The sequence below is a fragment of the Plantactinospora sp. KLBMP9567 genome (assembly GCF_033446045.1).
Classification (GTDB): domain Bacteria; phylum Actinomycetota; class Actinomycetes; order Mycobacteriales; family Micromonosporaceae; genus Plantactinospora.
Genome location: NZ_JAWQRR010000059.1, coordinates 55642 through 113312 on the forward strand (window position 1 = coordinate 55642; position 57671 = coordinate 113312).

The window sequence follows — 57671 nt, forward strand, 5'->3', positions numbered from 1 at the left end:
GTCGCGGCGATGCGGGAGATGGTCGCCCGGTTGCACGGCTCGGCGCAGTGGCGGGCGGTGCTGGCCAAGTACGGCTGGACCGACGCGTACCTGGACGGTGCCGGGTTCGGCGACTTCCTCCGGGCCGAGAACGATCGCCTCGCCCACGCACTCGACGGGCTCGGCCTGAGCCCGGCCGGCACCTCCGGGCCGGGGACCGGCCGGTGATCGACGCGTACCTCGACCGGCGGCAGGGCTCAATCGGGGGCGAGGCGGGCGAGCACGTCCCGGTGTGCGTCGATGCTCGCCCGCCGTTCGGCCGACGCCGCCGGGTGCCGGTCCAGCCAGGCATCGAGCTGCCCGACCGCACGGCGCACGACGTCCGCCGCCGCCCGACCCGCACCGGCATCCTGCCGCAATCGGTGTGCCACCTGCGGTAGCAGCTCGAAGGCCGTGCCGTCGTCCACCCGCACCTCGAGCCAGTCGATCGCGACCGCCAGCACCCGGTCAGCCTCCGTGGCGTCACCGAGACCCCCGTCCCGCAGCAGCGCGGCGAGCAGTCGGCCGGCACCGGAGACGCGCGAGACATCCGAATCCACCCGAGCGGAACCGACCTGCCAGGCGTGGCGCCGCGCCGACGGCGACAGGGCACGGTCGCCGAGCACCGTGGGTAGTAGCTGGAAGATCTGGGCGGAGCGGGGGTTGGCCGCGCACCAGCCGATGCAGGTCGCGTGCAGTTCGTCCCGCACCGGGCCGTCGAGCACGTCGGCGCCGGAGAGCAGGACTCCCAGCACCCGCGCGGCCCAGCCCGGCATGCCGTCGACGGCGACCTGGCCGCACGCCCGCCCGACGAACCGGTTCCACTCGGGCGTCGTCTCGGTGCGTTGCGCCAGCAGGACGCCGACCAGCTCGCGGCCCGGCCGGCTCAGCAGCAACGGCCGGGACAGGATCCGGACGGCCCGGTCGGCCAGCTTCCCCCGGTCGTCCCGGTTCGCCCGGCGGTTCCTCAGCGCGCTGACCAGCAGCGGTATCGCGCTGTCGTCGAACGGGTGGGCGCCGAGCCAGTCCAGCGTCGCGGTCATCGCCGTCGAGTACTCCTCGGCGGTGATGTCGGGGCGGCGCAGCAGCGAGGTCAGTGGGTGACTGGTGTGCCGGTCGCGGGGGTGGCGACGCAGCTGGTCGAAAGTGAGGTCCAGCAGTTCGGCCCGGAGGTCCGCCGGCAGTGCCGGCTTGGCGAGCAGCGGCGGAAGCAGGTCCCGCGCCACCGTGGGGCTCGGCGTCCGCCGGCACAGCGCCAGCGCCTCGCCGACGCGCCCGCGCAGTTCGTCGGCATCGTCGTCGAGCAGCCGGGTACGCAGCAGCGCGCCCAGCACGCTGATCCGATTGGTCCGGGTCGCCTCGGGGGCGGAGAGCCAGCTCAGGGTACGCCGGCTCAGCTCCGCCGACTCCTCCTCGGTGAGCCGGGCCCACGGGTCGGTCTCCCGGCGGGCGAGGTGCAGCAGGCGTTCGAGAAGCCGGCCGGCTTCCTTCACGTCCCCGTTCGCGTCGAGCCAGTCCCAGGCAAGGCGTACGGCGCGGGAGAGGTCGTCCCGGCCGCGCAGGTCGGGAGAGATCAGGTTCTCCAGCACGTACACGGCGGCGGGGCGCCGACCGTAGCCCCGGCGGTCTTCCAGCCAGCGCAGGGAGTCCTTCACCGCCTGCTTGAACACCGGGTCGGGCAGGTCCCGACCGAGGCGGTGCCGGCGGAACACGGCCTCCAGGGCGAAACTGGCGTTGTGCGGTTCCCGGGGCGCGACCCGGTCGAGCAGGAACGACGCGGTCGCCTCCAGGTCCGCGCCAGCCAGCTCCGGGCGCTGCACGAGCGGCCGGGCGACGAACGCCGCATTGCGGTGGTGGCCGTTGCGCCGCAGCCAGCCGAGGGCCCAGGCGACGAGGCGGGCGCCGTGCGGATGGCCGGGTGGCAGGCCGAGCTGCTTGCCGTGGTCGAGCAGGCTGGCGAGCACGAACGAGGCGTTCGGATGCGGGGCGTGCTGGGCCAGCCACTTGAAGGCCCGCTCGACGGTCCATTCGCCGTACGCCGAGTCGACGCCCTCCGGCGGGGACAGCTTGTGGAAGGCGTACGCCGCCCTCGGGTTGGCGACGTTGTGGCTGATCCAGGCGATCACGTAGGGGTACCCGACCTGGGGGTCCAGACAGGACGCGACGGAGAGTACCCCGTCCCGGGCCTTCGGGTCGCGGAAGCGCCGCCGCAACCAGGTCTCGGCGATCGGCTCGACCAGCCGACGCGCGGCGGGTCGCCAGGTCGGCAGGCGCAGCAGGGTGTGCAGGATCCGGCCGTCCGGGTCCCGGTCGAGCAGTGCCGTCAGCTCTCCGGCGTTGTCCAGGCACCACTGCTCGACGGCGGCGCCGAGCGGCTGCCCCGACTCGTCCTCGATCGCCTCGCGCAGTCGGTGCACCGCCTCGGCCACGTGGCACAGCACCCGCTGATCGGCGAGGCCTGGTTCGAGGGTCCGGTGGAGGACGTCGGCACGGATCCCCCCCGAGCGGCGTTCGAGCAGAACCTCGGTGAGCAGGCGGTCGGCGTACAGGTGGTGCACCGTCTGGATGGTGTCGCCACGTCGGGCCAGGATTCCGGCCCCGCACAGCGAGTCGAGAAGCTCCGCCGGCGGCCACGGGGTGCCGAGCGGGCTGAGTATCTCGCCGCGCCTCCCGAGTGCCGCCTTCAGTGCCTCGGCGGAGAGCGGGGTGGCCGCGGCGATCCAGGCGGCGGCGGTGAGCCGCCCGTCCGGCCTGGCGGCCGGCTCCGAGCGGCGTACCGACGGCAGCCCCAGCTCCTCCCGGTCCAGCACCTCGCGCAGCCAGCCGGCGATGTCCTGGTCGCCGAGTGGCCTCGCCGTGCTGACGTCGCGCCCGGCGGCGACCTCGCCGTTGTAGTAGTTGGCGAGCAGCACCGCGATAGCCGGAATGCCCCGACAGATCGTCATCAGGTGTTCCTCGCCCGCCTGCTGCACGGCCTGTTCGGCCAGACTCCGCACGGTCCGCCGCAGGATGTCAGCCTGGTAGCCCGGATCGGCGCGGACCTCGATCTCCTCGAAGAGTTTTGTCGGCGCCAGTTTCCAGCGGGTCGTGTCCGGATCCAGCGCAGCCGTCCGTACGGGGCCCAGGATGGCCAGTCGCGCGCCCGTGTTGAGGGCGCCGGCCCGCAACTGCCGGACGGTCTCCGCAGTGGTCTCGGCGAGCCACTCGAGGTCCTCGACAACCAGCAGCACCGGCGAGGAGAGCGGCTCGGCGCACTTCCACGCGTCCTCCAGCGAGGCGCGCTGGTCCCACCGCGGCAGGTGGACGACGAGCCAACCGGCGCCGTCGGCGAGCGCGGCGGTTTCCAGGCAGAGCCGGGTCTTGCCGACACCGGGTATCCCGGACAGCATCACCCCGAGCCGCCGATCCTCCGCACCCTCGACCATCCGGGTCAGCGCGGCGAGGACCTGGCTCGGCGCGCTCGGGTGGTCGCCCGGATCCACGAACCGCAACCGACCGGAGGTGAGGAAGGAGTCCTCGGCCACCAGATTGTCGACGTGGTCCCCGTGCGGGATCAGGCCGGGACAGGTCTGGTTCCACCCGTCGGGGAAGACGGGGCGCGGATCCGGGTCGATATCCTCGGCCTCCAACAGGTCACGCCAGCGCTGATCGGTGACCGCGTCGAGCCTGGTGATCTCCTGCTGGCCGGCCCCCGCCCCGGAGAGCTGCTCCCAGAACACCCCGACCAGCAGATGGGAGGAGCCGGCGAAGACCGCCGCGCCGGACATCCCCTTCCAGGGACTGTCGCCCGGCGCGGCCTCGGGCACGGTGACGTCGGGATGGAGGCGCAGCGCTTCCGGGCGCCCCCCGCTCGCGGTGTGGATCCGGCCGTTGATGTGCGAACGGCCGCGCCTGTACTCGCCGGTGCGCTCAAGGTAGATCTCGGTGTGTCTCGGATATCCCATCGCCAGCACGCTGACCGTCGTCGCCCTCGTGAGGTCGATCCGGCCCAGCCGTACCGGCGGGACGTGCCCCGGTGGCGGATCGGCGAGCCGCAACAGGGCGAGGTCCCTGCCGTCCGGATCGCGCCACACACAGGTCGCCGGACGCTCCAGACCGTCGCCGCCGAGGTCCACGAAGAGCGCGGGCCCACCGTCCGGGCCGATGCCGTCGGGCGGCAGGTTTTCGAGGACATGCGCGGCGGTGAGCACCAGCCGGTCCGAGATCCGGTATCCGGTACCGAAGTCAGGCGCGGGGTCGAGGCCGGCGTCGGGGTCGGGGGATCCCGGACGGTACGCGAAGACGCCCGTCACCCGAGCCGGTCGAGGTTCGGCGTGTCGTCGCACCGCTGACGATCCTGACTAGCGCGGCGGTCGCCGCAGCCTGTCGCTCGTCTGTATCGGTTCACCGTCGGGTGTCCGGGCATCGAGCTGGATCCGGAGGGTCTGCACGTCGCTGCGGCTCTCCGACACCTTCGCACCGGCGGAGATCACGTAGACCTTGATGCCGCCGTCCACGTCGCCGGTGCGGCTGAGCGTGGTCTGCAGCTCAAGCTCGAGTGCCGAGACCCCGAGCCGTACCGGTCCGCCCTCGGCCGCAGCGACGTTCATCGCCTCGGCCAACTCCCGACGGATCGCGCCGAGCGCGGCCGCGAGGCCGATCCCCTGGTCATCCGGCAACGAACTCATCTGCCCCCCACACACACAACTACCGCGACGATGCGTCCACTCCGCGGACATTCTTCCGCATCCGATCCGGTGGAGTCCACGGCGCGGCGATCGTGCACGTGCCTCGATGGCGCCGTCCCGGCTCCCGGACCTGACCCGACGCAGCCGACGACGATCCTCCACCCGTCGCTGCCTCTCCGGCCCGGACCACCTCACCTCGATGCTCGTCGATGACAGCAGCCGGACGGGTACCGCGGGTGTCGCGGCCCCGGACCTGCTGATCGTGCAGCAGGTCCGGGGCACCGGGCAGGCCGAGGCCTACGCCGACCAGATCTCGGCCAAGTTCGGCTATCCGGGGGCACGACCCGGGTGATCGGCCCGGCCGGGCGCCGGCTCAGCGCCGGGCCGGATGGACCGCCTGGAACAACGAGATCCACTGCTCCGGCCAGACGTACCCGACCAGGATGTCGGCCGGCACCCGGTTCGCCCGCAGTGCGGCGTCGACCCGGCGCGCCGGATAGCCACGGTGCAACGAGGCCCGCAACGAGCCGCCCACTCCGCTGAAGCCGAGCGCGACGAACCGCTCGTAGTCGGCGAGTTGGTGCGCCGGCAGCAGCTCCACCGCCCGGCGCTCCAGGCGCAGGATGCCGGAGTCCACCCGGGGCATCGGCCGGAACCGCTCCCGGGGGATCCGGCCGGCCAGCCGCCAGTTCATCCAGGGCCAGGTCTGCACGGTACGCAGCGTCCACCGGCCGTAGTCGCCGCAGCGCTTCCGGGCGTACTCGAGCTGGGTGACGAGGGTGGCGGTGGTCAGCCCGGGGGCGTCCAGGCACCAGTCGACGATCCGGCTGGTCGAGGCGTACGGGATGTTGCCGACCACCGCGAACGGTTCGGTGGGCGGCCGGGCCGCGACGAAGTCGGCGTGCACGAGCCGGAGCCCCGGCTCGGACCGGAACTCCTCGCCGAGCCCGGCGACCAGCGCCGGGTCGATCTCGTACGCGACGACCCGCCGGCACCGCCGGACCAGTTCCCTGGTCAGCGCCCCCTGCCCCGCGCCGACCTCAAGGATCAGCCCGGCCGGGTCCGGGCGGGCCGAGGCGATGATCTGCGCGATGGTCCGGTCGTCCCGCAGAAAGTTCTGCCCGAGCACCCGGCGCGACCGGTCCGGCCCGGTACGCGGCACCGCGGGCCGGTCGGGTTGCCGGCGGGCCGGCGGGTTCGCCCGGCGGGCGCCGGGACGGTTGTCTCGATTGGGTTGGTGATGCGGCACAGCCGTGTCCTCCCGCCCGGTCACTCCGGGCCGGTCTGTGAGACAGGCGGGCGCGCAGCGGCCACGACCTGTCCCGGATGGATCAGGACTCGGGTGACCCTGGACGTGCGGAGATGCCGGCGCATCGCGCTCACGCGTCTTCGACGGCAACGGCGTCACGCGTCATCGACGCGTACGGCGTCACAGGATGTCGACGCGGGTGACCTGCACCCGCCGCGACGACGCGGTACGTCGGGCGGACAGGTGGCGGGCCACGGCGCGGCGCGCCGCCGGAAGGACGGGCCTGGCGTTCGACCGCGCCGCGTCAGCGGCGTCGGCGATCGAACCTGGGTGCTCCCGCGCTCAGCCGACCAGGGCGGAGCGGCCGGCCCGAAGGCGGATCAGGAGCATGGGCGCCCCGTCGGCGGTGCACGTCCCGGTCAGGGACCCGCGGATCAGGGCGTGGAAAGTGCCGGACACCCCATCACCCTAGCTCAGTACGTGGGGACCGGATCAACCGGTTTTCCGCCCTCCCCGACGATCATCCGGTGCAGTACGTCCGGTTCGCCGGGCCGGGCGAACCACCAGCCCTGGGCGTGGTCACAGCCCATCGAGCGGAGCAGTTGGGCCTGCTCCCGGGTCTCCACCCCCTCGGCGGTGACGGTCAGGTTGAGCCCGTGCGCAAGCGCGATCACGCTGGCCACGATCTGCCGGTCGGCGGGCGTACCGGGGTGCCCGGGCGTGAGGCCCTCGATGAACGCGCCGGCGATCTTCAGCTCCCGTACCGGGAGTCGACGGAGGTAGGCGAGGTTCGAGTAGCCGGTGCCGAAGTCGTCCACCGCGACCCGTACGCCGTGCGCGGCCAGTGCCTTCAGTGCGTCGGCCGGGCCCTGAGCCGGCCCGAGCAGGGCGCTCTCGGTCAGTTCGAGCTGCAACTGGGAGGCCGGCAGCCCGACCTCGTCGAGGGTACGCAGCAGTTCGTCGGCGAGGCCGACGTCGTGCAGTTGCCGGGCGGAGAGGTTGACGCTGACGAACGGCGCCCGCTCGCCGAGATCCCGGTACCAGCGGGCGGCCTGCTGGCAGCCGCGGGTCAGCACCCAGCGACCCAACTGCCCGATCAGGCCGATCTCCTCGGCGAGGTCGATGAAGAATTCCGGGGCGACCGGACCGTGCTCGGGATGGGTCCACCGCAGCAGCGCCTCGGCGCCGATCGGCACCCCGTCGGTGAGCCGCACGATGGGCTGGTACCGCAGTGTGAAGTCGTCCCGGTGCAGGGCCGAGCGGAGCCCGCTCGCCAGCGTCGACCGGAGCGCCTGCGCGTCGTGCCGGTTCGCGTCGTAGATTTCGTAGCGGTCGCCGCCGGCCGCCTTCGCCCAGTACAGCGCGATGTCGGCGGCCCGCATCAGATCGCTCGGCTGGCTGTGCGGGATCCGGTCGTCGGTCACCCCGATGCTCACCGAGACCGAGAGCTGGTGTCCGGCCGCCGGGATCGGCTGCCGGACCGCCGACACCACCCGCCCGGCGACCCGTACCAGCCGGGTCGGGTCCGGGTCGGCGGCGACGATGACGAACTCGTCGCCACCGAGCCGGCCGGCCAGCCAGCCGGGGTCGGCGACGCACCCGGCGAGCCGGGCCGCGACGGTACGGAGCACGTCGTCACCGGCCGCGTGCCCGAACGAGTCGTTGATCGTCTTGAACCCGTCGAGGTCGAGGTAGCAGATCCCGATGTGCTCGTCCGGGCCGAGCCCGTCGATCAGCTCGTCGAGCCGGCGCAGCACCAGGGCCCGGTTGGGCAGGTTGGTCAGCGGATCGTGCAGCGCCTGATGGGAGAGCGCGGACTGTAGGTGGTAGCGCTCGGTGTCGTCCTGCGCCGTGACGACCAGGTGGGTCACCTCGCCGTGCGGCACCGGGGCCAGCGAGAGCCGCAGCCAGACGGTGCCGCCGTCCGGGCGGCCGAAGGCCGCGTCGAGTTCGGCGTGCGCCCGGCGGCCGGCGTGCAGTTCGTCGAGCGCCTGGCCGACCGCCGCCCGGTGACCGGACTGGACGAGCCCGGTCAGCCGCCGCCGGACCAGTTCGGCGACCGGACGGTCCAGCATCCGGGCCAGGGCGGGATTCGCCTGCACGATCCGGTTCTCCGGGTCGACGACGCAGATCCCGCTGGCCGAGGAGACGAAGAGGGCCTCGAACCGCGCCTCGCTGGCCGCCCAGGCCCGCTCGGCGGTACGTCGGGCGGTCAGCACCGCCCTGATGATCGATTCCAGCTCGCGTTGGGTCCGCTCGCGCAGCGCCCGGGCGTACCCGGCGGCGACCGCGCCCAGCAGCTCGGTCCGGCCGGCGGCGTCGTCGGCCCGGGCCGTCGCGGGATCGTGACGCGCGTCGGCCGCGCCCTCGTCGGGTGGAAAGTGTGCGGCCAGGGCGGCGACGGTGGCGTGCAACGCGGCCACGTCGGTGTACCCGTCGGCGACCAGCGCGGCACCGACCTCCCGGGCCGCGGCCGTGCCGTCGGGCGAGCCGGCCATCCGTTCGGCGTAGCCGAGCAGCACCTGCCGCAGCTCGTCCAGGCGCACCGGGACGTAGCTGATCTGGGCCATCACCCGGGCCCAGTGCTGGGCGAACTCGTCGAGGGCGGCGGACGCCGGCCAAGGCCCCTGGCCCGGCTGGGTCACCGCTTGCGTCCCACTCCGGCGTAGATGAGGGCGCCCCGGTAGCGGTCGTCGACCGTCTCGGTCGGGTCCGGACGCCAGTCCGGCAGGTTCACCAACCCTGGCTCGACCAGTTCGAAGCCGGTGAAGAACCGCTCGGTCTCGGCCCTGTCCCGGGCGGTCAACGGCGTCGGGGTACGCCGGTACAGCTCTCTGATCTCCTCGTCCGACTCCTCGCTGGCCCCGTGCGCGCCCTGGGTGACCACGAGATAGCTGCCCGACGGCAGCCCTTCGGTCAACCGGGCGATCGCCCCGTGCGGGTCGTCGGAGTCGGGCACGAAGTGCAGCAGCGCGACCAGCAGCAGCGCGGTCGGTTGGGTCAGATCGAGCAGGCCGCCGTCGCGGACCTGGTCGAGGATGTCCTGCGGCCGCCGCAGGTCCGCCTGGAGTACGGCGGTGCGGTCGTCGCCGGCCAGGATCGCCCGGCTGTGCGCCACCGCGACCGGATCGATGTCCACGTAGACCACCCGGGCCTCCGGGTCGAACTGCCGGGCGACCTCGTGCACGTTGTTGGCGGTCGGGATGCCGGAACCGATGTCCAGGAACTGCCGGATGCCCTGCGCCGCGAGTAACCGGACCGCCCGGCCCAGGAAGGCCCGGTTGGCCCGGGCGTACCGGACGGCGTCGGGCCAGGCCAGTTCGGTCTTCCGGGCTATCTCCCGGTCGACCTCGAAGTTGTGCGATCCGCCGAGCCACACGTCGTAGATCCGCGAGGCACTGGGGCGGTCGATATCGATGTCGTCGGGCGCCCAGTCCGGTTGTGTCACCGTCACACTCCGCCAGCTCCGTGTTCGCCGTCCCGGCCCGACCCCGGCCACCCGTACTGGCCAGCCTGGTGTCCGCGCCGGTTTCCCGAGCCGACAGCGTACCGATCGCGGACCGGTTGGCGAACCCACGGACATCGAGACACGCCACGTTCGGGCCCGGCCACGGCGCCGACGATCCGTGCCCCGACAGTGGTTGCGGCGCTCACCTGCCGCGACACTCCACCGGGCAAAGTGATCACGGTCCCGGTCCGGCGTTAAGGTACCCGGATGGAAAAGCCCACCGTGGGTCTGGTCGACGGTCCGCCGCCGGCCGACCTCGTCATCGAGGACATAACGATCGGCACGGGCCAGGAGGTCCAGCCGGGCCAATGGGCCGTGGTGCACTACGTCGGGGTCTCGTTCGACACCGGCGACGAGTTCGACTCGTCGTGGAACCGCGGCTCGCCGTTCAGCTTCCCCGTGGGTGGCGGCAAGGTCATCGAGGGTTGGGACCGCGGCGTACTCGGGATGCGGGTCGGCGGGCGGCGCAAGCTGGTGATCCCGCCGCAGCTCGGCTACGGCAACCAGGGTGTCGGCAACCGGATCAAGCCGGGTGCCACCCTCGTCTTCGTGGTCGACCTGGTCGACGTGAAGTTCTGATCCCCGAGTTCTGACCCGTTCCGACCCGGCCGGGGTACGTCCGCCCGGCAGACCGGCCCCGGACGCCGTCGGCTTCCGGGGCCGGTGACCTGATCGGCCAGGTTCGCGCTCAGAAGCCGAGCGCGGTCCGGCCGCCCACTACCGGCAGGGTGAGGGTGCTCGACTTCGGCAGCACCGTCAGCCGGGTGCCGGGCAGCGGCAGCAGGGTGTACTCCTGGTCACTGGAGAAGATCACCAGACCGAGCCGGTGTCCCGAGTGGAACACGTAGTCCTTCGGCTCCATCGTCCAGCGGTAGTCGGCGAGGCGCCCCGGACGCAGCGGCTGGCTGTGCGCCTCACCGGTCCGGTTCTGCGGGTCCAGCCAGCCCCGGCTCACCACCACCGGCGCCTCGGTGGAGCCGACCGGGCCGTAGTCGACCAGGTAGCCGGTCAGGTTCGCGGCCGTCCGGTTGTCGACGGAGAGCCGTACCCGCAGCTCCGGCCGGCCCGAGATCCGTACGTCCCGGCCCAGCGCCGGGGAGGTGTAGACCAGCCGGTTCGGGTTGGCGGTGTCCGGTCCGGCCACCAGTTCGGCCGGGGTGACGGTCCGTCCCGAGTCGACCAGGCTCTGCGCGGCCCGGCCCCGCCCACCGTGCCCGACCAGCCGGCCCGGTGCGGTCGCGTCGCTCGCCGAGAGCCCCAACGACACCTCCCGGGTAGCCGGGTCCGGCCAGTCCCGGTACGTGGCGTAGACCCGGTCCTCGCGCTGCACCACGGCCCTCGGCTCGGCCATGACGTCGTTGTCGACGCCCCACAGCCAGTAGTCGAACCAGCGGTTCTCGGTCTGCTTGTAGGTCCACGAGCGCCCGTCCGGCAGGGTCACCGTGGCGGCACTGCCCGGTCCACCGTGGCCGCCCTGGTGCAGCCACAGCTTGCGCGGCACGCCGTACCGGTCGAGCTGGTCCCACCAGTCGGCGAACTGCCCGGTCTTCACGTTCCAGTCGTTGAGCCCGTGTACGACGAAGACGCTGGCCCGGACCTTGCGCGCCCCGGGCAGGTAGTCACGCTCCCGCCAGAACCTGCTGTAGTCGCCGGTGACCCGGTCCTGTTCCTCGGTGATCTCGGCGATCTCGTCGGCACAGGTCCCCTCGGAGCGGGCCCGCCCGGCGGTGTACATGGTGAGGATGTCGGCGTCCTCGCCCTGGTATCCGCCGGGGGCCACCACCAGGCCGTTGGCCCGGTAGTAGTCGTACCAGTTGCTGATCGCGGCGACCGGGATGATGGTCCTGAGCCCCTCGACGCCGGTGGTCGCCACCATGTTCGGCAGGGTTCCGTTGTAGGAGACCCCGGTCATCCCGACCGCGCCGGTGGTCCAGCCGGCCCGCACCGGTGCGCCGCTGGCGTCGTACGCCCTGGCCCGACCGCCCAGCCAGTCGATGATCGCCTTTGTGCCCAGCGTCTCGGCCGAGTCACCGGTGGTCGGGCAACCGTCGGAGTCACCGGTCCCGACGCTCTGGCCCAGCACCACCGCGTAGCCACGCGGCACGTAGTAGTCGTCGAGCTGGCCCGGCAGGTTCGCCTTGGCCCGCAGCGCGCCCGGTTGCTCGGCCCGCCGGGCCGACGCGCCGGCCGACGAGCTCTGCGGCAGGTCGTCGACGAGGACGCTCGGATAGGGGACGTCGCCCCAGGTGTCCTTCCGGTACGGCGAGTGCTCCAGGATCACCGGCACCCGCAGGCCCTCGGTGTCGGTCTCCCGGGGCCGGGAGATGTCCGCCACCACCCGGTCACGACGGCCGTCGTGATCGGTGTCGAGCGGGGTCTCCACCCACACCCGCTCCTCGATCGCCTCCTCGAACGAGAAGACCGGCTGGGTCATGCCGTCCTGCACGACGATGCCCGGCGGCGGCGCGGCCGTGGCGGCGCGGGCCGGTACCGGTGCCGCGACCAGGGCCAGGCCGACCGCATACGCCCCGAGAATCCTCACGGGACCTGCTGATGGCATGGAGTTGCTCCTCTCGACCAGTCCTCGTGGGCTGGCGCCCGGCGCCGCGCTGCCGGCCCGGCGGACCGGTTGTCGCCGTCGCCGGAGCAGAGCACCGTCCGGGTCGGACGGTGCGGCGCATTCCAGGGTTGTCGGAATGGTCGGGGGCCGCACCGAGAACGGCTGACTAACGGAAAAGAGATTGCCGATGGTGGGAACATTGACGGCTCATCCTAGATAGCTCAGCCGGATACGTCGATCGGTGGGGCCGCCGGTCAGTGAACCTCCCGCGCGGTTCAAGGGGAAAGGTTCAGTGGTCGGCCCGGATCGTCAGTCGGGTCCAGGCACCGAGGTAGACACGGTCGCCGGCACCGAGCGGGACCGGGGTGTTCGCGACGATCGGTGGCGTCGACGGATCGTTGAGATAGGTGCCGTTGGCGGACTCCAGGTCCACCACGGCCCAACCGTCCGGCTGCGGGAGCAGCAGCGCGTGCAGGTGGGAGACGCCGGGATCCTCGGGCGGGCCGACCAGGTCGATATCCGGGTGTACGCCTCGGGAGCGGCTGCGGCGACCGACCAGCAACTGCCGGGGTTCCAGGGTGAACCGGCGAGGCACGACGAAGCGGGGAAAGGTGAGGCGTCCGGCGTCCGTACCGCCGAAGGATCGGACGAGGTCGAAGTATTCGGAGTCGGCCTCCACCACCAGTTGCCAGCCGGCGCCCGGCCCGGACGCCTCGCTGCCGGCCTCCGGTGCGGCAACGGTCGAGGCGGGGACGACCGGCGGGGCGAGCAGGAAGTCGTAGCCGTCCTCCTCGCAGAACCGCCCTACCTGCCGGGTACCGCAGACCGGGCACGACACGGCCGGGGTGGACTCCCCCGCGGCTTCCGCTGCACCGCCCGCCGGCCCCACCGGTACGCCGACCTCCGGCGCCGGAGTCGGTCCTGCGGCGCCGTCCGGAGCCGGGCCGGCGCCGCCACCGGACATCGGTACGCCGCAGACGTCGCAGTAGTCCACGGTGGACGACTCGTGTCCCCGGGGGCAGGCGGTCGCCGTCACCGGCTCACCCCTGCTCCTTCTTCACCCGCACGGTCTTCACCGACCGCACGTCGGTCAGCTCGGCATCGAGCGCGGCCACCTGCCGCTTGAGCCGGATGGTGCCGGTCGGCGCGTCGATGACGTCGACGACTCGGCCGAGCAGCATCGCGGTCTCGTCGTGTCCCGACTCGGCGGCCAACTGCACGGCCCGTCCCAGCCGGGCGGTCGCGGCTTCCACGTCGCCGGCCTCCCGGGCCCGCAGTCCCGCCTGGATCGCGGCGGCGAGTTCGGCCTGCCCGGTGTAGTGCGCCACCTGCGGGCTGATCCGGGTGGAGAGCGCGGTGTCGTCGGTCCACCTGGCCAGGATCAGCCGCTCGGTCAGCACCTGACCGGCGGCGACCAGGCTGACCCGGGCGGCCAGCACCTCCTCGCCGACCGCGTCGGGTTCGAGGATCACGGATATGTGGTATTCGCGCGTCTCCGCCCCCCACGCGCCGGTCGGATAGTCCCCGATCCGGGCGCTGACCGCGAAGCGGCGTGCGGTGAGGTCCTCCACATGCGGGAAGACCTGCTTCACCGTCCGTACGGTGGAGCCGGCCGGACTCCAGATCCGCAGCGCGACGTCCGCCACCCGCTTGCCCATCGCGGCCGCCGTCATCGCCTGGAACGCGGCCGGCAACTGCGCCGGGTGCTCCAGCCCGTCGGCCGTGCCGAGCAGGGCCGAGGCGATGGTACGCAGCTCGCTGGCCACCCAGCCGCTGCCGATGCCCCGGCTGTCGCAGACGAACCGGCCCGCACAGACGGCCAGCATCCGGCCCAGGTCTTCGGGCGTCTCGTGCTCGTTGCGCCCGTCGGTGAGCAGAATCGCGTGTCGTACCTCGGTGGGGCGGCTCGCGAAGAGCCAGTTGGCCAGGTCCAGCCAGCGGCCGATGGCGGTTCCGCCGTCGGCCCGCAGCCCGGCCACCGCTGCCTTCGCCGCTGCCCTGGTCTGCGCGTTCGCCGGCGCCATCCCCGGTTGCACCGGGTAGACCATCCGGGCGACCGCGCTCCCGGAGACCACCGCGAAGGCCACACCGTCGCGCAGGGTGTCGATCGCGACCGCCGTGGCCCGCTTCGCCTCGGCGAGCTTCGTCGGGGGCATCGCCATCGAGCCCGAGGTGTCGATCATGATTACCTGCGCCGCCGTCGGGACGGTCGCCGGATCGCGCAGGTCCGGACCGGACGCGGTCACCGTCAGGATCGCGTCCACCACCTGGCCGCCGGCCGGCAGGTACTCGTTGTGGTCCACCTCGGCGACGAACTGCGGTACCCCGCTCACCCGCCCGCTCCCCCCGAGACTGCGGCGGGCGGGAACGGCAGGACCGCGACGGCGATGTTGTCGTGTCCACCTGCCTCCGCCGCGAACCTGGTCAGGTCCTGGGCGATCGCGATCGGCGTGGCACCGCCCGGTCCCGGTACCCGCGCCGCCAACGCCGCCGCGTTCGGCAGGTAGTGCGAGAGCCCGTCCGAGCAGATCACCAGCCGTCCCGGCCGCCCCGGTTGGAACGTCACCACCTGCGGTTCGGCGTCGCTGGAGTCCGCGCCGAGCCACCGGATCAGCGCCTTGGAGGTCGGATCCTGCTCGGCGCCGGGCGGCACCGGCCGCCCGGCCCGGATCTGGCCGACCACCGAGTCGTCCACGGTCAGGCAGACCGCCTCCTGCACCGCGCCGTCCGGACCGAGCCAGTAGGCCCGGCTGTCGCCGATCCAACCGACCGTGACCGAGCCGCCGGTGACGACAGCGGCGACGAAGGTGCAGCTCGGCGGCACCTGCCCGTCGTCGTGCAGTGCGGTCGCCCGGGCAGCCGTGGCCGCGGCCCGGCCGGAGGCCAGCACGGCATCGGGCGCGGCAGCGCCGTTGCCGAGTGCGGAGAGCATCGTGGCCAGAGCTACCTCCGCCGCCGCGTGCGCCGCGAGGTCGGCGCGGAGCGAGGTCGACACCCCGTCACAGACCACCGCCGCGATGGTCTGGCCCAGCCGGCCGACCGTGACCGCGTCTTCGTTGCGCCGCCGCCGGGCCCGGTCGGTGACGGCGGCGACCGCTCCCAGATCCAGGTCGGCACGGTCCCGGCCCACGGACGAGCGCCGTCCACAGTGGTCGCAGTGACCGGAGTCGCCGGAGGGTGGGGTACCGCAGCCCGGACATGGTTGGCCGACCGCACGGGACGAGAGCCAGCTGCCGGGCGGGCTGCCCGGGTCGGCCGGAGCCGCCGGCAGGCCGGCGGCCGGGCCGGGCGACGGCGCCGCACCGGTCCACGCGGATGAACCGGCCGGTGCGGCCGGGCCGGTCCAGCCGGACGGGGCGGACGGTGCCGGCGCCCCGGTCCAACCGGACGGGGCCGGTGGTGCGGGCACCCCGGGCCAACCGGACGGGGCGGACGGTGCCCGCGCCCCGGTCCAACCGGACGGGACCGGTGGTGCCGGCACCGCGGTCCGTCCGGGCGGGGCCGGTGGTACCGGCGGCCCGGACCACCCCGGCGGCCCGGGTGGCGGCGGGTAGCCGGCCTGGTTTTCCGGTCCGACCGGTGCGTCGGGTTGTGCGGGTGCGGCCCGGCCGGCCGCACCGGGGTGCGCAGCTTGCGGTACGAAGCCACCCCGCTCCCCCGGCTGGCTCTGGACGCCGAACGGTGTCGGCGCGCCCCACCCCGGCGCACCGGACGGAGTGGCCGCACCCCGGCTCGCCGGCGGCACCGCCGCGACACCGGACGCGCCACTCCAACTCGTCGTCGCCGGCTGACCGCCCGGATCGGCGCGCCAGTCGGGGGCGGTTGGTGGAGCCGGTGCCAGGGCCCCATCGCACCCGGCGGCAGCGGGCAGTCCCGACGGTGCGGACGGGCCGGTGGGACTCGACGATCCGGTGGAACTCGATCCGCTCGGCCTCGACGATCCGGTCGGCCCGGCCAGCGCCTCCAGCCGGGACAGTGCGGTCGGCCCGGAGAGGTCGGCCAGCCGGAGCAGTTCGGTCGACTCCGGCACCTCGACCGAGCCGGACGCCTCGATTCGGCCGGTCGGGGTCGGTCCGGCCGACCGGGGCGACTCGGCCGGAGCGAACGAGCCGGTCGCCGGGGCGGCCCAGCCGGACGACCCGGTCGCCTCCCCCAGCGGTACGCGCTCCAACTCCCGGCCGCAGACCTCGCAGTACCGGTGTGCCGGGTCGTCGGGTGCGCCGTGCTCGGGACAGGGTTTCGGCATGCTTCCGGCGGCGCCGGCTCCGACGGCGGTCACACCAGGGTCCTCGGTCGGACCGCGTTCGCGTGGTCGACCAGCGCGATCCGCAGCTCCGGGTCGCGGGAGAGCTGGGCCAGCGTCCGGTACGCCCGTTCCAGCCCGAACCGCAGGCCGCGCTCGGACAGCTCGTGCCCGAGTACCCGGGCTCCGGGAGTGGGCGCCGACCGGCTGCGTACCCAGGCCAGGGCCACCTCCAGCACCTCGATGGTGAGCCGGGTCTGCCGCTCGACGTCCAGGCCGAGCCGCTCCAGCCGGGCGGATGCCCGTAGCAGGTCGGCCGGCCCGGTGGTGCCCGCCGCCAGACCGGGCAGGCTGGCCCGGACGGCGGCTACCTGCGCGGCGACGTGCTGACTCGAACTGTCCGGCACCTGGTCCAGTACGGCGAGCGCACCCGCGCGGTCGCCGACCAGGAACCGGATCCGGGCCAGCCCGAACGCGGCGCTCAGGTAGCCGTGGTCGACCCGCCACACCCGGTCGTACAGCCGGGTCGCCAGTTCCCGGTCGCCGGTGCATTCGGCGCTCACCGCCAGCGCCAGCCGGGCCGCCGGCTCACCCGGCAGGACGTCGTAGACCGCGTCGAAGGCCACCCGGGCCTCGGCCGGACGGTTCGCGGTCAGGGCCGCCAGGCCCCGGTACCAGTCCACCCGCCAGTCGAACGGGTCGGCCGCGGCCAGCCGGTCCAGGTCCGCGGCGGCCCCCGCCAGGTCGCCGCCCTCGATCCGGGCCCGGGCCAGCCGCAGCGCCACCTCCACACTGCGGACCGGCGCCGCGGAGAGCTGCCGGACCAGCTCCGCCGGGTCGGTCGCGCCGAGCGAGGCGAGGAAGCCGGCGCCCGGGTCGAGCACGTCGACCTGCGGCAGCGGCAGCGCGGCGGCGACCACCGGCGGCGCCGGGGCGATCGCACCGGGCGGGACACCGCCTCCGGCGCCCCAGGCCCGGCCCGCCACCGCCCGTCCGACCTCGCCGGCCTCGGTGCCGAAGGCACGCCGCTCGGGCGTGAACTGCCGGGACACCGCCGGCCGGGGCACACCGTCGGCGGCGGAGAGCACTTCGCGCAGTACGCCGAGCAGTTGCTCGCTCATCTCCCCGGCGCTCTGGAAGCGCCGGTCCGGGTCAGGGTGGGTGGCCCGGCGCAGCAGCCGGTGGTACGACACCTCGGCCGCGAACAGCGGGGCGTCGGCCGGCTCCGGCAGCCGGTTGGCGTACGTGGTCGAGAAGCCTCGGAAGTCGAGGCTGAGCACGGCCAGCGCCCGGCCGACGGTGTAGATGTCGGAGGCGACCGAGGGGCCGAGCGTGCCGACCTCCGGCGCCTGGTAGCCGGGCGTGCCGAAGATCGCGCTGGCGCTGTCGTCGACGTGCCGTACCGCGCCCAGGTCGATGAGTTTGAGCTGCTCCTCGGCGTGGATGACGTTGTCCGGCTTGAAGTCGCAGAAGAGCAGGTTGCGGTCGTGCAGGTAGTCGAGCGCCGGCAGGATCTCGATCCCGTACGCGATCACCTCGGGCAACGGCAGGGCGCGCTGGCCGGTGTCCCGGCGCCGGGCCAGCAGCATGTCCCGCAGCGACTGGCCGCCGACGTACTCCATCACGATGTAGCCGACCGGGGTGCCGGTGCGCGGGTCGGGGTGCTCCACGAAGTCGTGGATCTTGACGATGTTGGGGTGGTCCAGCTCGACCAGGAAGCGACGCTCCGCGACGGCCGAGGCCATCGCGTCCTCGTCCGAGGTGTTGATCAGTCCCTTGAGTACCACCCAGCGGTCGCTGACCGTGTCACTGACGTTGCGGTCCCGGGCGAGATAGATCCAGCCCAGCCCGCCGTACGCGAGTGCGCCGAGGATCTCGTACCGCCGGTTGATCACGTTGCCCGGGCCGAGCCGGGGTACGAAGGAGAACTGGGTGCCGCAGTGCGGGCAGAAGCCCTCGGCCCGACCGGGGCGGTCGTCCCGGCCCCGTCCCACCGGCTTCTCGCAGCTCACGCAGTACCGTCGCGACTCGGCGACCTTCGGCTCGGCCATCACCGCTGTCGCCGGGTCGCGCAGCGGCACCCGGGCGATGTCGACCAGGCCGGCGCCGAGGCCACCCCGGGACGCGCTCCGGGACCGGCTGGAACCCCGCGAGCCGGAATTCGAGGTGCCCCGGCTCGGCATGGTGCTGCTCCCGGTCGAGGCCGGGCCCCGCCCGCTGCCGGTCGAGGCCGGTCCCTGCCCGGTCGACGCCGGGCCGGGCCGGGGGCCGGTGGAGATCGGCGCCGGGCCGGGCGGCGCCCCGGCCTGCCCCGGCACCGAGCCGCGCCCGGACGGCGCCCGGCCCGGGCCGGCGCCCGGGGAGACGCCCACTGCGGCGGCTGGCACCGCCGCCCGGCCGGTTCCGGTCGGCACCGACGCCCGGCCCGCCCCGGTGGGCGACACGGACCGGCCGGTACCGGCAGACACCGCCACCTGGCCGCTAGCCGTCCCGGCCTGACCGGTAGCCGTCGGGCCGGTGTTCTCGGGTGCGGCCATCGACCCGGCCGGTGCCCGCCGACCGCACTCGTCGCAGTAGCCGTCGGGCAGGTAGGAGCCTGGGCAACCGGGCCGCAGGCAGCGGGTGCTCATGGTGTGGCTCCCTTCGCACCGGGCGCCCGGCGCTCGGCGAGATCGTTGAGATGACGCTGGTACGCGACCACGGCCCGGGTCGCCGCCGACAGATCGCACGGGCTGGTGTAGAGCAGGTCACGGGCCCGCCGGTACTGCTCGGAAAGCTCGGGGTGCTCGATCAGGCCGAGTCGACCCGCCTTGGCCCGGTACGCGTCGAGCCGCCCCCGCAGTTCGGCACGCCGCCGCAGCAGCCCGTCCGCCGCCTCGTGCGACTCGGCCATCCGGCGGCGGGCGGCCGCCACGCCGCGTTCGAGCGCGGCCAGTTCCGTGCCGACCTGGCTCCACCGGTGCTCCCGGTGCACCTGGCCGAGCTGGGCGAACTGGGCACGCAACGCCGGAGTCGGATCCGGCGACGGGTCCGGCAGCGCCGAATTGGCGATCTTGTCCTGCGCCAGTGCGTACGCGCGGGTCGTCTCGGCGGCGGCCGTGGCGAGTTCGTCCAGTTCGGTCGCCAACCGCGCGACCCGTCCGGAGTAGCCGTCGCGTACCTCGGTCAGCTCGGCGAGCCGACCGGTCAGGGCGGCGACCTCGATCTCGAACCGCCGCAACCGGTCCCGAAGTGCGATCGCGGTCGATCCGGTCCCGGTCGCGCCGAGCGGGTCGGCGAGCGCACCCAGGTACGCCTCCTCGACCGCCCGGTCGAGCCGGTCGAGTTCGTCCCGCGACAAGGGCGCGGCGCCGGAGCCGGCCGCCGAAGCGGGCCCGAACCCGGCCGCCGAAGCGGCGCCGGACGCGGTCGGACCGCCGGAGTCCGCCGGATCGCCGGGTCGCTCCGCCCCGCTCAGCGCGACGGCGTCGGCCCGCAGCCGCCGCAGCGCGTCGGTGAGCTGCCCGAACCATCCGGCGAGCCGGGACCGCGCGGCTTCCAGCCCGGCGAGTGTGCCGGCCAGCGCGGCCGCCTCGGTCTCGATCCGGCGAGCGAGTTCGGACAACCGGATCCGTTGTGCCGGTGCGGCGGCCGGGTCGTCGAGCACCGTCCCGTCGGCGTCGAGCGCGACCAGCGGGGCACCGAGCAACTCGCCGAGTTCCCGCAACTCGATGTCACCGGGCCGGGACCGCCGGGCACGTACCTCGCGGGCCTGGCCCAGCAGGGCGCCGAAGGCGGCGAACTGGGACCAGAGCGCGCCGGTCCGGGCGAGCACGTCGGCGCCGACCCGGGCGGTCTCGCCGGTCGGCCGGGTGTCCCGCAGCAGGGCGAGCCCGGGCCGGCCATCCAGGGCGTACATCACGACCGAGGCCCGTTCGTGTGCCGCGCCGAGCGCGCCGAGTAGCCGGTCGACCTCGGCACGGCCCATCGGGGACGGCGGCGGCACGGTCATCGGCGCGACCAACCGCTTCTCGTGGTGCCGGCCGGCGCCGACGGGTGACCGCCGATGCCCCGCCACTGCGCCGGAGGGTCCACGAGACACGCTAGTCCCGGTAACGCGCGACCGGTGGCGCGGGCGCCGGACCCAGCGACGTCAACCATCGGGTGTAGAGCCGGGTCCAGGTCCCGTCGGAGCGGATCCTGGCCAGTACGCCGTTGACGAACCGGACCAGTTCCGGCGCCTCGCGGGAGATCGCCACCCCGTACGGCTCGTCGCTGAACCGCGGGCCGACGACCTCGGTGTTCGGGTCCTGCGCGGCGAGCCCGACCAGGATGCTGTCGTCGGTCGAGACCGCGACGACCTGGTTCTGCTGGAGCAGCACGAGGCAGTCCGTCCAGTTGACCACCGAGACCGGCACCGTGCCCTTCTCCGCGATGTTCCGGATCGAGGTGCTGCCGGCCGCCGCGCAGACCTTCTTGCCGCGCAGGTCCTCGATGGTCCGCACCCCAGAGCCACGGTTGACCAGGACGCGCTGGCCGGCGGTGAAGTACTCCGTGGAGAAGCTGACGTCCTGCCACCGTTCGCAGTTCATCGTCATGGTCCGGACCACCATGTCGACGGTGCCGTCCTTGACCACCTTGATCCGGTCGGCCGAACTGATCGCCCGGAACTGGATCCGGCCCGGGTCGCCGAAGAGACCCCGGGCGATCTCCCGGGCGATGTCGACGTCGAAGCCGGTGAGTTGGCCGCTCCGCGGATCGCGGAACCCGAACTGGTAGTTGTTCTGGTCGACGCCGACGATCAACCGTCCACGCTCGACGATCTCGGCCATCGCGGTGCCGGACGGCATCTGCCGGGGACGGGGCAGCGTACCGGACGGCCGCAGGCTGGCCCGGGGGTTGCACGAGCCGGACGACGCCGCCGGACCGCTCGGAACGACCGCCGGATCCTGCATGCCGACCGGCCGGGGCGGGTCGGCATGCATCTGGCTGTCGGGGAGCGTCGGCTCGTCGGTGCCGCATCCGGCGAGACCCGCCGTGGCCACCACCACGAGGATGCCGGCAAGGAGCCGGCCGGCGAGATGCCGGTCTCTCATCGATACTCCACAATCCGCTGCTGCATGCCCACCGCGGCCCCGATCAGCAGAACGAGGCTCAGTCCGACGATACCGATGTCGACCCCGGTCAGGGCCCGGCCGGCGCTGACCGCCTCGCGTTCGAACCGGTCTCCGTTGTGGGTGATGGCCAGGGCGAGCGCCTCGTCGAACTGGTTGAAGATGGCGGCCGTGGTCTGCTCGCCGGCGCCCACCGTGGCGGCCACCGCCTTGGCGTACTCGCCGCTGTCGTCGAGGGTCCGCACGTTGCGGTGCGCCGCCGACCACTCCTTGCTCCGGGCGATGGCGGCCTCGACCGCCTGCCGGGTGGTGTCGTCCGGAGCGGCCGCCCGGGCCTGCGCCAGCAGTCCGCCCGAGCCGTCGGCGCCGGCGAGTCGCTCCATCACGACACCGTAGTTCTCCTCGAACGCCGCGCCGTTGCCTCGGGCGACCAGGGTCAGCGCCTCGTCGGCACGGGCCTGCAATCCGGCGATCCGGGCCTCGGCGAGCAGGTTGACCTGGGCCGAACCGGAGTCCCGACTGTCCCGCAGGTTTCCGGCCGCGACCAGCGCCGACCCGGTCAGCCAGGCCACCAGCAGTATCGTGGCACCGGTGCCGACCAGCAGCCCCACGTTGAGCAGCCGGTTGGTACGCCGGGTCAGGTGGATCTGCGTCAGCACCAGTGCCGCCAGGGTGAGCAGGGCGAGCAGCACCGCCACCCAGGGGAAGCCGGCCGCCCGGTCCCGCGCCTCGTCCAGCTCGGTCGAGGCGGTCGCGTAGAGCTCCTGGGCGGCGGGCAGCAGCTCGTCGCGCATCAGGCCGGAGGCTTCCTGCAGATAGGCGACGCCCAGCGGCAGGCCCTGCCGGTTGTAGGTGCGGGCGGTTTCCACCAGCCCGCCGTAGACCGGAAGCCGGGCCGTGATCCGGGCGACCGCCGCAGCACCCCGGCTCTCGTCCGAGACCGCGGCCGAGACGATGGTCAGCGCCGCGGCGGCGTCGGCCAGGTCACGCTGGTAGCGGTCGCGCAGCGCGGGCGGTTCGAGACCGTTGGAGAGGAAGGCGCTCGCGGCGGTGGCGTCGGCGTCGGACAGCGCGCGGTAGAGGCTCTGTGCCGCCACCGCCAGCTCGCCGCTGCGGGCGGTGACGCCGCGGACCAGTTCCGCGCGCTGCCGTACGCCGACGAACGCGACCACGCCGGTGAGCAGGCCCAGCACGACGACCCCGGCCAGGATCGCGGTGAACCGGCCGGGCGTGCGGCGAAACGGCGTGGTGATCCGGCGCAGCATGTCCGGCGGGCGGGGTTGCGGCGGAACGGCCAACCGGCCTGGCGGGGCAGCCACCGCCGACCCGTGCGAACCCACCCGAAACCTCCCCAACACCGCACCGGGAACCAGCCGACCGGACGTGGCCCAGACGGTCAGATCTTGAACGACCGGCTTCAAGGTAACCAATCGGCTCAACCGGTGGGGGGCGGCCCGCCGGGTGTCGGCGACCCTACCGGCCGCCCCCGACGACCACCCCGTGCGCGGTCCACTGTAGCCAGTCGTTCGGGTCCGGAACTCCCGTCGCGCCACTCCGGGAGACCCGGCGGCCAGGGCCCCGCCAGGACCGGTCCAGGTGCCCGCCCGGCGGTCAGCCGGTGGTCCAGACGTACGTCCCGGCGACGATCGCCGCCGCGCCGCCGGCGTACCCGGGGACGAGGCCGCCGGCGAACAGCGCGTCGACCCGGGCCGCCTCGGCCGCGCTGGGGTACGCGTTGCGGCAGGAGACCGGGGCGCTGCTGCCGGACATCAGATCCGAACAGAGTCCGGTACGCCGATCGGGCAGCCCGAGGATGTGCCCGAGTTCGTGGGTCGCGATCCGCGTCCGGTCGTACCCCTGGTTCACGGCCTGCCAACCCATGTAGACCCGTCCGGAACCGAGCCCGGTGACGTACGCCCGCGGCCAGCCGCTGTCGACGTAGATCGTCACCGTCGCGGGCGTGCCGGCGACCAGCCGCACGTTGCTGACGCTGCTGTTCCAGATCTGGGCGGCCTGGGTGAAGTTGGTGGTGAACTCCCCGGCCCGGCTCGCGTCGTAGTAGACCGTGCGCACCGGCGCGGCGGTGGCCGGCGCGGCGGCGACCTGGACCCCGACCAGCGAGGTGGCCAGGGTCAGCAGGCCGAGCGTGGCCCGGAGGAGATGGCGTCTGAGCATGACGACTCCTTATGGGAGCGGGGAAGATGAGGATCCGACGCCCTCGATCGATGCTCATTAATTTAAGTCCCCGACCCGCCGGCCGGCGCATAGCAGTTGCCTCATACCGGGCAGCCGGGCAGCCGGGGAGCACCGGCATGCCAGGCGCCGCTGTGGCGACCGGGGGAAGAAACTTCGAGCGCCCGGGGCGAGCGCGGGCGTGGTGCGGTCCGGCGGGCCGATCTGGTGCTGCCGACCGCTCGGGGGCGGGGGTCGGCGGGCGGGCGGCAGGGATCAGCGGCGCCGACGGCGCGACGGATCGGAGATCGACATCGGCCGGTGGACCCGAAACGTAACCTGGCCGAAGACGCGCCGTCGCGAACGTCGACCAGGGTGATAGGGCTAACCTGGATCGGACGTCCGGCGTCGCCGGCGGGGGTGGAAGGTGGTAGCGGAATTGGGCTGGCGGAGGAGAACCACGTGACCACGCCGTCGCGGACCGGGCGCCCGGCGGTGATGACCGACGTGGCCCGGCTCGCCGGAGTGTCGCACCAGACGGTCTCCCGGGTGATCAACGGTCATCCACGGGTCCGGCCGGAGACCCGGGACCGGGTGGTCCGGGCGATGGCCGAGCTGAGCTACCGGCCGAACGCGATGGCCCGGGCCCTGGCCAGCCGCCGCTCCCGGGTGCTGGGAGTGGTGAGTTTCGACACCATCCTGTTCGGCCCGGCCTCCACACTGCTCGGCATCGAGCGTGCCGCCCGGGCCGCCGGTTACGGGGTCAGCATCGTCACGCTGGAGAAGGTCGACCGCCGGGGCGTACTCAGCGCGGTCGAGGCGTTGGACGGTCAGGGTGTGGACGGGGTCATCATCATCGCTCCGCAGATGGCGGCCGCCGCCGCGCTGCACAGCCTGCCCAAGGGCATGGCGGCGGTGGCCGTCGAGGCCGGCCAGGACAGCGGACTGCCGTCCGTCTCGGTGGACCAGGTCGCCGGGGCCCGACTCGCCGTCCGGCACCTGCTCGAACTCGGACACCGCACCGTGTGGCACGTCTCCGGCCCGAGCGACTGGCTGGAGGCGGGTGACCGGATCGTCGGCTGGCGGCAGACCCTGGAGGAGGCCGGCGCCGCCGTACCGCCGATCATCTCCGGGGACTGGAGCGCCCGGTCCGGGTACGCGGCCGGTACCGCGCTGGCCGGCAACCCGGACGTCACCGCGGTCTTCGTCGCCAACGACCAGATGGCGCTCGGTCTGCTGCGCGCCCTGCACGAGCGGGGCGTCCGGGTACCGGCCGACATCAGCGTGGTGGCCTTCGACGACATCCCGGAGGCGGAGTTCATGCTGCCGCCGCTGACCACCGTCCGGCAGGACTTCGACGAGGTGGGTCGGCGCGGCATGGCGACCCTGCTGCAACTGCTCGACGCCACCGGCCGGACCGGCGGGCCGGTCCCCGTGCTGCACAGCGCCACGCCGATCGAGCCGACCCTGGTGATCCGGCAGAGCACCGCCGCGCCGCCGGCCGGCCGGAGTTGACCGGGCGAGCCCGACCGGGCCGGAGGGCAGCGCACCGACCCCGGCTGCGCTGACCGTGCCCGGCGGCCCGACCGGGCGGGCGGTCGCCCCGGCCGGGCCGACGGCATCGGGGGTTACGCCGCCCGGGTCCGCGCCCCGGTCACGGCAGCGCCGTGGCAGGGGCAGCCGACAGCCGCGACCGCGCCCCCCGGCGCCTCCTCGGACATCGCGGCGGCTGCCTCCTCGACCCCGCGCAGCAGACCGTCCAGCGCCGCCCGGTCGAGGTAGCGGCCCCGCACCACCACCCCGTCGATCCGCCGGGTGTTGCCGATCTCGGTGAGCGGATTCGCATCCAGCACCACCAGGTCGGCGGCGGCGTGCCGGGCGATCCGGCCGGTGCGGGCGCCGAGGAAGCTCGCCGGTTCGGCGGTCGCGGCGTGCAGCGCGGCCATCGGGCTCAATCCGGCCCCGACCAGGAAGCGCAGCTCGTCGTGGACCGAGAAGCCCGGGAACAATCCGCAGGTGCCGACGTCGGTGCCGACCATCAGCGGTACCCCGGCCCGGTGCAGCTCGCCGACCATCCGGAGCCGGTGCGTGAACATCGCCGCCCACTCCGCGTCCTCCGCCGGAGAGCGGTCCTTGAGGTACAGCTCGTCGAGGGCGTACTGCTGGCCGGCGAGCATCGGCGCGGGCAGGTAGCGGACGCGCGGGTCGGCGTACAGGTCGAGGGTGCGCGCGTTGTCCAGGCCGTGGTGCATGGCGAGGGTCGGCACCTGGCGGGTACGACGGCCAGCCAGCCGCTCGAACACCCGGCGCGCCTTGGCCGGGCTGTACGTGTGCGCGGCGAGCCATTCCACCGGGTGGATCGCGGCGAACCAGCCGCTGTAGTCGCCGGTCTCCAGCCGGATCCGTCCGATCTGGGCCCGGAGCTGCTCCTCCACACTCGACGTGTCGATGGCGGCCCAGAACACGTGCTCGACGCTCGCCTGCCCCAGCGTGGCCGCCTCGGTGATCGGCAGCTCGTCCGGACAGTGGCCGGCGAACTCGACACCGAGCCGACGGCACTCGGCGGCGATCGCACGGTACGCCGGCGGCGACAGCCGGGAGTAGACCTTCACGAAATCTGCCCCCTCCGCCACCACCTGGCGGACCGCCCGCCGGGCCTGCTCGGCGTCGGCCACCGAGAGCACGCTGAGCATCATCGGATCCCAGATCGTCGGCGCACCGTCGATGATCCGGCTGCCGATCGTGTAGCGCGGGCCGAGCAGGGTGCCCGCCTCGATCCTGCGCCGCCAATCGTGCACGGCGGCGGTGCCGGACATCTCCCGTACCGTGGTCACCCCGTTGGCCACGCAGAGTGCCGGATCGATCTGTTCGGCGTACCCGTGGGTGTGCATGTCGGCCAGGCCGGGGATCAGGAACCTGCCGCGCAGGTCGACCACGACGGCGCCGTGCGGCACCCGGACCTGGCCGGTCCGGCCGACCTCGGTGATGCTGTCGCCGCGTACCAGCACGGTCGTGTCGGGTCGGACCCGGCCGGACGCCGGGTCGATCACGGTGGCGGCGGTGAGCGCGATCCCCGCGTCCGGTGCGGCGGATCCGGAGTGGCCGGACTCCCGGTCCGGGCCTGCGGTCGCCGTGCCGGCGGCCAGCGAGGTACCGGCGGTGGCACCGACGGCGAGACCGGCGACGAGCACGTTCCGGCGGGAAAGCTTCGTTGTCATGCCTGGAATCGTCGCGCCGACGGGCCCGGCCGGTCACACGTCCTGCCACCCGGAGCGGGGTGGTCCTAGCTCTACCTCCGCCCGCGACTGACCGCTGTCGGCGGGAGCGGATCCAGGGCCGCCACGGCGGTCGCGAGGCCCACCGGGGCCGGTATGCCCCTTCCCTGCACCCGTTCCGTCAACCCCGGTTGACAGAAACGATGCTGTCAATCTAGGTTGACAGCGTTGCCCGGGTGCCGCTGGACCCGCGGCGCCCGACCGGCCGCGACCGCCGGCGGTCGCGGCCGGCGCCTCCGGCATCACCTGTCGGGCCTCCGTCCGAGAGACCTGGAACACCCGGACCGGCCAACCCGTGGGAGCGGAACATGTTCGAACGGTTCACCGTGAACGCCCGCCGTACCCTCTCCGCCGCCGTAGAAATCGCGGCCGAGACCGGGGCGGCCAGGGCCGGTCCCGAACACCTCCTGCTCGGCCTCGCCGCCGACGACCAGGGCACCGGTGCGCGGATCCTGGCGGAGCACGGCCTCACCACCACCGTGCTCCGGGCGGCGGTGACCCGACCGGCCGGCCGGAGACGGCTCACCGACGACGAGATCTGCGCTCTCCGCGCCGTCGGCGCCGACGCCGAGGAGGTGTTCCGGCGCATCGAGCAGGAGTTCGGCTCCGCCGGGCCGCTCGACCGGCCGGGACCGCCGGAGCGACCGCGCCGGCGCGGCTGGCTCGCCGGGCCGCTCGACGCGGGAGCCAGGAAGGTCGTCGAACTGTGCCTGCGCGAGGCGATCGCCCTGCGGCATCGGGAGATCGGTTCCGGACATCTGCTGCTGGCGCTGCTCCGCCACGACCGCCTGCCCGGCCCGGTGTCGACGGCACTGAGCCGGGCCGGCGTCACGTACCGGGACACCCGGCAGCGGGTGGAACTCGCCCGGCACCCGCCGGCACCGAAGGGTGTACCGGCGGATAACCGCTCGCCCCGCCGTCGCCGCGATGCGAGGATCGCGCGGGTGTCGACATCCCGCTGTGAGCTGCTGCGCTGGCAGTTCGACCTGACCTGGTCGCTGCTCGAATACCACCTGGAGCGGCTGGAGCCCGCCCACCTGCTGTGGCAGCCGGCCGCACATTTTTGGACGGTACGTCCGGACGGCGCCGGCCGATGGCTGCCGGACTGGTCGGACACCGAGCCGGACCCGGTCCCGGTTCCCACCGTCGGCTGGCTCAGTTGGCACATCGGCTGGTGGTGGCGCGTGACCGTCGACCACGCACGGGGGCGGACCCCGCCGGACCGCACCGAGGTCGACTGGCCCGGCGACGCCGCGTCGACGGTCGCCTGGGTACGCGCCCTCCGCGCCGAATGGCTGTCGGTGCTCGACGGACTCAGCGAGGCGGACCTGGACGAGACAGCCCCGTTCCCGTGGCAGGGCGACCCGGCGCACACCGTCGCGCACATGGTCGCCTGGGTCAACGCGGAGCTGATGAAGAACGTCGCCGAGCTCGGCCAGCTCCGGCTGCTGCACGATGCGCGGGCGGCGGCCTGACCCTCTCCGCCGAGCACGGACGGTGGCGGCCGCCCGTGCTCCGGGCGGGACCTGTCACGTCGTGGCAGGAGCCACCGGATAGCGGAGGATCGTCCTCAGTTTCGCCGCGGCCGTTCGGGTCGGATCCGACAGATAGATCTCGTGGTGCTGCCCCGAGATCCGGTATCCGGACCTCTCGAGAAACTCCACCAGCCGGTCGCGCGTCGCCCGCTCCTCGCTGTACGGCCCGACGTGCAGCAGCTGCGCGCTCGGTCCCTCCGCCATCCGGCGCAGTTCGACCCGGTCCACCGGCACGCCGGGCTTCTTCCGGGCGGTCGCCGCCACCACCTCGGCGACCAGTTCGGCACCCGCCTGCGACGGCTGAAGGATCATCATCGTCCAGTTCCAGGTCGACCGGTCCTGGCGGGTCAGGTCCTGCTCCGCAGACCCCCACCACAGCCCCTCCAGCGGCGCGACGGAGTAGTTCAGCACGCCGGCCCGGCGCAGCCCGAACCGCAGCCCGTACGCGACCGCGTACAGCGCCCGCACCGCCTCCTGGTACGCGGGCCCGTCCGGATCTCCGACGCCGTCGATCGTCAGGTACGGCAACTCCGGTACGTCCACCAGCGCCGGGGCGGGGCCGGCCGTGTACAGGTGGGAATGGATCTTCTTGAGGTCCGTCCTCGGCATGGCCGTCATCTCAGCTCAGCTCCTCGTCCTCGATCGGCACGACCACCCGGGTCACCAGGTGGGCCGGCTCGGTCGTACCCGGGTCGGCCAGGTACGCCTCCCGCACCTGGCCGCACGGGCGCAGCCCGCGTTCGTGGATCCAGGCGAAGACCGCCTGGTACGTCAACGTCAGGTGTTCGTACGGGCCGACGTGCACCGCCGCCACGACCGGACCCGCCGGCAGGTGCGTGACGGCGATCCCCGGTACGGCCTCGGCGGGCTCGTCGCTCTGCACGCCGACGGCGATCCGGAGCTGGCTGCCCAGGTCGACCGGGAACAGGCCCCAGACCGGCGGCGTCCAGTCGAGGCCCGACACCCCGGCCATCAGAGCTCCGATCCCGCTGCCGACCGTCGGGCCGATCTCCTCTGGTGCGCAGACCGCGTGGTGGACCAGCAGCCGGCGGGCGGGCTCCTGCGCCGGGATCACCTCGTGCCGGAGCAGCCCGTCGGCGAGCAGGCCGCCGGTGAGCAGCCGGTCCAGGAGCTGCCAGCTCCGTTGCTGTGCGGCGATCCGCTCGGCCGTCCGGGCCCGCTCGGTGCGCAGCACCGCGGCCCGTGCCTCGTCGTCGCCGGTGAGTACCCGGGTGATCGCCGCGAGCGGGACGTCGAGGCCGCGGAGCAGGGCGATCACCATCGCGTCGCGCACCTGGTCGCGCCGGTAGTAGCGGTAGCCGGTGGCCGGGTCGACGCTCGCCGGCCGCAGCAGGCCCAGTTCGTCGTAGTGGCGCAACTGCTTGACGCTGAGTCGGCACAGCCGGGCGAACGCGCCGATCGGCAGGAGTTCCCTGGTCACCGCCCCATCCTGGACCCTCCCACCGGGGGAGGGTCCAGCCGCCGGGCCTGGGGTGCGGCCGGATCAGCGGCCGGTCAGGCGTTGGAAGAGGATGTGGTCCTGCCACTCCCCCGCGATTTCGACATGTGCCCTGGCGACGCCGATCCGGTCGAAGCCGTTGCGTCCGAGTACCCGCTGTGACCCGGTGTTGTGCAGCAGCGTTCCGGCCATCACCTGGTGCAGGTCCAGTTCGCCGAAGGCGATGTCGAGGATCAGACCCACCGCCCGGGTCGCGACTCCGCGTCCGTTGACGGACTTCGCCACCCAGTAGCCGAGGTTCGCGGACTGTGCCGGCCCGCGCAGGATCGAGGAGAGCGTGATCGTGCCGCAGATCTGCCCGTCGTACTCGATCACGCAGCCGTAGCCGCCACCGATCTCCCGGTCCGCCGTCGCCTGTTCGAGCCGGGCACGCTGACCGGCGGAGGTGAAGAAGCTCTCCGGCCGGACGGGTTCCCAGGGTGCCAGGAAGCTGCGGTTGGCCAGGTACGCCTCGGCCAGCTCGACCGCGTCGTCGACACCCGCGGGTCGAATTCGGATCATGGGAGGATTCTTCCAGCCGGCGCCTTCGGCGCTCCGCACGCGCAGGGCCAGCCGGACACGATCCGCAGGCCGTGCGGCCGGCGACGGTACAGCCGGTCGAGTGCGCCGCCGCTCGCCGCGTCGGCGGGCAGGTAGACCACCAGCCGCTGGTCGTCCTCGGCGGCGAGGTCGAGCATCTCGTGCGCCAGGCGCAGCTCGCCCACCTCCGGATGCACCCACCGCACGATGCCGTTCGACCTCGGCAGCCCGGGCACCGTCCCGGTCCGGCGGGTGAACGCGTCCCCAGCGGCCAGGGTCAGCTCGTCGGCGAGACCCGCGACGTGCGGGTCCGCCCGGAACGGGCCCTGCTTGAGCATCGCCACCTGCTCGTCGGCCACATGGTCCCAGTACCGGTACGCGGCGTGGGCCCGTTCGTCGGCAAAGACGTAGCCGGCAAAGTTCGGCATCGCACCGTCCAGCAGGCCGACAGGCCCTGCCAGCCGCTCGAACCCGGCGGTCCGGCCGACGATCTCGTTCAGCCGGTTGAGCAGCATCGCCGGAGTCGGCTCCAGGCGTTCGAGCAGTGCCCGCACGGTGGGGCGGACGTCACGCCCGGGAACGGCGTCGCCCATGCAGCTGAAGCCGCCGCCGGACGCCTTGTTCAGCCGGAAGAGGTGGACCCGCTCGCTCGGGGTCAGCCCACTACGACGGCGGCACCGAAATGATCGCCCAACGGGAGATTCGCGACGCCGCCTGGGAGCGCCTCGCCGAGGGCGGAGAGGAACTGCGGCGACGGGCGCCGGTCCCGGCCCTGCTCGAGCCGAGTGAGGTATTCCACGCTGACTCCGGCGAGCATCGCGACCTCGGCCCGGCGCAGTCCCGAGGTGCGTCGCCGGGGACCGGCCGGCAGCCCCACCCTGGCGGGAGTGATCGCCGTGCGGCGGGACGTACCTGTTCACGCGCGGCCAGATCGTGGGCGACGACGAGGATCCGCAGCGCCCGCGGGAGTTGGCGAAACACACCGCCAGCCGGCTCTGCGCGGCCGCCACGGCCTGCTGGCGAACGGGGGCGCGGCCCAGGCTGACGGTCACCGCTGTCACTGCCGGTGGGGGCTCGCCCACTCGGGTTAGCCTGGCGAAGTGTTGAAGGCCCGCAGGGTGAGCGCGTGGCGCAGCCGATACGAGATCAGCGTCCCGGACCGGGTCGTGACGACCTGGGACAACGCGTTCTGGCGCAACGGCGGCGACTTCGAGTTGGACGGCCGGCGCTACCAGGTGCGTGGCAACGCCTGGGGAAACCGCTACACCCTGCTCGACCCGGCGGGCGGAACGGTTGCCTCGGCGGACCGGGTCGGCCGCAAGCGGTGGACGGCCGAGGCCGACGGGCAGACGTACCACTTCCAGCGCGCCTCGCTCTTCGGCAGCGAGCAGGAACTGCACTCCGCCGGCCGCCGGGTCGGCTCGGTGCGGCAGACCAGCTTCTGGCGTGGTGACGTCGCCGCCGACCTGCCCGGACTGCCGTTGCCGGTGCAGGTCTTCGTCCTCGGCGTCGTGATCACGATGTGGAACCAGCAGGCGACCGGCTCCGCCTGAGCTCAGACGTGCTCTGAGCCGGCATGCCGGCCGCCGCGGTCCCGCAGCTCTACTGGGCATCGCCGATCACCGCGGCCAGGGCGTCGACGGCCGCCTCGATCTGGTCCGCGGTGTGTGCCGCCTTGACGAAGAACCGCAGCCGCCCGGCGGCTTCCGGGACCGCCGGGTACACGATCGGTTGGACGTTGATCCGCCGCTCCCGCATCCGCGCGCCGAGCCGGAGGGTCCGGGCCGAACCGCCGGTGACGACCGGGACGATCGGGCTGCCGCCACCGCCGGTCCGGACGCCTCGGGCGGCGGCCCGGGCCCGGAAGAGGGCGGCGTTGCGGTGCAGCCGTGCGACCGGTCCGGGTTCGGTGGTCAGCACCCGCACCGCGGCGAGCGCGGCGGCCGCGGCGGCGGGCGGGATCCCGACGCTGTAGACGAACCCGGGCGTGGTGTACCGGAGATAGTCGACCAGCTCCGCGCGGCCCGCCACGTAGCCTCCGCAGCTCGCCAGCGCCTTGGACAGGGTACCCATCCAGAGGTCGACGTCGGTGGGCTCCACCTGCCAGTGCTCTCCGGCGCCCCGGCCGGTACGCCCGAGCACGCCGATGCTGTGTGCCTCGTCCAGATAGAGCAGGAAGCCGTACCGGCGGCGCAGCCGGACCAGTTCCGGCAGGTCGGCGAGGTCACCGTCCATGCTGTAGACGCCCTCCACCGCCACGACGACCCGCCGGTACCGGCCCGCGTCGCCGTCGAGGATCCGGCCCAGGGCGGCCAGGTCGTTGTGCGGAAAGCGCCGGCGGGTCGCGCCGGAGAGCCGGATGCCGTGCACGATGCTGTCGTGCGCGAGCGCGTCGTGCACGGCCAGGTCGTCGGGGCCGAGCAGATGGCCGAGCACGCTGAGGTTCGTGGTGTAGCCGCTCACCATCGCCAGCGCGTCCTCGGTGCCGAGCAGTCGGGCCAGCTCGGTCTCGAGTTCGCCGTGCAGCGGCCGTTCGCCGGAGGCGACCCGACTGGCCGAGACCGAGGTGCCGAACCGCGCGACGGCCCGCTGTGCGGCCTCCACCACCCGTGGGTCGGTGGCCAGGCCGAGGTAGTCGTATCCGGAGAAGTCGACCAGTTCGACTCCGTCGACCGTGGTGCTCGCGCCGAGCGCGCCGTCGTGCGCGACGAAGTACGGGTTGGGCAGGCCGAGTTCGTCGAGCATGGCACGGTGGTGTGCGAGAGCGGCCAGCTCCGGCAGCGCGCCGGCGCCGGGCGGCGGGCGGTCCCGGGCCGCCAGCGAGGCGTGCAGGTCGGCGATGGTGGTGTCGCGGCCGAGCACCTCCGCGGGCAGTTCGGCGGCGAGGTCGTACCGCTGCGCCAGCTTCTCCTCCAGTTCCGCCAGCATCAGCGAGTCGAACCCGAGGTCCCCGACGAGGGACTGCCCGGCGCGCAGCGAGTCGCGCGGATGGTTGCTGACCGAGGCGATCGCCGCCAGCAGGTCGTCGGGCGGCAGGGCCGGGGCCGGCACGCCCGCCGCCGGAGTGGGCCGGCCCCGGCCCGGGTCCGGTCCCGGAGTCACCGCCCACAGCGTCCGCCCGGACCCACCGGTGGGCGCCGCTCGGGCGGCCACCGCACCGGGCGGGCCCTGCTCGAGTACGACGTGCACGTTGGTGCCGCCGAAGCCGAACGAGTTGACCGCGGCCCGCCGGGGAGCGTCCGGCGCGGCGGGCCACGGGTGGGGCCGGCCGACCAGCCGTAGCGCGCCGAGTCCCGGGGCGGGCTCCTCGCAACCGACCTGCGGCGGTACGACGCCGTGCCCGAGCACGAGCAGCGCCTTGACCAGACCGGCGATGCCGGACGCCGACATGGCGTGCCCGATGTTGGCCTTGACCGACGACACGTACGGGTCGGCGTCCTCGCCGAACACCGTACGCAGCGCGGCCAACTCCACCGCGTCGCCGGTCGGGGTGGCCGTGCCGTGGCACTCGACGAACCCGATCCCGGACGGCTCGATCCCCGCGTCCTCGTATGCGCGACGCAGGGCCGACACCTGTCCCTCCAGGCGCGGCGTCATCGGCCCGTCGGCCCGACCGTCGTTGGCGCACCCCACCCCCCGGACCACCCCGTGCACCCGGTTGCCGTCCCGCAGCGCGTCGTCGAGCCGCTTGAGCAGCACCACGGCCGCCCCCTCGCCGAGCACGAACCCGTCCGCCCGCCGGTCGAACGGCCGGCACACGCCGGAGCGGGACAGCGCGCCGATCCGGGAGAACGCGACCAGGTTGTCCGGGACGAGGTTCAGGTACACCCCACCGGCGACGGCCAGGTCGCAGCGGCCCGAGCGCAGGTGTCCGACCGCCTCGTGCACCGCCAGCAGCGACGACGCACAGGCGGCGTCCACCACCAGGCTCGGCCCGCGCAGGTCGAAGACCGCACTCACCGTGGCCGCCGCCATGTTCAACATCGAGCCGGCCATGGTGAACGCCCGCATCGGCACGACTCCGCGGACCGCCGCCTCGGCCAGCGCCGGATCCAGCGGCTCACCGAGGTCACCGGCCGCCATCTGTCCGGCCCGGAGCCGGCTGGTGAGCAGTTCCCGGTATTCGCTGACCGAGGCGCCGACGTAGACACCGGTCCGCTCGACGGGCAGCTCCGGCAGGGCCGCGTCCCGCAACGCGGCGTCGGTCAGGGCGACCAGCAGCCGCTGCTGCGGATCGGTCACCTCCACCCGCCGGGGCGCCAACCCGTACCGCTGGCCATCGAAGGTCCGCACGTCGGACAGGTGGGCGACCACGTCGGTGTACGCCGAGTCGGCGTGCCGCGGATCGTCGGGCCGATGCAGGTACTCGTGCCGCCAGCGGCCGGGCGACACCCGCGCGGTGGCTACCCGACCGTCCCGGACCAGCGCCCAGAACCCGTCGACGTCGTCCGCTCCCGGAAAGCGACACGCCATTCCCACCACGGCGACTGCTGAACGCTCCCCCGATGTCACGTCTCAAGTAGACCGCACGGGCCTTTCAGCCGGCTAACACCGGCTCGTGCCTTCGGGCCGTGCCCGACCGTCCGGTCGACTCCGTCGGGCGCACCGGGACGCGGGTCCGCCCGGGTGGTCGGCCGGGGTGGCCGGGGCCGGGCGAGGCCGGGTACGAAAACCTTTTCGGAAGATACCCAGCAGGCGCCCCGATTACGAACCCGTGGCACGAAGGGGCAAATCACGGTGTAGTGGACCTAGACTACAATCCTGGTTGCTCGGCCTTTTCGAAAGACGGTCCGAAAGGATTTCGGTGGTCAGACAACGCTCTCAATCAGTGACCCTGACCGACGTGGCGCGGCGGGCCGGAGTCTCGGTGGCCACCGCGTCCAAGGCGCTGAACGCGCGGGACGAGGTCGCCCCGGCCACCCGCCGCCGGGTCCTGGAGGCGGCCGAGGAACTGTCCTTCCACCCCAACGCCCTGGCCAAGGGACTGATCTCGGGACGCACCCGGACCATCGGGTTGCTCACCGACGAGCTCGGCGAACGGTTCGCCTTCCCGGTGCTGCTCGGCATCGAGAACGCGCTCGGCAACGAGCAGATGTGCGTACTGCTCTGCGACGCCCGGGGGGACGTCATCCGGCGCCGGCACTACATCCGTACGCTGCTGGCCCGCCAGGTGGACGGCTTCATCATCCTGGGCGACTCGAACGACATCCGCCCCTCGCTGACCCAGGACATCCCGGTCCCGGTCGTCTACGTCTACGGCGAGTCCGACGACCCGAACGACCTCTCCGTGCTCGCCGACGACGCCGGTGGGGCACGGCTGGCCGTGGAACACCTGGTCGCCCTCGGCCGCCGCCGGATCGGGCACATCACCGGCCCGGAGACCTACCGCGCCGCCCGCGACCGGGTGACCGGCCTGCACGCGGTGCTGGCCGAGGCGGGCCTGCCGCTGGCCGGCGGCGACCCGCTCTACGGCGAGTGGTCCCAGCGCTGGGGCCGGCACGCCGGCCGGATGCTGCTCACCGCCGATCCGGAGATCGACGCGGTCTTCTGCGGCAACGACCAGATCGCCACCGGGGTCGCCGAGACCCTGCTCGACCTCGGCCGGCGGATCCCGGACGACGTGGCCATCGTCGGGTACGACAACTGGGAGGTCTTCGCCGCCGACTGCCGGCCGCCACTGACCACTGTGGACCTGAACCTGCAACAGCTCGGCGCGACCGCGGTCAAGCAGCTCTTCGCCGCGCTGGACGGCGAACGGGCCGCCGGAGTGATCCGGCAGCCCTGCCGGCTGGTCGTCCGGGAGTCGACCGGCCCGGTCGCCTCGCTCGGCGCCGCCCGGGCGGTTACCCGGACCGACCCGGTTACCCGGACCGACCCGGTTACCCGGACCGACCGCGGATAGTCCCGCCGGCCGCCGCCGGCCCGGTCCGGCGGGCAAAAACCGATAACAGGGGACCCTCCCGCACCTATCGGGGCATGCTCAGGTGGTGGGCGGGGAAGGGGGTACGGCGTGAGGAACTACGACGACGACTGGACCGAGGACCAGCGCGCGCTGTACGACGAGTGCTACGAGCTGGGTGAAGCCTGGGCCGGTGACCCGGAGACCGACACCGACGAGCTCCAGGACGTGATCAATCTCGCCGAGGCCGACGACGACGAACTGGCCGACGTCGACCTCAGCTATCCCCCGCTGGTGGACGCGGTCGCCGAGGCGACCGGTGAACAGGTGACCAGCGTGACCGCCGACCGGGACGACCCGGCTTTCCGGGGCTTCGTGGACGGTGTCCGACAGGGCGCCGAGGAGGACGTCTTCGGCCTCTGAACCGCCGGGTCAGCGCGGCAGCCGGGCCGGTACGCCGAGCACCGCCATCGCCCGCCGGTAGCGCCGGTACGCCTCGTCCGCCTCACCGTACCGGCCCGCCGCGCTCAGCACCGAGATCAGCTCCTCATGGGTCCGCTCGTCGTACGGGTCGATCTCCAGGGCCCGCCGCAACTGGTACGCCGCCTGCTCCGGGTCGCCCCGGTGCCGGGCCAGCAGGGCCAGGGCCCGAACCACCCGCAGGTAGAGCCGGCGCATCTCCTCCCGGACCGGCAGCGCCGAGTCGTCGTACGGGTCGTCGGCCAGGAAGTCACCCAGGTAGCGCTGCTCGGCCAGCGTGAGTACGTCCTGCGCCGAGACCCGTTCCCCGCGCTCCAACCGGCGCAGCCCGAGCAGCGCCTCGGCCTGGAAGAGCCGCACGTCGAGGTCGACGTGCGTGACGTCCAGCGCGAGGCTGGCCCGTTCGGCGACCACGTACCGGTCGACCGGGCCGTGCCGATCCGGATCCAGCACCCCACGCAGCAGCGAGAGCAGCACCGAGAGTCGATGGCCGAGCCGCTCCGGCGGCTCCCCGGGCCAGAGCAGTTCGCCGAGCTGCTCCCGGGAGACCGGTCGACCCTGCCGGGCGGCCAGGATCCGGAGCAGGTCCCGGGCCTTGCGGGACTGCCAGGCCGAAGTGGGCACGGGTCGACCGTCGACGCGTACCTCGAACCGGCCGAGCGTGCGTACCGCCACCGTCCCGGCCGCGACGGCCGGTACCGGGACCACCACCTCGATCTCGGCGAGCCGGGCGGCGGCGACCTCGGCGTCGATCCGCTCCTCCGCACTGGCTTCGGGCAACCGGCCGAGCAGTACCCGGACCCGGTCCGCGTCGACCCCCGCCCCGGCCTCCCGCAGGATCGCCCCGGCCTCCACCAGCGCGTGCCGGGCCGACGACGGGTCGCCGGTGGCGGCCGCCCGCAGCCGCAGCGCCTCGGCCAGTCCGGCCCGGTCCTGGTGCAGCCGCGCGTGTTCCTCGGCCTCGGCGGCGAGCAGCACCGCCCGGGGCAGGTCCCGCCCGGCCACCGCCACCCAGCCCAGCGCGCACCGGGCCGGGCCGCCGTCCGGGCCCGGAGCCAGCCGGACGGCCCGCTCGGCGAGATCGGTGGCGCGGGCCGGATCCGTCCCGGCGATGACCCGGGCCAGCCCGGCCAACGCGGGTACCAGCGCGAACACGTTTCCGGTCGGCTCGCTCACCTGCACCGCCTCCTGGTAGGCGGCCCGGGCCAGACTGTCCCGGCCACAGAGCAGGTGCACCCGGCCGAGCCCGGCCAGCGGCACCGCCGCGTACGCCGAGCCGAGCCGGTGGTGCAGGGCCACCGAGCGCTCGTACTCGGCGACCGCCTCGACCAGCCTCCCGAGCCGGAGCAGCGCGGTGCCCCGGACCGCCAGCGCCAGCGCCAGCATCGCCGGGTACCCGGCCTCCTCGGCCAGCCGGACGGCCTCGCCCGCCACCGTCACCGCCTCCCGGTAGCGGGCCGCGCCGGACTGTGCCACCGCCAGGTTGAGCCGCGCCCAGGCGGCCAGGCCGAGATCACCCGCGGCGTCGGCCAGCCGGACCGCCTCGGCGAGCTGTCCGGCCCCGGTCGCCCGGTCGCCGGCCAGCCGCGCGGTCAGACCGGCCGCCACCGCGGCGGTCACCACCGCCTGCGCCGTGCGCAACGCGGACCCGACCGGCGGGTCCGGCCCGGCCGGCGGTACGGAGCCGGGCGGTGCCGGCGGCCGGGCCGGTGCCGGTTCGCCCAGCCGACCCGCGCCCGGTACGGCGGACGCCGCCGCCAACGCCCGGCGGGCCCGGTCCCGCCCCGTCGCCACGTCGCCGGAGAGCGCGTAGGCGCACCCGGCCCAGGCCAGCAGCAGCGCCTCGTCGGGTGTCCGGCCGGCCCCGGCGCTCGCCCGGTCGAAGACCGCGATCGCGGCCAGCGGCTCGCCCCGCAGCAGGTGGACCAGGCCGTACCGCCAGGCCAGTGCCGGGGGCAGGGCGGCACACCGGGCGGCCTGCGACCGGTACACCTCGAGCGCCGGCTCGGCCGCGCCGGCGATCCGCAGCGCGTCGCCGTGCAACTGGCGCAGCGGTGCCGGGCACCGGGCCGGCGGCAGTGCACCGACGGCGGCGCCGACCAGAGCGGCCTCGCCGTCGGCCAGCAGCCGCGCGCCGTACCGGCGGAGCAGCCGGACGGTCGGGCCGACCCGGCCGGCCGACCCGTAGCCGCGCAGCGCCGGTGCCGGCAGGCCGCGCCCGGCGTACCAGTCGGCCGCCCGCACCTGCAGTGCGGCGGCCCGGGCGGGCGACAGCGGGAAGTGCCGGCGCGCCGCCTCGGTCACCAGCGGAATGGCGGGGTGTCCGGCACCGTCCGTCCGCTCGGCGCCGAGGAGACCGGCGGCGGCCAACCAGCGCAGCAGGCGACCGGTCCGGCGCGGGTCGGATCCGGCGAGGAGTTCGGGGTGCGCCGGGTCGACCCGGGCCGCCGACCGGAGTACCCGGGCGGCGTCGGCGGGCAACTCCCGGAACACCTCGCCGGCCAGGTACGCCACGGCTCCGGCAGCGGCGGCGGCCAGCCCGGCCGGCCCGTCGTCCCGGTCACCGAGGTCCCGCAGCGTCCGGGCCAGCAGGTGCACCAGTACCGGCCAGCCGGCGGTGGCCCGGTGCACCGCCCGGGTCAGCGCCGGATCCGGCAGGTCGTAGCGGTCCCGCAACAGCGCGGCCACGTCCACCCGGGACAGCGCGAGGTCCACCGGCCCGAGCAGGCCCAGGTCGCCGCGGCGGAGCCCACCGGCGACCAGGGCCGTCGGGGGCGGGCGGCGGGTGACCACCACCAGGCGGACCCGGTCCGGCAACCGGTACGCCGCCGTCAGCAGCGCCCGCAGCCGTGGCGGTGGCAGCGGATCCACACCGTCGAGCACCAGCCACCGGTCGTCGCCGGCCGGCCCGTCGGTGGAACCCGGCAGCCTGCTCAGGTCGACCTGGGGCGGCCCGCCGTCGGTGCCGCCGAGCACGGGCGTCCACTCCGCTCTGGTGTACCAGCGGCTGGTGCCCGGGGCGAGCATCCGGCGTACTGTCGTGGTCTTGCCGTAGCCGGCCGCCGCCGCGACGAGGAGGCAGCGCCAGCCCGGCGACCACGGCGGGAGTGGTGGCGCTGTCTCCTGGACCGGCGGGTGACCAACCGGCGGCCAGATCGACGGGTGGCCGGCGGGCAGCGGCCGGATCGGCGGTTGCCGGGGCAACGTACGCAACCCTGCTACACCTCCCCCGGTAACCGGACGTGACACGGTCGGGGGCTCCGGGCGCCAGCATGTCGGCACAGAGCGGGCATATGCCAGCGAAAGTCGGAATACCGACACGGGCCGTCGGCGCGCCAGGTGCCGCCGCGGCCGCCCCGCACGGAGGTCGGGCGCCGGTGACCGCCCACCCTGATCCGGCCCTGATCGGACCCGGACCGCACCGTGACGGATCTGACCAGGCTGGACCGTGCGCCACCGCCAGCTCAGGCGGCGGGCGACGAAGGGAGATCCGCAGCGATGGCTGTCAATAACACCAGGGTTCGGCGCCGTACCGTGTCGACCCTTGCCCTGATCATGGTGGCGGGCGCGGTCAGCACCGCCGGCCCGGCCCGGGCGGCCGACTCCGGCACCCGGGTGGCGGCCCCGGTCCGCGTCTCCGTCACCAGCGCCACGAACTCGATCGCGAGCAAGAGCGTCGTGGTCAACTGCCCGGCCGGGCAGCGGGTCTACGGCGCGGGCGGCGAGATCACCGGTGGTGGGGGCAACGTGAGCCTGGACGACATCACCCCGAGTCTCACCCTGACCAACGTGCTCGTGACCGGCGTCGAGAACGGCGCCTTCGCCGGCAACTGGAACGTGACCGGCTACGCGATCTGCGGCGTCAACACGCTCAACCTGCAACGCGTGCACTTCACCAGTCCGACCAACTCGGTCAGCCCGAAGTCGGTCTTCGCCGGTTGCCCGGCCGGCCTGCGGCTCTACGGCCTCGGTGCCGAACTCAACGGTGCCGGCGGCAACGTCTTCCTCGACGACCTCACCCCGAACGCGGCACTGACCGGGGCGACGCTGACCGGGTACGAGAACGGCGCCTTCGCCGGCAACTGGAACATCACCGGGTACGCGATCTGCGGCAACGCCTCGGCCAACATGGTGCGCAGGGTCGCGACCAGCGCGGCCGGTTCGCCGGTGGCGGCGTCGGTCACCACCGCGACCTGCCCGGCCGGTACCCGGGCGCACGGGGTGGGCGCCGAACTCAACGGGGCGGTCGGCGCGGTGGTCATCGACGATCTGCGCCCCAACATCGGCCTGCCCAGCGCCACCGCGACCGGCGCCGAGAACGGCGCCTTCGCCGGCAACTGGACCGTCACGGCGTACGCGATCTGTTCGGCCTGACACGACCCGTCGACGGGCTGTGCCTCCGCCCGCCCTCCGGCCGCTGGCCGGAGGGCGGCCGCCCACCAACACCGCCGCACCACGCCGACCGGCAGGCCACTGACCAGAGGGCGACCGCCCACCAACACGCCCGAACCACGCCGACACCGGCACCGCTGGCGGCGGCGGGACTTCGTCCGTCGCTGGACGGGACAGACAGGATGGACGCGGACCGGTAGACATGCGGGCATGCGGTACGCGATATCCCTCCCGCCCGCCGGGGCGCCGGCCGATCTGGTCGACGCTGCGGTCGCGGCCGACCGGGCCGGCTGGCACGGCTTTTTCCTCTGGGACCACCTCGGCGCCGACGGCATGCCGATGCACGACCCCTGGGTACTGCTCGGCGCGGTCGGCGCCGCCACCGAACGGGTCCGGCTCGGCGTGATGGTCACCCCGCTGGCCCGGCGGCGTCCGTGGAAGGTGGCCAAGGAGGTGATCACGCTCGACCAGCTCAGCGCGGGCCGGGCGGTGGTCGGGGTCGGCCTCGGCGTCCCGGAGACCGACTTCACCGGGTTCGGCGAATCGGCCGACCCGCAGGCCAGGGCGGCCGCGCTGGACGAGGCACTGGTGGTGCTGGACGGACTCCTACGCGGCGGCAAGGTGGCACACGACGGTCCGCTGTTCCGGATCCGGGCCCGGCTCGGCCCGGAGACGGTGCAGCGACCACGGCCGCCGATCTGGGTCGCCGCGACCTGGCCGCACCGGCGGCCACTGGACCGGGCCGCCCGGTACGACGGGGTGTTCGCGCTGGGCCGCGACGCGGTCGGCGGGCTGACTCCGGCACAGGTCGTCGAGGTACGCGCCGTACTCGGGCCGGACCGGGACATCGTCGTGCCGCACGATCCGGCGGTACCGGTCGAGGAGTACGCCGCCGCCGGGGTCACCTGGTTGGTGGTCGGCCCGGACACTCCGGACGGTGACTGGCTCGCCCGGCTACGCCGGCAGATCGAGGCCGGCCCACCCGCCTGATCCGGCACCTGAACGGGTCACCGGGAGCATATCCCGACCGAGTAGCGGGGTCACGTGACGCACCCGCTCACCCCGGCCCTGCCGCCCGGCGCACCGCAGCGGCGCGGCCCGAGGTCGCCGCTGACGGCGCCGACCGACGGCACGGCTCGACCCCAGGAAGGGATCGCAAAGAAGAGCTCGGGTCGCGACGGCGGACGTCGGGCGGCGCCTACGTGAATGCCTAGGTGAGTGCGGATTCTGTCGCGGCGGCGTCCTGCACAGGCCACCGACCCGCAGCCAGAAATGCTTAGAGATGTCGCGGACAATGCTCAGTAGGCCAGAGGCAGCACAGCCCTGACACTATCCATAACGGAATCGAGGTACGTCTTTGCGATCCTCGCCATAACCTCTCGTCCACTAATATCGGCAGACAACGACGATACCGGGAGGTACGACATGTTCGGTTCGGCTGCTTGGTCGCAGGTGCGGCGTCCACGCTCCATTGTGCTCGCCGCCGCGATGGCGGCGGGCCTGGTCGGCGCGGCGATTCCGGGCGTGGCCAACGCGGGGCTCACCCCCGGCGCGGCCGCCGCCGTCGACTGTCCATTCACCGACACGGTCTGCCTGTTCGAAGGCACCAACTACCGCGGAACGCGTTTCACGGTCCGCGTCCCCGGCCCGAGCCAGGCCTGCGTCAGCCTCGTCGACCACGGCTGGGGCGATCGGGTGAGGTCGGCGTACAACACCGGCAGCCAGAGCGCGGCGCTCTTCGCGAACGACGACTGCCTCGGCGGGCCGTACCAGCTGGCCGGCAACACCGGCATTCCGGACCTCGGCAGCTTCTCCCCCGAGAGCGTGTGGGTCCCCTGATCTAGGCTTCCCACAGATCCAGCCGAGTCGAGGCCGACATCCAGCCCGGCTCGGCTGGATCTGTGTGTGCAGTGATCGTGCGCTGTTCCCCGGGACGTTGGTGGACGCCGGGCCGGAGGCCTAGTCTCCCGACATGTCGGTGCGTGACCGCCTGGAAACCGTCTTCGCCAAGTCGCTCGAACTGAAGGAGGGGGTCGACTTCGCCGCGTTACGGCAACGCGAGCACGACGAGTGGGACTCGGTGGGGCACATGAGCCTGGTGGTGGCCATCGAGGAAGAGTTCGCGGTGGATCTTGAGCCCGAGCAGATGGTGGGAATCGACAGCTTCGAAGCCGCCCTGCGCATGCTGCGTGAATTCGGCATCGACGACGACTGACCAGACCGGCCCGGCGGCGCATCTCCGCGCATCGTTCTGATTCCGTCACGCCGATGCCTTCGACCCGGTCCGCCTGTACTACGCGCGTGGCCTCGTACCCGCGGAACTGCCACGAAAAGGGGTGGTACCCGCGCTGTCTGCGCCCGTCCGGAACCGGTGAACGAACCATTTCCGACCTGAACCGCGCGGCGCTCACGCACCGCTTCCGACCTCGCGGCCAACCCGGCCGAAAGGGGAGGTTCAAATATGTTCAATGGTGTTGTTCCGCGCCGGCCGGTCTATTATCTGCCGATGTCATCATCTTCGATACGGCCGTCGCCCGGCAGCCGTCCGTTGAGGACAGCGCCACTCCAGCACGGATTCGTCCAACGGAGCTGGCTGTGGCACCGCACATACGGCCACGACCTGTGGGAGGCGCAGCGGTTCGCTCTGACGGTGCCGCCCGCGCTCGGCCGGGCCGACGTCGCGCGGGCCCTCTCGCTGACGCTGGAGCGGCACGAGGCGCTGCGCACCACGTTCTCCGCAGACCAGGACGGTGACCCGACGCAGACGGTGTGGCCTGCCGAGCCAGTCGCGCCGCAGGAGCACACCGTGTCCACGGTCGAAGACGAGGAGGAGGTCGCACGCCGGTTGCACAAGGCGCCGTTCGACGTGGCCCGGGACTGGCCCATCCGGTCCGCCCTGGTGACCCGCGACGACGTCCGGACGCTGTATGTGGTGATCGCGCACATCGCGGCCGACTACGCCGCGGCCAGCATCGTCGAGGAGGAGATGACGCAGACCCTGGAGGCCTACGCGACCGGCGGGGAACCAGACCTGCCCGCCATCGGGGAACAGCCCGCCGACGTGGCGTACGCCGAACAGAGCCCGGCCGGGCGCGCGGCGGAGGAGCGCGCCCTCGTGCACTGGCGAGACGAGCTCCGCCAGCTCCCCACGGGCCTGTTGCCGGTTCCGGTGCGGCCCGAGCACGGCGGGTACGTGGAGGCCGAGCTCCTCTCCAAGGCATCGACGTACGCCATCCACCAGCTGGCGAAGCGCGACGCCGTCGGTCACTCGGCGGTGTTCCTCGCCGCGCTCTGCACCGCGCTGTCCGTCCACACCGGCCAGACCGTGATCCCGCTCGGCTTCACCTGGGGCGGCCGCGACCCCGCCCGGCTCCGGCGGACGGTGGGCAGCCTCTTCCGGGACATGGTCCTACGCGTCGACCTGTCCGACCGGCCGGCGTTCCGGGTGGCGGCAGCCCGGATGCAACACCTGATCTACCGCAACGCCAAGCGGATGCGGTTCGACATGATGCGCTTCGTCGAGCAGGAGATCGCGCTCGACGTGCAGCGCGGGACCCGGCTGCGGGCCGGCGCCTTCCTCAACTTCGTCCGGCTCGCGGCCCCGCCCGAGGATCTGGACCGCACGGTGCCGCCTCCCGGACCGCCATGGCGGCACCCGATCCGGCGGGCGCGGGTCGCGCTGCGCTGGCGGCGCCTGCACGCCGCCACGGAGCTGACCGTGACCCGCCTGGCCGAGAGCGAGCCCTACGCGGTGCCGAACCTGTACGCCGAGGTGTTCTCCTCCGGGCCCTGGCTGCGGACCTTCGTCTCGGCGAAGGAGAGCCTGCTGCCTGCGCCCGCGGCGGAGTGGCTGGTGCGGGCGGTGGACCACCTGCTCACGCGGGCCGCCCGGGACGGTGACCTGACGTTCGACCGGATGACCGAGCTGATCGGCGGCGGCACGGTCCGGGACGCGCGCTGGGTGTTTCTCGACCACTCCTGGGTGCACTGTGGCGCGGTGGAACTGCTCCTGCTCCGGCACCCCGGCGTGGCGTCGGCGCAGGTGCTGCCCCACGGCTCCGAGGATGGCGGCGAAGCACTCACCGCGCGGGTGGCCGTCCGGGATCCCGAGCTGACACCGGCGGACCTGCGCGACTTCCTGCTGTTCCACGGCGACGACCGGTACGCGGTGGCGTGCCCGGTGCGCTTCGAGATCTACGCCGACCCAGGGTCTGGGTCGTCGGCTGGCGGTGAAAGGTCGGACTGGTCCGGCCTGGCGCTGCTGGCCGCCGGCGACGGCCGGGGCGACGGTCCGCGCCGGCCGGGCACCGCGGCGGAGACGGCCCTGCGCGACGCCGTGGCGGAGGCGAACGGGCTCACCGACGTCGACCTCGCGGCGCAGTACGTGACCGCCGGCGGCCGGCTGGAGCGGCTGCCACTGGTACTCACGGCGCTCCGCAGGCGCGGCTTCACCGGGGTACGGCTGGAGGACTTCTGGCGTCCGTCGCGGCTGGCCACCCTGGCCACCCAACTCTCCGCCGACCCGGAGCGGGGGTCCGGCGGGTCCACGCCGGACCAGCGGAGCGCGCGGACCGCTTCTGGATAGGTCCGGTCGGCCGGGAGGACCCCTGGTACGCGCCGACGTTGCCGCCGACGCCGCACAGGTAGTAGGCCTGGAGGCATTCCACATCGCTGCCATATGCTCGGGATTGCGACGGGCGGCCTCCGGTCGAACAGCAGCACCGTGCGGCCGGTCAACCGACCGGCTCGGGTGGAGCGGCCCGACGCGGACGCCATCGAGCACGGTGAGAGTGTCGTCGACCATCACCGCAGAACGTATCGCCATCCCAGGGGGATCCCGTGGACTATGTCGACTGGTACTGCGAGCGAACCGGGCCCGGCTTCTGGGGCGAGCCGTTCAACGCGGTCAGCAACGTCGCGTTCCTCGTCGCCTCGGCGGCGGTGTGGCTGCTGCTGGCGCGGGGACGCGCCCGCGGCGAGCGGGTCCCGGCCAGTGTGGTGGTGCTCGCCGTCGAGATGGCACTCATCGGTCTCGGCAGCGGCGCGCTGCACACGACCGCCACCGAGTGGGGCGCCGAGGTCGACAACTGGTCCATCATCGTCTTCATCCACACCTACGTGGTCTGTCTCGCGCACTGGATGTGGGGGGTGCGCTGGCGGTACGCGTGGTTGGCCGCACCGGCCTACACCGGCGCGGCGAGCGCGCTGCTCTGGGCGGTCGAGACGACCGCGGGCGAGACCGCCACCGTGGGCGGCTACCTTCCCGCGTTCGTGACCCTGCTCGGGTTCGCGGTCGCGGTCGGCATCTCCCGCGACCCGGCCCGCCGGGCGTCCGCCCGGCTGATGTGGCTGGCCACCGGGACGCTCACGATCGCCATCACCTCCCGCACGATCGACCAGGTCGAGCACGAGCGCGCCTGGGAGCACGGCGCCCACGTCTGCGACCGGATACCCGGCGCCGGCACGCACTTCCTGTGGCACGTGTTCACCGCGGTCACCCTGCTGCTGATCACGGTGGCGCTGCTGCGCCGCGCCCGCCAGGTACGGGACTCCGGCGCGGCGCAGGGTCCGGGGGGTCAGGCCCGTGTCTCCGCCTCGGCAACCGGCTGAGCCATCGCGACGACGACCTTCCGGGCGCCGGTGAACGGCGCCCGGCCGTGCGCGACGAGCATGTTGTCCACCAGCAGGATGTCCCCGGCCTGCCAGGGGAAGCTCACCGTGGCCCGCTCGTAGGCCGCGCGCAGGTGGTCGAGCACCTCCGGTTCGATCGGGTCGCCGTCGGCGTAGTAGCTGTTGGTCGGCAGGTCCGCCTCCGGAAGCTCGGCCAGCAGCCCGTCCCGGATCGTCGGCTCCAGAGTGGACACGTGGAAGAACGTGGCGTGGTTGAACCACACCACGTCCCCGGTGACCGGGTGTCGGGCGGTGACCGGGCCGGTTCGGCGGGTGCGCAGGCCACCATCAGGGCGCCACACGACCGTGAGCCCCGCCTGCCGGGCGTACTCCTCCAGGCGGGCGCGGTCGTCGGTCTGGAAGGAGGTCTGCCAGGGCAGCCCGAACCGGTCGCCGTAGTTGCGCACATAGCAGACGCCCCGCCGCACCAGCCGGTCGCGGATCGCCGGATCGATCAGCCGGTACACCTCACGGACGTCGGCGAGCGGCGTCTGGCCGCCCGTCTCCGGCGCCGCCACACAGTGGAACGCCAGCCGGGCCGGCCAGGTGCTGGAGTACGACATCTCGTTGTGCACGTAGATCCGTTGGTCGGCGGGGTGGTCGGTCGAGGTGAACACGTTGCCGGCCACGTGGCTGCGCGGCGAGGAGCGTTCGTGCTCGGCGACCAGATCGGGGTAGAGCGAGGCGAAGAACGCCTCGAAGTCCGGCACCGACGGCGGCCCGAAGCCCCGGAACAGGACGGCCCCGTGCCGATGCAGCCACTGCTCCAGATCGGTGCGGTGGTCGGCGGCCCAGCCCCGCAGATCGACTCCGGCCACAGTCGCGGTCACCATCAGGGGCAGTCCCCGGTCGGCCGGCGGGACCATCTCCACCAGGACTCCGGCGCCGCTCGGGACCGGCCGCCGCCGGCCCGCCACGAATCGTCGCGCGTCCATCGTCATCACTGTCTCCTCTCGGCGTCGGGCACCCTGGGCAGCGGGCGACGTCGCGCACCGCGCAGGCCGTCCCGGGCGGCTGCGGCGAGCGCGGCAGCCTCCCGTTCGCCGTGCTCCCGTTCCCGCTCCTCCAGTGCGGCGTCCAGGTCGTCCAGCCGGGCCGTGGGCTCGGCGACCACCTGGTCGAGTACGGCTTCGAGCTGCGCCAGGAGCAGCCGCACGGTCGACGGCGCGACCCGCGCGGTGTCGTACTCGGCGGAGAGGACGACACCGCGCGTGGTCCGGGCGGCGCGCAGGTTCAGGTCGACCTGGGCGGTCCCCCGGTCCAGCGGGTAGTCCACGAGCCGCACGCCGGGCAGCCGGAGCTGGTGCTCGGGCACGTTCTGGAGCACGAGCTTCACCTGGAACAGCGGCGACCGGCCCGGTCGACGGAGCGGTTTGAGCTCCTCGACCAGCCGGTCGAACGGCATCTCGTCGTGTGCGTAGTCCGACAGCGTCCGGTCCCGGACCCTGGCCAGCAGGTCGGCGAAGGTCTGCACGCCGGACAACTGCACGCGCAGCGGCAGCTGGTTGACGAAGAAGCCGATCAGCCCGGCCAGCTCCGGCTGGTCCCGGCCGGCGACGTCGGTACCGATCACCATGTCGTCGCGGCCCGTGAGCCGCCGCAGCACCAGCGCGTAGGCGGCCAGCAGCGCCATGAACAGGGTGGCGCCCGCCCGGGCGGCCAGGTCCCGCACCGCGTCCCCCAGCGCCGGCGGCAGCACCCTCGTGTCGGTCCGGCCGTCGCCGCCGGAGCCCGTACCGCCGGGCAGGTCCAGTAGGTCGGGCGCGTCCCGCAGACGATCCCGCCATCGGTCGAGCAGGGCGGCCAGCCGCGCGCCCCGCAGCCGTTCCCGCTGCCACAGGGCGTAGTCCGGGTACTGGACGGGCAGCGCCGGAAGCGGCGCGGGCCCGCCGGCGGCAAGGGCCGGGTACAGGGCGCTGATCTCGGCCAACAGCAGCTCCATGGACCAGCCGTCGCAGGCGATGTGGTGCGCGGCCAGCACGGCGACGTGCTCGTCGGGGCCGACCCGCACCACCAGGGCGCGCAGCAGCGGCCCCTGGGCGAGGTCGAACGGGCGCCGGATCTCGGTGGTCGCGACCTCCCGCAACCTCTCCTCCCGGTCCGACTCCGGCACCTGCCCGAGGTCGGCCAGGCGGAACTCGGGCGGCAGCTCCTCCCGCACGCACTGCGCCGGCTCGCCGGTCCAGGTCGCCGGGTCGGGGAACGTGGTACGCAGCACCTCGTGCCGCCGGACGATCTCCCGCAGGACGCCTCGCAGGACCTCGACGTCGAGCGGGCCGTGCAGGCGCGCGGCGACGAAGACGTTCCACTGCGCGCCTCCGTGGCCCATCTGGTGCACCAGCCAGAGCCGGCGCTGGGCAAACGACATCGGCACCCTGTCACCCGGTGCCCGGGACAGTCGCGGTACGGGTGCCCGCACCGGGTGCGCCCCGACGGCCCGCTCCGGCAGCCGCCGGGCCAGCTCGGCGACCGTGGACGTCTCGAAGATGGTCCGGACCGGCACCGACCAGCCGTGCCGGCGCAGTTCGGCCACGACCCGCATCGCGGCGAGCGAGTCGCCACCGGCGTCCAGGAAGTCCTCGTCCACCCCGATCCGGTCCCGGCCCAGCACCTCGGACCACACGTCGCACAGTGTCTCCTCGACGACACCACGGGGTGGGGTGGACGGCTGCCCACGGTCCTCGGCGGGCGGCGGCAGCGCGGCGAGCGCGACCCGGTCGACCTTGCCGCTGGTGGTCACCGGGAAATCCGGTAGGACCGCGAGGCGCGCCGGCAGCAGGTGCGGCGGCAGCCGGTCCCGGGCGAACCGCCGCAGTTCGGCCGTTGACGGCTCCGGGTCACCCGCCGCCACGTAGGCCGCCAGGATGCGGGCACCGTCGGCACCGGGTACGCCGAGCACGACCGCCTCGCGTACCGCCGGATGGCTCCGCAGCACCGCCTCCACCTCGGCCGGCTCGACCCGGACACCACGCACCTTGAGCTGCCGGTCGCGCCGGTCGAGGTAGAGGATGTCCCCGCCGGGCAGCTGGCAGGCGCGGTCGCCGGTGCGGTAGAGCCGGCCCCCCGGAACGGGCCCGAACGGGTCCGGGACGAACGCCTGCGCGGTCAGCTCGGGATCGTCGTGGTAGCCGCGTGCCAACCCCACGCCGCCCACGTAGAGCTCCCCCGGCACCCCGACCGGCACCGGTTCGCCCCGGGTGCCGAGGACGTGGGCGCGCATGTTCCAGATCGGACGTCCGATGGGGACGCCGACGGCGGGCACGGGCCGGTCGCCCGGCTCGTGGCAGGTGACGTCCCAGACCTCGGAGGTGCCGTAGATGTTGAGCAGGCGGCGCCCCGGCAGGCGCCGTCGGAACAGCCGCAGCAGCTCCGGCGTGAGCGCCTCCCCGCTGGTCACCCAGTACACCAACCGGGGAAGAGCCGCGGCGAGGTCGGTCTGGTGCTCCAGCAGCACCCGCAACAGCGTGGGCACCAGCCAGATCCGGGTCACCCCGTGCTCGGCCAGCGCCCGCACCAGCCGTGCCGGGTCGCGGACCTCCTCGTCCGGAATGATCACCGTCGGTACGCCGCGCAGCAACGGCCCGAGCAGCTCCCACAGCGAGTCCACGAAGCCGAGACTGGTCTTCTGGCAGCCGACCTCACCTGCCCCGAACGGGTACTCGTGCCACATCCAGGCCAGCCGGTTCAGCACCTGCCGGTGCGCGACGGCCACCGCCTTGGGGCGGCCGGTGGAGCCGGACGTGTGGAGCAGGTAGGCGAGCGCGTCCGGGTGCACGGCGACGCCGGGATCGGTGTCCGGCGTACCGGGCGGGTCGGTGTGATCCACCGCCAGTACGGCGACGCCGGGCGGGGGCGGCACCCGGGACAGCTCGGAGCGCGTGACCAGTACCGCCGCGCCGGTGGCGGCGAGCAGCGTCGCCATCCGGTCCGGCGGCTGCGCGGGATCCAGCGGCGCGTACACGCCGCCCGCCTTCAGCACCGCGAGCAGTGCCACGGCGGCGTGCGGGGACCGGTCGAGGCAGACCGCGACGACCTGCTCCGGTCCGGCACCGAGGGCGCGCAGGCGGTGCGCCAGCCGGTTGGCGCGGCGGTCCAGCTCGGCATAGCTGATCCGCTCGCCCGCGCAGAGGTACGCGGTGGCCGCCGGCGTCCGGGCAACCTGGGCGGCGAAGAGTTCCGGCAGACTCCGGTCCACCGGAACCGGCCGTCCCGTGCCGTTCCATCCCGTGACCACGGCCTCGTAGCCGGCCGGATCGATGCTCCGCAACCGGTCGCAGCGCCCGTCCGGCTCGCGGACCATCGCCGCCAGCACGGCCGCGTACTCCCGGGCGACGGCCCGGACCTGGGCCGGCGGCAGCTCCGCGGCATCGTAGGACAGTTCGGCGGAGATTCGGGAGGTGGCCGGATCGACGCCGAACTCCGTCCACAGCGGGAAGTTCGTGTCGTCGAAGGTCCTGGCGTCCAGCAACGCCAGCTCGGTCACCCCCTCGAGCAGCCGGTAGACGTGGAACTGGACGAAGTTGAACGCGGTACGCAGCCGGGGCGGCTGGCCACCGGGCCCGGCCATCCGGCCCGCCGGGTACCGCCGGTGGGGCGACATCTCCCGTTCCACCTCGAACGCGTGCCGGACCAGCTCCGTCCACGACCCGGCCGGAACCGTGACGGGGACCGGCACCACGTTGAGGTACAGCCCCAGAGCACGTTCCCCGTCCCGCTCCTCCGGGCGGCCGTTGGTGACCAGACCGGTGAGAGTCGCGGGCTCGCCGGCCCGCAGGCTCATCACCCGCAGGTGCGCCGCGAACAGGACGCTCTTGACCGGCACGGCCGCCCTGCGGGCGAGGCGGTGCAGCCCGTCGCCCACCTCCGGCGGGATCGACACCGGCTCGGCGTGCCGCCGACGGCGGGCCGGCGCGCGAGCGGCACCGGGCTCGGGTGCGGGCTCGGACTCGGGCTCGGACTCGGGCACTGGCCAGCGGGGCAGCGCCGCGCCACTCGCCCCACGCAGCGTGGCCGCCCAGTAGTCGCGATGCGCGGCCGACTCCACGGCCGCAAGTTCGAGGCCGACGTACCGGCGGAAGGTGCTGGCCGGCGCCTGCGCCGCCGGCGCCGCTCCGCCGCGCAGCAGCGCCGCGTAGCTGGTGAACAACTCGGTGAGCATCGACGCCATGCTCCAGCCGTCGAGCATCACGTTGGAGCAGCTGAACGTGGCCTGGAAGGCGTCCGGGCCGCGCAGGTGCACGTGCAGACGGACCAGGGACGGGGCGCTCCAGGAGAACCCGCGCTCCTTCTCCTGATCCAGCCAGTCGGCGATCGCCGCCTCCTGCGCCTGCGGCGCAGCGTCCCGGAGGTCGGTCACGGCGACCGGCACCCGGGCGCCGCGGTGCACGACCTGGCGCGGCTCCCGGAACGAGTGCAGGTCGATGGAGGTACGCAGCACCGGGTGCCGGTCGGCGAGCTGGATCACGGAACTGTCGAACGCGTCCGGGTCGAATCGCCCGCGTAAGTGGAAGCTGAACACGTCGTGGTAGATCGAGAAGTCGTCCCGGTACTCGTTGTCGAAAATCATCCCGGCCTGGAGGGCTGTCAGCGGGTACGCGTCTTCCGCGTCGGGCGGAAGCCGCTCGCGCTCCTCGTCCGGGATCAGCGCGAACGGCGCGTCGACCGGACCCGGGGCCCCGGCCGGATCGTCCTGCCGCCCGCCCGGCGTCCGGGCCAGCTCCCGCACGGTCGGGTTGCTGAACAGGTCCCGCAGGGACAGCGGCACGCCGCGTTCCCGGGCCAGCGCAAGCACCTCGATGGCGCGGATCGAGTCGCCGCCGAGGGCGAAGAAGTTGTCCTGTACGCCCACTCGGTCCAGCCCGAGCACAGCCGCCAGGACGCTGGCGAGGATCTCCTCACCCGGCGTCGCGGGCGGCACGAAGGTGCCCACGTCCGGGCGGGTGTCGCCCGGCGCCGGCAGGGCGGCCCGGTCCAGCTTGCCGTTCGCGGTCACCGGCAACGCGTCCAGCAGCATCAGCGGCGACGGGATCAGGTGCGCGGGCAGGCGCTCACGCAGGAAGTCGAGCAGGTCCGGGACGGCGGGCGCGGCACCGGGCGCCGCCACCAGGTAGCCGACGAGCTGGGCCGGGCCGGCCGGTGACACCCATGCCAGCACGGACGCGTCCGCGACCTCCGGGTGCTCGCGCAGCACAGCCTCGATCTCGCCCGGCTCGATCCGTTGGCCGCGCACCTTGACCTGGCGGTCCAGCCGGCCGAGGTACTCGATCGCCCCGTCCGGGCGGCGGCGGGCGCGGTCGCCGGTCCGGTACAGCCGGGCACCCTGCCGCACCGCGAAGGGGTCCGGCACGAACCGCTCGGCGGTGAGGTCCGCCCGGCCGAGGTAGCCGCGGGCCAGCCCGAGGCCACCCAGGTACAGCTCGCCGGCGACACCGACGGGAACCGGGTGGAGCCGCTCGTCGAGCACGTGCACCGAAGTGTTGGCGATGGGATGTCCGATCGGGACGGTCGGGCCCGTCGACCCGTCGCCGGCACCGTACGCCCAAGCGGTGACGTCGATGGAGGCCTCGGTCGGGCCGTAGAGGTTGTGCAGCCCCGCATCGAGCGTCGCGGCGCAGCGTCGGGCGAGCTCGACGGGGAGCGCCTCCCCGCTACAGATCACGTGGCGCAGGCTCCGGCACCGCTCGCTGCCCGGCTCGTCGAGGCCGAGTTCGTCAAGGAAGGGGCGCAGCATCGACGGGACGAAGTGCACGGTGGTGACGCCCGCGGTGGTGATCAGGTCGGCCAGGGCCGCCGGGTCCCGGTGCACACCGGGATCGGCGACCACCATCTGGGCGCCGGCCAGCAGCGGCCAGAAGAACTCCCACACCGACACGTCGAACCCGAACGGCGTCTTCTGCAGCACCCGGTCGCCGGGCGTGAGCCGGTAGGTCTCCTGCATCCACAGCAGCCGGTTGAGCAGGCCCTGATGGGTGCTCATGACCGCCTTCGGCGTACCGGTCGAGCCGGAGGTGTAGATCACGTAGGCGAGGCTGAGCCCGCCCGGACGACCCGACGGCGGGCCGACCGGTACCCCGGCGGAGCCGGCTGGAAACGGTTCCAACGCGACCCGGGGCACCCCCTCCAGGCCGGCCGGCTGCCCGGCCGCGTGGGTGAGCACGGCGGTGGCGCCACAGTCACGCACCAGGAAGGAGAGCCGCCGGGCCGGATGTCCCGGGTCCAGGGGCGCGTACGCGCCACCGGCTTTGAGTACGGCCAGCAGGGCCACCACCAGCTCGACCGAGCGCTCCAGGCACACCCCGACGACCCGGTCCGGGCCGACCCCGAGCAGCCGCAGGCGGTGCGCCACCTGATTGGCCCGCTCGTCCAGCTCCCGGTAGGTCAGCCGGACCTCGCCGTGCCGGACCGCCACCGCGTCCGGCGCCCGGGCGACCTGGCAATCGAACAGGTCGACCACGGTCCGGCCGGTGTCGATGTCCGCTCCGGTGCCGTTCCCGCCGGCGACGAGCTGCTCGTGCTCCGCCCGGCCGAGCAGGCTGGCCCGCCACAGTGGACGGTCCGGGTCGGTCAGCGCGGCGGCCAGCAGGTTCCGGTAGTGGTCGGCGAAGCGCGCCACCGTGGCGGGGTCGAATATGTCGCTGTCGTATTCGACCGCGGCGGCCACCCCGTCGGCGTCCTCGGTGAGCACCAGGGTCAGGTCGAGCTTGGTGGTGCCGTTGTGCAGCGGGACATGTTCGACGGCGAGCTGGGCCGTCGAGAGCGGCGGCTGCGGCGCGTTCTGCAGGACGAACATCACCTGGAACAGCGGCGCATGACTCAACCGCCGCACCGGCCGCAACTCCTCCACCAACCGCTCGAACGGCAACCCCCCATGCTCCAACCCACCCACCACCACATCCCGAACCCGACCCACCAACCCCCGAAACGACACCCCACCCGACACACCAACCCGCAACACCAACGTATTAACAAAAAAACCGATCAAACCCTCCAACTCCGCCCGCGACCGATTCGCCACCGGCGTACCCACACACACCTCACGCTGACCCGAATACCGCGACAACACCACCACGAACCCCGCCAACAACGTCATGAACAACGTCGCACCCACACCCCGCCCCACCCCCACCAACCCCTCCACCACACCCCGCTCCAACCGGAACCGGTGGTATCCGCCGCGATAGCTCTGCCGGGGCGGGCGGGGGCGGTCGGTGGGCAGTTCCAGCGCGGCCGGGGCGCCGGCCATCGCGTCCCGCCAGTACGCCAGCTCGCGGTCGAGCACCGGGCCGCGAAGCCGGTCGCGTTGCCAGGCGGCGAAGTCCGCGTACTGGATCGGCAGCTCCGGCAGCGGGCTCGGGTGTCCGGCCGCGAAGGCCGCGTAGAGCGTGGTCAGTTCGCCGACCAGGACCCCGGTCGACCACCCGTCGGAGACGATGTGGTGCATGGTCAGGACCAGCAGGTGCTCGTCCGCGCGCAGCCGCAGCAGCGCGGCCCGCAGCAGCGGCCCGGTCGCGATGTCGAACGGCCGCCGCGCCTCGGCGACGGCGTGGTCAAGCGCCGCTGCCTCGCGCTCCGGCTCCGGCACCCCGGTCAGGTCACGCACGTCCAGCACCGCGACGCCGCCGGTGAATTCCTGGCGGACCTGGCCGGATCGGATCGGGTACGTCGACCGGAGCACCTCGTGGCGCCGGCACACCTCGGCGACCGCGCGCCGCAGCGCCGACACGTCCAAGACGCCTCGGGTACGGACCACCTCGTAGATGGTGTACGCGGGGCTCTCCGGCTCGTACTGGTGCAGGAACCACATCCGCTGCTGGGCGAAGGAGAGCGGCGCCTCGTCGTGCCGGGCCCGGGGCACGATGCTGTCCCGGTCCGCCCGCCGCTGCTCGCGCAGCCGATCCAGCAGGGCTCGGCGCTCCGGCGGCAACGCGGCGATCCGGCTGGTCCACTCGGTCACGGCGCCTCCGGCTTCTGGGCGTTCAACAGCAGTTCCACCTCTTCGTCGGTCATCCGCTCGACGGCCTCGACGAGGGCGGTGAGATCCTCGTCCCGGTCCACACCGGACAGCCGGCGTTCGACCTCGGCGGCCAGGCTCGCCACGGTGTCCGCCTCGAACAGCACCCGGAGCGGCAGGTCGACGTCGAGGCTCCGACGCAGCCGGGCCACGACCTGGCTCGCCAGCAGGGAGTGCCCGCCGAGGTCGAAGAAGCTCTCCTCGACACTGATCCGGTCCCGGCGCAGCACCTCCGCCCACACCTGGGCGACCTGGTGCTCGACCGGGGTCCGGGGTGCGACGTAGGTGCGGGATCCGGTCGTGAGGTCCGGCGCCGGCAGTGCCTTGCGATCCACCTTCCCGTTCACGTTGAGCGGCAGCGATTCGAGCGGAACGAAGACGCCCGGCACCATGTACTCCGGGAGCCGGTCACGTAGGAAGGCGCGCAGTACCTCCCCGGAGACCGGCCCGGGATCGGCGACCACGTACGCCACCAGCCGCTTGTGCCCGGCGCCGTCGTCGTGCGCGACCACGACCGTGTCCCGCACGGCGGGGTGTTCGGCGAGCGCCGCCTCGATCTCGCCCGGCTCGATCCGGAAGCCGCGCACCTTGACGAGGTGGTCGTTGCGTCCCAGGAACTCGATCGCGCCGTCGGGGCGGAACTGGCCGACATCCCGGGTGCGGTAGAGCCGCGCACCGGGCACGCCCGAGTACGGGTCGGGCAGGAACGTCCCCGCGGTGCGTTCCGGATCGGACAGGTAGCCGCGGCCCACGCCCACTCCCCCGATGTACACCTCGCCGGGTACGCCGACCGGGCAGGGCTGGAACCGCTCGTCGAGGACGTACGCCCGCATGTTGCCGATCGGACGCCCGATCGGCACGATCGGCGCCGCGTCGTCCGCGGGCGGCGGTTCGAGCAGGGGCAGGTGGCACTGGTCGTCCGAGCACTCGGTCGACCCGTACGTGTTGAGCATCGGGACGTCCGGGTAGACGGCGAACCAGCGGCGGCACAGCTCGGCCATCAGCGCGTCGCCGGTGGGCACCATCCAGCGCAGCCCGCCCAGCCGTGGGCGCAGCGCGCCGAGCGTGTCGGCCTCGTGCACCATCTGGCGCAGCACGGATGGGACCACCTGGAGGACGGATATCCCCCGGCGTTCGGTCTCGGCCAGCAGCGCGGCGGCGTCGTGGGCGATCTCGTCGGGAATGATCTCCGTACAACCGCCGCAGGTCAGCGCGGCGAGGAACTGCCACACCGAGACGTCGAACGACTGGGGACCGTTCTGCGCCACCACGTCCGCCTCGGTGATGCCCAGGTCGCGGATCTTGGCGGTCAGGTGGTTGACCAGCCCCGCGTGCTCCACCATGACGCCCTTCGGGGTCCCGGTGGAGCCGGAGGTGTAGAGCAGGTAGCCGAGATTGCCGGGCACCGCACGCCGGTCCGGGTCGCCGCCGACCCGGTCCACGGCGGCGGCCCGCAGCGCGGAGAGGAGACACAGCTCGGGCCGGTTCTCCTCGGGAAGCCCGGCGCAGACCGTGCCGGCCAGGTCCGCGTACGCGTCGGCGGCGAGCACGAGCCCGCAGCCGGAGTGCGCCACCATCGCCCCGAGTCGGGCGGCCGGCTCGGCCGGGTGCAGCGGGGCGTAGGCGCCGCCGGCCTTGAAGATGGCCAGCAGGGCGACGAGATAGTCCACGTCCCGATCGGCGAGCAGGCCGACCAGTACCTCCGGCCCGACCCCGCGGTCGATCAGCACCCGGGCGAGCTGGTTCGCCGCCTCGTTCAGCTCGGCGTAGGTCAGCTCGCGGTCGCCGCACCGCACGGCGATCCGGTCGGGCGTGGCCGCCGCCTGCGCCGCCACCAGCTCGTGCACGCAACGGTCCACCGG

40 protein-coding genes (2 of these 40 only partly in view) are annotated in these 57671 nt (G+C 73.6%); 15 read left to right on the forward strand and 25 right to left on the reverse strand.

Annotation, left to right across the window (positions count from 1 at the left end):
• A protein-coding gene (locus R6Y94_RS41290; protein ID WP_318402439.1) for a Bug family tripartite tricarboxylate transporter substrate binding protein crosses the window boundary here: on the forward strand, window positions 1-207 show its 3' portion. It extends 822 nt beyond the left edge of the window; only the last 207 of its 1029 coding nucleotides appear in the window; its start codon lies off the left edge, out of view; it ends in the stop codon at window positions 205-207.
• A gap of 29 nt (window positions 208-236) precedes the next feature.
• Here the strand turns inward: R6Y94_RS41290 and R6Y94_RS41295 are convergent, their stop codons facing one another.
• Complete coding sequence (locus R6Y94_RS41295; protein ID WP_318402441.1) at window positions 237-4343, reverse strand: serine protease; 4107 nt, start codon at window positions 4341-4343, stop codon at window positions 237-239.
• 15 nt (window positions 4344-4358) lie between these two features.
• The gene (locus R6Y94_RS41300; protein WP_318402443.1) at window positions 4359-4685 is read right to left on the reverse strand and encodes a trypco2 family protein; all 327 of its coding nucleotides are present in this window, start codon (window positions 4683-4685) and stop codon (window positions 4359-4361) included.
• 106 nt (window positions 4686-4791) lie between these two features.
• On the opposite strand from R6Y94_RS41300, the gene R6Y94_RS41305 reads away from it, so the two are divergent.
• Window positions 4792-5037, forward strand: coding sequence for a hypothetical protein (locus R6Y94_RS41305; RefSeq protein ID WP_318402445.1), 246 nt, complete (start codon window positions 4792-4794; stop codon window positions 5035-5037).
• 21 nt (window positions 5038-5058) lie between these two features.
• On the opposite strand, the gene erm is transcribed toward R6Y94_RS41305, so the two are convergent.
• From erm to R6Y94_RS41320, 3 genes are all read right to left on the reverse strand, one after another.
• Complete coding sequence (gene erm, locus R6Y94_RS41310) at window positions 5059-5847, reverse strand: ErmE/ErmH/ErmO/ErmR family 23S rRNA (adenine(2058)-N(6))-methyltransferase (protein WP_318402503.1); 789 nt, start codon at window positions 5845-5847, stop codon at window positions 5059-5061.
• Between the two features lie 560 nt (window positions 5848-6407).
• The gene (locus tag R6Y94_RS41315; RefSeq protein ID WP_318402447.1) at window positions 6408-8579 is read right to left on the reverse strand and encodes a putative bifunctional diguanylate cyclase/phosphodiesterase; all 2172 of its coding nucleotides are present in this window, start codon (window positions 8577-8579) and stop codon (window positions 6408-6410) included.
• The gene (locus R6Y94_RS41320; protein WP_318402449.1) at window positions 8576-9382 is read right to left on the reverse strand and encodes an SAM-dependent methyltransferase; all 807 of its coding nucleotides are present in this window, start codon (window positions 9380-9382) and stop codon (window positions 8576-8578) included. Before R6Y94_RS41320 ends, R6Y94_RS41315 begins: the two co-directional genes overlap by 4 nt.
• A gap of 267 nt (window positions 9383-9649) precedes the next feature.
• On the opposite strand from R6Y94_RS41320, the gene R6Y94_RS41325 reads away from it, so the two are divergent.
• Window positions 9650-10021 carry an FKBP-type peptidyl-prolyl cis-trans isomerase gene (locus R6Y94_RS41325; protein WP_130462889.1) on the forward strand — a complete coding sequence of 124 codons (372 nt, stop codon included), beginning with the start codon at window positions 9650-9652 and terminating at the stop codon, window positions 10019-10021.
• Window positions 10022-10130: 109 nt separating this feature from the next.
• On the opposite strand, the gene R6Y94_RS41330 is transcribed toward R6Y94_RS41325, so the two are convergent.
• The 5 genes from R6Y94_RS41330 to R6Y94_RS41350 all read right to left on the reverse strand — a co-directional run bounded on the left by R6Y94_RS41330 (window position 10131) and on the right by R6Y94_RS41350 (window position 18428).
• On the reverse strand, window positions 10131-11984 hold the full coding sequence (locus tag R6Y94_RS41330) for a Xaa-Pro dipeptidyl-peptidase (protein WP_318402451.1): 1854 nt from the start codon (window positions 11982-11984) through the stop codon (window positions 10131-10133).
• A gap of 307 nt (window positions 11985-12291) precedes the next feature.
• A complete protein-coding gene (locus tag R6Y94_RS41335; protein WP_318402453.1) occupies window positions 12292-13038 on the reverse strand; it encodes an FHA domain-containing protein in 747 nt (248 codons plus the stop codon).
• A gap of 4 nt (window positions 13039-13042) precedes the next feature.
• Window positions 13043-14335 (reverse strand): VWA domain-containing protein, encoded by a 1293-nt coding sequence (locus R6Y94_RS41340; RefSeq protein ID WP_318402455.1) that lies wholly within the window; start codon window positions 14333-14335, stop codon window positions 13043-13045.
• Window positions 14332-16281 (reverse strand): protein phosphatase 2C domain-containing protein, encoded by a 1950-nt coding sequence (locus R6Y94_RS41345; protein WP_318402457.1) that lies wholly within the window; start codon window positions 16279-16281, stop codon window positions 14332-14334. Before R6Y94_RS41345 ends, R6Y94_RS41340 begins: the two co-directional genes overlap by 4 nt.
• Window positions 16278-18428 carry a serine/threonine-protein kinase gene (locus R6Y94_RS41350; protein WP_318402505.1) on the reverse strand — a complete coding sequence of 717 codons (2151 nt, stop codon included), beginning with the start codon at window positions 18426-18428 and terminating at the stop codon, window positions 16278-16280. Before R6Y94_RS41350 ends, R6Y94_RS41345 begins: the two co-directional genes overlap by 4 nt.
• On the opposite strand from R6Y94_RS41350, the gene R6Y94_RS41355 reads away from it, so the two are divergent.
• Entirely contained in the window at window positions 18334-18744 is a 411-nt protein-coding gene (locus tag R6Y94_RS41355) for a hypothetical protein (protein ID WP_318402509.1), read from the forward strand. The genes R6Y94_RS41350 and R6Y94_RS41355 overlap by 95 nt on opposite strands.
• A gap of 127 nt (window positions 18745-18871) precedes the next feature.
• Here R6Y94_RS41355 and R6Y94_RS41360 read toward each other — a convergent pair whose 3' ends face one another.
• The 4 genes from R6Y94_RS41360 to R6Y94_RS41375 form a co-directional block, all read right to left on the reverse strand.
• Window positions 18872-20302: a hypothetical protein gene (locus tag R6Y94_RS41360; RefSeq protein ID WP_318402459.1), complete on the reverse strand. Its 1431-nt coding sequence runs from the start codon at window positions 20300-20302 to the stop codon at window positions 18872-18874.
• A gap of 25 nt (window positions 20303-20327) precedes the next feature.
• A complete protein-coding gene (locus R6Y94_RS41365) occupies window positions 20328-21320 on the reverse strand; it encodes a glutamate ABC transporter substrate-binding protein (protein WP_318402461.1) in 993 nt (330 codons plus the stop codon).
• Window positions 21317-22678 carry a hypothetical protein gene (locus R6Y94_RS41370; RefSeq protein ID WP_318402462.1) on the reverse strand — a complete coding sequence of 454 codons (1362 nt, stop codon included), beginning with the start codon at window positions 22676-22678 and terminating at the stop codon, window positions 21317-21319. Before R6Y94_RS41370 ends, R6Y94_RS41365 begins: the two co-directional genes overlap by 4 nt.
• A gap of 271 nt (window positions 22679-22949) precedes the next feature.
• The gene (locus R6Y94_RS41375) at window positions 22950-23513 is read right to left on the reverse strand and encodes a snapalysin family zinc-dependent metalloprotease (protein ID WP_412102994.1); all 564 of its coding nucleotides are present in this window, start codon (window positions 23511-23513) and stop codon (window positions 22950-22952) included.
• Between the two features lie 495 nt (window positions 23514-24008).
• Here R6Y94_RS41375 and R6Y94_RS41380 point away from each other — a divergent pair, with 495 nt between their 5' ends.
• A complete protein-coding gene (locus R6Y94_RS41380; protein ID WP_412102998.1) occupies window positions 24009-25025 on the forward strand; it encodes a LacI family DNA-binding transcriptional regulator in 1017 nt (338 codons plus the stop codon).
• 113 nt (window positions 25026-25138) lie between these two features.
• On the opposite strand, the gene R6Y94_RS41385 is transcribed toward R6Y94_RS41380, so the two are convergent.
• On the reverse strand, window positions 25139-26728 hold the full coding sequence (locus R6Y94_RS41385; protein ID WP_318402466.1) for an amidohydrolase family protein: 1590 nt from the start codon (window positions 26726-26728) through the stop codon (window positions 25139-25141).
• 365 nt (window positions 26729-27093) lie between these two features.
• Between R6Y94_RS41385 and R6Y94_RS41390 the strand changes: the two genes are divergently transcribed.
• A complete protein-coding gene (locus tag R6Y94_RS41390) occupies window positions 27094-28260 on the forward strand; it encodes a DinB family protein (protein WP_318402467.1) in 1167 nt (388 codons plus the stop codon).
• Window positions 28261-28314: 54 nt separating this feature from the next.
• On the opposite strand, the gene R6Y94_RS41395 is transcribed toward R6Y94_RS41390, so the two are convergent.
• The 5 genes from R6Y94_RS41395 to R6Y94_RS45490 all read right to left on the reverse strand — a co-directional run bounded on the left by R6Y94_RS41395 (window position 28315) and on the right by R6Y94_RS45490 (window position 31235).
• The gene (locus R6Y94_RS41395; protein WP_318402468.1) at window positions 28315-28938 is read right to left on the reverse strand and encodes a GyrI-like domain-containing protein; all 624 of its coding nucleotides are present in this window, start codon (window positions 28936-28938) and stop codon (window positions 28315-28317) included.
• Window position 28939: 1 nt separating this feature from the next.
• The gene (locus R6Y94_RS41400; protein ID WP_318402470.1) at window positions 28940-29761 is read right to left on the reverse strand and encodes a MerR family transcriptional regulator; all 822 of its coding nucleotides are present in this window, start codon (window positions 29759-29761) and stop codon (window positions 28940-28942) included.
• A gap of 63 nt (window positions 29762-29824) precedes the next feature.
• Window positions 29825-30340 carry a GNAT family protein gene (locus R6Y94_RS41405; protein WP_318402472.1) on the reverse strand — a complete coding sequence of 172 codons (516 nt, stop codon included), beginning with the start codon at window positions 30338-30340 and terminating at the stop codon, window positions 29825-29827.
• Window positions 30337-30951: a hypothetical protein gene (locus R6Y94_RS41410; RefSeq protein WP_412102995.1), complete on the reverse strand. Its 615-nt coding sequence runs from the start codon at window positions 30949-30951 to the stop codon at window positions 30337-30339. The genes R6Y94_RS41405 and R6Y94_RS41410 overlap by 4 nt, the downstream gene beginning before the upstream one ends.
• Window positions 30952-31013: 62 nt before the next feature.
• Complete coding sequence (locus R6Y94_RS45490) at window positions 31014-31235, reverse strand: helix-turn-helix domain-containing protein (protein ID WP_412102996.1); 222 nt, start codon at window positions 31233-31235, stop codon at window positions 31014-31016.
• A gap of 223 nt (window positions 31236-31458) precedes the next feature.
• Between R6Y94_RS45490 and R6Y94_RS41415 the strand changes: the two genes are divergently transcribed.
• Window positions 31459-31911, forward strand: coding sequence for a hypothetical protein (locus tag R6Y94_RS41415; RefSeq protein WP_318402474.1), 453 nt, complete (start codon window positions 31459-31461; stop codon window positions 31909-31911).
• Window positions 31912-31960: 49 nt separating this feature from the next.
• On the opposite strand, the gene R6Y94_RS41420 is transcribed toward R6Y94_RS41415, so the two are convergent.
• A complete protein-coding gene (locus R6Y94_RS41420) occupies window positions 31961-34870 on the reverse strand; it encodes an aminotransferase class I/II-fold pyridoxal phosphate-dependent enzyme (RefSeq protein WP_318402476.1) in 2910 nt (969 codons plus the stop codon).
• Between the two features lie 292 nt (window positions 34871-35162).
• Here R6Y94_RS41420 and R6Y94_RS41425 point away from each other — a divergent pair, with 292 nt between their 5' ends.
• Together R6Y94_RS41425 and R6Y94_RS41430 are read left to right on the forward strand one after the other, a co-directional pair.
• Window positions 35163-36260 (forward strand): LacI family DNA-binding transcriptional regulator, encoded by a 1098-nt coding sequence (locus tag R6Y94_RS41425; RefSeq protein ID WP_318402478.1) that lies wholly within the window; start codon window positions 35163-35165, stop codon window positions 36258-36260.
• A 108-nt stretch (window positions 36261-36368) separates the two neighbouring features.
• Window positions 36369-36680 carry a hypothetical protein gene (locus tag R6Y94_RS41430; RefSeq protein ID WP_318402480.1) on the forward strand — a complete coding sequence of 104 codons (312 nt, stop codon included), beginning with the start codon at window positions 36369-36371 and terminating at the stop codon, window positions 36678-36680.
• A 9-nt stretch (window positions 36681-36689) separates the two neighbouring features.
• Here the strand turns inward: R6Y94_RS41430 and R6Y94_RS41435 are convergent, their stop codons facing one another.
• Window positions 36690-39950, reverse strand: a complete 3261-nt coding sequence (locus tag R6Y94_RS41435) for a BTAD domain-containing putative transcriptional regulator (protein ID WP_318402483.1) — start codon at window positions 39948-39950, stop codon at window positions 36690-36692.
• Between the two features lie 285 nt (window positions 39951-40235).
• On the opposite strand from R6Y94_RS41435, the gene R6Y94_RS41440 reads away from it, so the two are divergent.
• From R6Y94_RS41440 to R6Y94_RS41465, 6 genes are all read left to right on the forward strand, one after another.
• The gene (locus tag R6Y94_RS41440; protein WP_318402485.1) at window positions 40236-41111 is read left to right on the forward strand and encodes a hypothetical protein; all 876 of its coding nucleotides are present in this window, start codon (window positions 40236-40238) and stop codon (window positions 41109-41111) included.
• Between the two features lie 228 nt (window positions 41112-41339).
• Window positions 41340-42119 carry an LLM class flavin-dependent oxidoreductase gene (locus tag R6Y94_RS41445; RefSeq protein WP_318402487.1) on the forward strand — a complete coding sequence of 260 codons (780 nt, stop codon included), beginning with the start codon at window positions 41340-41342 and terminating at the stop codon, window positions 42117-42119.
• Between the two features lie 483 nt (window positions 42120-42602).
• On the forward strand, window positions 42603-42968 hold the full coding sequence (locus R6Y94_RS41450; RefSeq protein WP_318402489.1) for a peptidase inhibitor family I36 protein: 366 nt from the start codon (window positions 42603-42605) through the stop codon (window positions 42966-42968).
• 133 nt (window positions 42969-43101) lie between these two features.
• Entirely contained in the window at window positions 43102-43344 is a 243-nt protein-coding gene (locus tag R6Y94_RS41455; protein WP_318402491.1) for an acyl carrier protein, read from the forward strand.
• A gap of 333 nt (window positions 43345-43677) precedes the next feature.
• Window positions 43678-45714 (forward strand): condensation domain-containing protein, encoded by a 2037-nt coding sequence (locus R6Y94_RS41460; protein ID WP_318402493.1) that lies wholly within the window; start codon window positions 43678-43680, stop codon window positions 45712-45714.
• 254 nt (window positions 45715-45968) lie between these two features.
• On the forward strand, window positions 45969-46739 hold the full coding sequence (locus R6Y94_RS41465) for a ceramidase domain-containing protein (protein WP_318402495.1): 771 nt from the start codon (window positions 45969-45971) through the stop codon (window positions 46737-46739).
• Here the strand turns inward: R6Y94_RS41465 and R6Y94_RS41470 are convergent.
• The 3 genes in view from R6Y94_RS41470 to R6Y94_RS41480 are tightly spaced (each overlapping or abutting the next) and all read right to left on the reverse strand, a layout consistent with a single transcriptional unit that may run on beyond the window.
• Entirely contained in the window at window positions 46706-47740 is a 1035-nt protein-coding gene (locus tag R6Y94_RS41470; protein ID WP_318402496.1) for a TauD/TfdA family dioxygenase, read from the reverse strand. The genes R6Y94_RS41465 and R6Y94_RS41470 overlap by 34 nt on opposite strands.
• Window positions 47740-55752: a non-ribosomal peptide synthetase gene (locus tag R6Y94_RS41475; RefSeq protein WP_318402498.1), complete on the reverse strand. Its 8013-nt coding sequence runs from the start codon at window positions 55750-55752 to the stop codon at window positions 47740-47742. Before R6Y94_RS41475 ends, R6Y94_RS41470 begins: the two co-directional genes overlap by 1 nt.
• Window positions 55749-57671 carry the 3' portion of an amino acid adenylation domain-containing protein gene (locus tag R6Y94_RS41480; RefSeq protein WP_318402507.1) on the reverse strand. It continues 684 nt past the right edge of the window, so only the last 1923 of its 2607 coding nucleotides appear in the window; the start codon falls outside the window, past its right edge — the gene reads right to left on this strand; its stop codon occupies window positions 55749-55751. The genes R6Y94_RS41475 and R6Y94_RS41480 overlap by 4 nt, the downstream gene beginning before the upstream one ends.

What these genes read in the sequence shown, in the direction of transcription:
- R6Y94_RS41375 (WP_412102994.1), bottom strand. Translation starts at nt 23,513, where the DNA reads ATGCTCAGACGCCATCTCCTCCGGGCCACGCTCGGCCTGCTGACCCTG.
- R6Y94_RS41355 (WP_318402509.1), top strand. Translation starts at nt 18,334, where the DNA reads ATGTCGACCAGGCCGGCGCCGAGGCCACCCCGGGACGCGCTCCGGGAC.
- R6Y94_RS41350 (WP_318402505.1), bottom strand. Translation starts at nt 18,428, where the DNA reads ATGCCGAGCCGGGGCACCTCGAATTCCGGCTCGCGGGGTTCCAGCCGG.
- R6Y94_RS41305 (WP_318402445.1), top strand. Translation starts at nt 4,792, where the DNA reads ATGGCGCCGTCCCGGCTCCCGGACCTGACCCGACGCAGCCGACGACGA.
- R6Y94_RS41405 (WP_318402472.1), bottom strand. Translation starts at nt 30,340, where the DNA reads ATGATCCGAATTCGACCCGCGGGTGTCGACGACGCGGTCGAGCTGGCC.
- R6Y94_RS41385 (WP_318402466.1), bottom strand. Translation starts at nt 26,728, where the DNA reads ATGACAACGAAGCTTTCCCGCCGGAACGTGCTCGTCGCCGGTCTCGCC.
- R6Y94_RS41325 (WP_130462889.1), top strand. Translation starts at nt 9,650, where the DNA reads ATGGAAAAGCCCACCGTGGGTCTGGTCGACGGTCCGCCGCCGGCCGAC.
- R6Y94_RS41390 (WP_318402467.1), top strand. Translation starts at nt 27,094, where the DNA reads ATGTTCGAACGGTTCACCGTGAACGCCCGCCGTACCCTCTCCGCCGCC.
- R6Y94_RS41300 (WP_318402443.1), bottom strand. Translation starts at nt 4,685, where the DNA reads ATGAGTTCGTTGCCGGATGACCAGGGGATCGGCCTCGCGGCCGCGCTC.
- R6Y94_RS41455 (WP_318402491.1), top strand. Translation starts at nt 43,102, where the DNA reads ATGTCGGTGCGTGACCGCCTGGAAACCGTCTTCGCCAAGTCGCTCGAA.
- R6Y94_RS41365 (WP_318402461.1), bottom strand. Translation starts at nt 21,320, where the DNA reads ATGAGAGACCGGCATCTCGCCGGCCGGCTCCTTGCCGGCATCCTCGTG.
- R6Y94_RS41380 (WP_412102998.1), top strand. Translation starts at nt 24,009, where the DNA reads ATGACCGACGTGGCCCGGCTCGCCGGAGTGTCGCACCAGACGGTCTCC.
- R6Y94_RS41395 (WP_318402468.1), bottom strand. Translation starts at nt 28,938, where the DNA reads ATGACGGCCATGCCGAGGACGGACCTCAAGAAGATCCATTCCCACCTG.
- R6Y94_RS41440 (WP_318402485.1), top strand. Translation starts at nt 40,236, where the DNA reads ATGGCTGTCAATAACACCAGGGTTCGGCGCCGTACCGTGTCGACCCTT.
- R6Y94_RS41470 (WP_318402496.1), bottom strand. Translation starts at nt 47,740, where the DNA reads ATGACGATGGACGCGCGACGATTCGTGGCGGGCCGGCGGCGGCCGGTC.
- R6Y94_RS41410 (WP_412102995.1), bottom strand. Translation starts at nt 30,951, where the DNA reads ATGGGCGACGCCGTTCCCGGGCGTGACGTCCGCCCCACCGTGCGGGCA.
- R6Y94_RS41445 (WP_318402487.1), top strand. Translation starts at nt 41,340, where the DNA reads ATGCGGTACGCGATATCCCTCCCGCCCGCCGGGGCGCCGGCCGATCTG.